This is a genomic window from Streptomyces sp. NPDC104367 (assembly GCF_055583825.1).
Genome location: NZ_JBVJND010000012.1, coordinates 1 through 57671, shown reverse-complemented (window position 1 = coordinate 57671; position 57671 = coordinate 1). Strand labels below are relative to the sequence as shown.

The 57671-nt window shown below is 72.4% G+C and carries 49 protein-coding genes (1 of these 49 running past the window's edge); 31 read left to right on the top strand and 18 right to left on the bottom strand.

Annotation, left to right across the window (positions count from 1 at the left end):
* Window positions 1–796 carry the 5' portion of an RNA polymerase sigma factor SigF gene (locus ACZ619_RS19475; RefSeq protein ID WP_469600191.1) on the bottom strand. The gene continues 98 nt to the left of window position 1, outside the view, so only the first 796 of its 894 coding nucleotides appear in the window; it begins with the start codon at window positions 794–796; its stop codon lies off the left edge, out of view.
* Between the two features lie 307 nt (window positions 797–1103).
* Here ACZ619_RS19475 and ACZ619_RS19470 point away from each other — a divergent pair, with 307 nt between their 5' ends.
* The 6 genes from ACZ619_RS19470 (at window position 1104) to ACZ619_RS19445 (ending at window position 6309) form a co-directional block, all read left to right on the top strand.
* Complete coding sequence (locus ACZ619_RS19470; RefSeq protein WP_469600189.1) at window positions 1104–1490, top strand: STAS domain-containing protein; 387 nt, start codon at window positions 1104–1106, stop codon at window positions 1488–1490.
* 184 nt (window positions 1491–1674) lie between these two features.
* Window positions 1675–2193, top strand: a complete 519-nt coding sequence (locus ACZ619_RS19465) for an ATP-binding protein (protein WP_469600187.1) — start codon at window positions 1675–1677, stop codon at window positions 2191–2193.
* A gap of 151 nt (window positions 2194–2344) precedes the next feature.
* Complete coding sequence (locus ACZ619_RS19460) at window positions 2345–3043, top strand: LPXTG cell wall anchor domain-containing protein (RefSeq protein WP_469600185.1); 699 nt, start codon at window positions 2345–2347, stop codon at window positions 3041–3043.
* A 28-nt stretch (window positions 3044–3071) separates the two neighbouring features.
* Entirely contained in the window at window positions 3072–3926 is an 855-nt protein-coding gene (locus tag ACZ619_RS19455) for a COG1470 family protein (protein ID WP_469600183.1), read from the top strand.
* A gap of 2 nt (window positions 3927–3928) precedes the next feature.
* Window positions 3929–4996: a hypothetical protein gene (locus ACZ619_RS19450; protein WP_469600609.1), complete on the top strand. Its 1068-nt coding sequence runs from the start codon at window positions 3929–3931 to the stop codon at window positions 4994–4996.
* A gap of 2 nt (window positions 4997–4998) precedes the next feature.
* Entirely contained in the window at window positions 4999–6309 is a 1311-nt protein-coding gene (locus ACZ619_RS19445; protein ID WP_469600181.1) for a hypothetical protein, read from the top strand.
* 116 nt (window positions 6310–6425) lie between these two features.
* Here the strand turns inward: ACZ619_RS19445 and ACZ619_RS19440 are convergent, their stop codons facing one another.
* Entirely contained in the window at window positions 6426–7922 is a 1497-nt protein-coding gene (locus ACZ619_RS19440; RefSeq protein ID WP_469600179.1) for an oligopeptide:H+ symporter, read from the bottom strand.
* A gap of 492 nt (window positions 7923–8414) precedes the next feature.
* Between ACZ619_RS19440 and ACZ619_RS19435 the strand changes: the two genes are divergently transcribed.
* Together ACZ619_RS19435 and ACZ619_RS19430 are read left to right on the top strand one after the other, a co-directional pair.
* The gene (locus ACZ619_RS19435) at window positions 8415–9092 is read left to right on the top strand and encodes a response regulator transcription factor (protein ID WP_016436346.1); all 678 of its coding nucleotides are present in this window, start codon (window positions 8415–8417) and stop codon (window positions 9090–9092) included.
* Between the two features lie 94 nt (window positions 9093–9186).
* A complete protein-coding gene (locus ACZ619_RS19430; RefSeq protein ID WP_469600177.1) occupies window positions 9187–10458 on the top strand; it encodes an ATP-binding protein in 1272 nt (423 codons plus the stop codon).
* Window positions 10459–10485: 27 nt separating this feature from the next.
* Here the strand turns inward: ACZ619_RS19430 and ACZ619_RS19425 are convergent, their stop codons facing one another.
* Window positions 10486–10989: a GtrA family protein gene (locus tag ACZ619_RS19425; protein WP_469600175.1), complete on the bottom strand. Its 504-nt coding sequence runs from the start codon at window positions 10987–10989 to the stop codon at window positions 10486–10488.
* 207 nt (window positions 10990–11196) lie between these two features.
* Here ACZ619_RS19425 and ACZ619_RS19420 point away from each other — a divergent pair, with 207 nt between their 5' ends.
* The 4 genes from ACZ619_RS19420 (at window position 11197) to ACZ619_RS19405 (ending at window position 15319) form a co-directional block, all read left to right on the top strand.
* Window positions 11197–12336 carry a 5-(carboxyamino)imidazole ribonucleotide synthase gene (locus ACZ619_RS19420; RefSeq protein WP_469600173.1) on the top strand — a complete coding sequence of 380 codons (1140 nt, stop codon included), beginning with the start codon at window positions 11197–11199 and terminating at the stop codon, window positions 12334–12336.
* Window positions 12337–12356: 20 nt separating this feature from the next.
* On the top strand, window positions 12357–12854 hold the full coding sequence (gene purE / locus ACZ619_RS19415; RefSeq protein ID WP_469600604.1) for a 5-(carboxyamino)imidazole ribonucleotide mutase: 498 nt from the start codon (window positions 12357–12359) through the stop codon (window positions 12852–12854).
* Window positions 12855–12875: 21 nt separating this feature from the next.
* A complete protein-coding gene (locus tag ACZ619_RS19410; protein WP_469600171.1) occupies window positions 12876–14063 on the top strand; it encodes a dipeptidase in 1188 nt (395 codons plus the stop codon).
* Window positions 14064–14230: 167 nt separating this feature from the next.
* A complete protein-coding gene (locus tag ACZ619_RS19405) occupies window positions 14231–15319 on the top strand; it encodes a dipeptidase (RefSeq protein ID WP_469600169.1) in 1089 nt (362 codons plus the stop codon).
* Window positions 15320–15528: 209 nt separating this feature from the next.
* Here the strand turns inward: ACZ619_RS19405 and ACZ619_RS19400 are convergent, their stop codons facing one another.
* Window positions 15529–15918 (bottom strand): VOC family protein, encoded by a 390-nt coding sequence (locus tag ACZ619_RS19400; protein WP_469600167.1) that lies wholly within the window; start codon window positions 15916–15918, stop codon window positions 15529–15531.
* A 24-nt stretch (window positions 15919–15942) separates the two neighbouring features.
* On the bottom strand, window positions 15943–16302 hold the full coding sequence (locus tag ACZ619_RS19395) for a VOC family protein (RefSeq protein WP_469600165.1): 360 nt from the start codon (window positions 16300–16302) through the stop codon (window positions 15943–15945).
* Window positions 16303–16416: 114 nt separating this feature from the next.
* On the opposite strand from ACZ619_RS19395, the gene ACZ619_RS19390 reads away from it, so the two are divergent.
* A complete protein-coding gene (locus ACZ619_RS19390; protein ID WP_469600163.1) occupies window positions 16417–16923 on the top strand; it encodes a CGNR zinc finger domain-containing protein in 507 nt (168 codons plus the stop codon).
* 140 nt (window positions 16924–17063) lie between these two features.
* Here ACZ619_RS19390 and ACZ619_RS19385 read toward each other — a convergent pair whose 3' ends face one another.
* A complete protein-coding gene (locus tag ACZ619_RS19385; RefSeq protein ID WP_469600161.1) occupies window positions 17064–18407 on the bottom strand; it encodes a UDP-glucose dehydrogenase family protein in 1344 nt (447 codons plus the stop codon).
* A gap of 177 nt (window positions 18408–18584) precedes the next feature.
* Between ACZ619_RS19385 and ACZ619_RS19380 the strand changes: the two genes are divergently transcribed.
* Both ACZ619_RS19380 and ACZ619_RS19375 read left to right on the top strand, forming a co-directional pair.
* Window positions 18585–19742, top strand: a complete 1158-nt coding sequence (locus ACZ619_RS19380; protein ID WP_469600159.1) for an acyl-CoA dehydrogenase — start codon at window positions 18585–18587, stop codon at window positions 19740–19742.
* 141 nt (window positions 19743–19883) lie between these two features.
* A complete protein-coding gene (locus ACZ619_RS19375) occupies window positions 19884–20249 on the top strand; it encodes a four-helix bundle copper-binding protein (RefSeq protein WP_469600157.1) in 366 nt (121 codons plus the stop codon).
* Window positions 20250–20322: 73 nt separating this feature from the next.
* Here ACZ619_RS19375 and ACZ619_RS19370 read toward each other — a convergent pair whose 3' ends face one another.
* Window positions 20323–21591 (bottom strand): LCP family protein, encoded by a 1269-nt coding sequence (locus tag ACZ619_RS19370; protein ID WP_469600155.1) that lies wholly within the window; start codon window positions 21589–21591, stop codon window positions 20323–20325.
* A gap of 92 nt (window positions 21592–21683) precedes the next feature.
* Here ACZ619_RS19370 and ACZ619_RS19365 point away from each other — a divergent pair, with 92 nt between their 5' ends.
* Window positions 21684–22259, top strand: coding sequence for an acyl-CoA thioesterase (locus ACZ619_RS19365; RefSeq protein WP_469600153.1), 576 nt, complete (start codon window positions 21684–21686; stop codon window positions 22257–22259).
* Between the two features lie 151 nt (window positions 22260–22410).
* On the opposite strand, the gene ACZ619_RS19360 is transcribed toward ACZ619_RS19365, so the two are convergent.
* Entirely contained in the window at window positions 22411–23967 is a 1557-nt protein-coding gene (locus ACZ619_RS19360; RefSeq protein WP_469600151.1) for an LCP family protein, read from the bottom strand.
* Window positions 23968–24094: 127 nt separating this feature from the next.
* Here ACZ619_RS19360 and ACZ619_RS19355 point away from each other — a divergent pair, with 127 nt between their 5' ends.
* Complete coding sequence (locus tag ACZ619_RS19355) at window positions 24095–25129, top strand: glycosyltransferase family 2 protein (RefSeq protein WP_469600150.1); 1035 nt, start codon at window positions 24095–24097, stop codon at window positions 25127–25129.
* 37 nt (window positions 25130–25166) lie between these two features.
* On the opposite strand, the gene ACZ619_RS19350 is transcribed toward ACZ619_RS19355, so the two are convergent.
* From ACZ619_RS19350 to ACZ619_RS19330, 5 genes are all read right to left on the bottom strand, one after another.
* Window positions 25167–26723, bottom strand: coding sequence for an LCP family protein (locus ACZ619_RS19350; RefSeq protein ID WP_469600602.1), 1557 nt, complete (start codon window positions 26721–26723; stop codon window positions 25167–25169).
* Between the two features lie 227 nt (window positions 26724–26950).
* Window positions 26951–28591 carry an LCP family protein gene (locus ACZ619_RS19345; RefSeq protein ID WP_469600148.1) on the bottom strand — a complete coding sequence of 547 codons (1641 nt, stop codon included), beginning with the start codon at window positions 28589–28591 and terminating at the stop codon, window positions 26951–26953.
* Between the two features lie 193 nt (window positions 28592–28784).
* Window positions 28785–30527 (bottom strand): LCP family protein, encoded by a 1743-nt coding sequence (locus ACZ619_RS19340; RefSeq protein ID WP_469600146.1) that lies wholly within the window; start codon window positions 30525–30527, stop codon window positions 28785–28787.
* A gap of 242 nt (window positions 30528–30769) precedes the next feature.
* On the bottom strand, window positions 30770–31900 hold the full coding sequence (locus ACZ619_RS19335; protein ID WP_469600144.1) for an LCP family protein: 1131 nt from the start codon (window positions 31898–31900) through the stop codon (window positions 30770–30772).
* A gap of 133 nt (window positions 31901–32033) precedes the next feature.
* Window positions 32034–32789, bottom strand: a complete 756-nt coding sequence (locus tag ACZ619_RS19330) for a TIGR03089 family protein (protein ID WP_469600142.1) — start codon at window positions 32787–32789, stop codon at window positions 32034–32036.
* A gap of 111 nt (window positions 32790–32900) precedes the next feature.
* Here ACZ619_RS19330 and ACZ619_RS19325 point away from each other — a divergent pair, with 111 nt between their 5' ends.
* Both ACZ619_RS19325 and manB read left to right on the top strand, forming a co-directional pair.
* Window positions 32901–34292 (top strand): peptidoglycan recognition protein family protein, encoded by a 1392-nt coding sequence (locus tag ACZ619_RS19325; RefSeq protein ID WP_469600141.1) that lies wholly within the window; start codon window positions 32901–32903, stop codon window positions 34290–34292.
* A gap of 162 nt (window positions 34293–34454) precedes the next feature.
* A complete protein-coding gene (manB, locus tag ACZ619_RS19320; protein ID WP_469600139.1) occupies window positions 34455–35537 on the top strand; it encodes a mannose-1-phosphate guanylyltransferase in 1083 nt (360 codons plus the stop codon).
* Between the two features lie 355 nt (window positions 35538–35892).
* Here the strand turns inward: manB and ACZ619_RS19315 are convergent, their stop codons facing one another.
* The 4 genes from ACZ619_RS19315 to ACZ619_RS19300 all read right to left on the bottom strand — a co-directional run bounded on the left by ACZ619_RS19315 (window position 35893) and on the right by ACZ619_RS19300 (window position 39900).
* Window positions 35893–36906, bottom strand: a complete 1014-nt coding sequence (locus ACZ619_RS19315; protein WP_469600137.1) for a DNA-3-methyladenine glycosylase family protein — start codon at window positions 36904–36906, stop codon at window positions 35893–35895.
* A gap of 143 nt (window positions 36907–37049) precedes the next feature.
* Window positions 37050–38402: a coenzyme F420-0:L-glutamate ligase gene (locus ACZ619_RS19310; protein WP_469600135.1), complete on the bottom strand. Its 1353-nt coding sequence runs from the start codon at window positions 38400–38402 to the stop codon at window positions 37050–37052.
* Complete coding sequence (gene cofD, locus ACZ619_RS19305) at window positions 38399–39358, bottom strand: 2-phospho-L-lactate transferase (protein WP_469600133.1); 960 nt, start codon at window positions 39356–39358, stop codon at window positions 38399–38401. The genes ACZ619_RS19310 and cofD overlap by 4 nt, the downstream gene beginning before the upstream one ends.
* A 47-nt stretch (window positions 39359–39405) precedes the next feature.
* Window positions 39406–39900 (bottom strand): cysteine dioxygenase, encoded by a 495-nt coding sequence (locus tag ACZ619_RS19300; RefSeq protein WP_469600131.1) that lies wholly within the window; start codon window positions 39898–39900, stop codon window positions 39406–39408.
* 617 nt (window positions 39901–40517) lie between these two features.
* Between ACZ619_RS19300 and ACZ619_RS19295 the strand changes: the two genes are divergently transcribed.
* From ACZ619_RS19295 to ACZ619_RS19285, 3 genes are all read left to right on the top strand, one after another.
* Complete coding sequence (locus tag ACZ619_RS19295) at window positions 40518–40781, top strand: WhiB family transcriptional regulator (protein WP_003975777.1); 264 nt, start codon at window positions 40518–40520, stop codon at window positions 40779–40781.
* Window positions 40782–40963: 182 nt separating this feature from the next.
* Window positions 40964–44746: a glycosyltransferase family 2 protein gene (locus ACZ619_RS19290; RefSeq protein ID WP_469600129.1), complete on the top strand. Its 3783-nt coding sequence runs from the start codon at window positions 40964–40966 to the stop codon at window positions 44744–44746.
* Complete coding sequence (locus tag ACZ619_RS19285) at window positions 44743–46233, top strand: DUF5719 family protein (RefSeq protein WP_469600127.1); 1491 nt, start codon at window positions 44743–44745, stop codon at window positions 46231–46233. Before ACZ619_RS19290 ends, ACZ619_RS19285 begins: the two co-directional genes overlap by 4 nt.
* A 29-nt stretch (window positions 46234–46262) precedes the next feature.
* Here ACZ619_RS19285 and ACZ619_RS19280 read toward each other — a convergent pair whose 3' ends face one another.
* Window positions 46263–46715 (bottom strand): metallopeptidase family protein, encoded by a 453-nt coding sequence (locus ACZ619_RS19280; RefSeq protein WP_469600600.1) that lies wholly within the window; start codon window positions 46713–46715, stop codon window positions 46263–46265.
* 278 nt (window positions 46716–46993) lie between these two features.
* Here ACZ619_RS19280 and ACZ619_RS19275 point away from each other — a divergent pair, with 278 nt between their 5' ends.
* The 9 genes from ACZ619_RS19275 to ACZ619_RS19235 all read left to right on the top strand — a co-directional run bounded on the left by ACZ619_RS19275 (window position 46994) and on the right by ACZ619_RS19235 (window position 57446).
* Window positions 46994–47419, top strand: a complete 426-nt coding sequence (locus tag ACZ619_RS19275; RefSeq protein ID WP_469600596.1) for a DUF3499 domain-containing protein — start codon at window positions 46994–46996, stop codon at window positions 47417–47419.
* 159 nt (window positions 47420–47578) lie between these two features.
* The gene (locus ACZ619_RS19270; protein WP_469600593.1) at window positions 47579–49195 is read left to right on the top strand and encodes an L-lactate permease; all 1617 of its coding nucleotides are present in this window, start codon (window positions 47579–47581) and stop codon (window positions 49193–49195) included.
* A gap of 149 nt (window positions 49196–49344) precedes the next feature.
* Window positions 49345–50712, top strand: coding sequence for a phosphomannomutase/phosphoglucomutase (locus ACZ619_RS19265; RefSeq protein WP_469600125.1), 1368 nt, complete (start codon window positions 49345–49347; stop codon window positions 50710–50712).
* 123 nt (window positions 50713–50835) lie between these two features.
* Entirely contained in the window at window positions 50836–51006 is a 171-nt protein-coding gene (locus tag ACZ619_RS19260) for a Trm112 family protein (RefSeq protein WP_469600123.1), read from the top strand.
* Between the two features lie 63 nt (window positions 51007–51069).
* The gene (locus tag ACZ619_RS19255) at window positions 51070–52197 is read left to right on the top strand and encodes an SIS domain-containing protein (protein ID WP_469600121.1); all 1128 of its coding nucleotides are present in this window, start codon (window positions 51070–51072) and stop codon (window positions 52195–52197) included.
* A gap of 161 nt (window positions 52198–52358) precedes the next feature.
* Window positions 52359–53510 (top strand): mannose-6-phosphate isomerase, class I, encoded by a 1152-nt coding sequence (manA, locus tag ACZ619_RS19250; protein WP_469600119.1) that lies wholly within the window; start codon window positions 52359–52361, stop codon window positions 53508–53510.
* A 135-nt stretch (window positions 53511–53645) separates the two neighbouring features.
* Window positions 53646–54626, top strand: a complete 981-nt coding sequence (locus tag ACZ619_RS19245) for a cation diffusion facilitator family transporter (RefSeq protein ID WP_469600117.1) — start codon at window positions 53646–53648, stop codon at window positions 54624–54626.
* A 565-nt stretch (window positions 54627–55191) separates the two neighbouring features.
* Window positions 55192–56649, top strand: coding sequence for an adenosylhomocysteinase (gene ahcY / locus ACZ619_RS19240; RefSeq protein WP_469600115.1), 1458 nt, complete (start codon window positions 55192–55194; stop codon window positions 56647–56649).
* A gap of 170 nt (window positions 56650–56819) precedes the next feature.
* The gene (locus ACZ619_RS19235; protein ID WP_469600113.1) at window positions 56820–57446 is read left to right on the top strand and encodes a hypothetical protein; all 627 of its coding nucleotides are present in this window, start codon (window positions 56820–56822) and stop codon (window positions 57444–57446) included.
* Window positions 57447–57671 lie beyond the last annotated feature (225 nt).

The window sequence follows — 57671 nt, the reverse complement described above, 5'->3', positions numbered from 1 at the left end:
CCGACTGGGTCATGCCCGCGACGAAGCGGAGGGAGAGGATCCGGCGGTCCCTGGCCGGCAGTTCCGCGATCAGCGGCTTCAGGGACTCGACGTACTCGATGCCCTCCAGACCGTGGTCCTCGTAGCCGATGCGGTCCGCCAGGGCGCCCTCGGAGTCCTCCTCCTCCGGCTGCGCGTCCAGGGAGGACGCGGTGTAGGCGTTGGAGGCCGCCATGCCCTCGACCACCTCGTCGTCGGAGAGGCCGAGGCGCTCGGCGAGTTCCGCGACCGTGGGCGCGCGGTCCAGCTGCTGGGCCAGCTCGTCGCCCGCCTTGGCGAGGTCCAGCCGGAGCTCCTGGAGGCGGCGCGGGACGCGGACCGACCACGACGTGTCGCGGAAGAAGCGCTTGATCTCGCCGATGATCGTCGGCATCGCGAAGGTGGGGAACTCGACACCGCGGGACAGCTCGAAGCGGTCGATCGCCTTGATCAGGCCGATCGTGCCCACCTGGATGATGTCCTCCATCGGCTCGCTGCGGGAGCGGAAGCGGGAGGCGGCGAACTTGACCAGGGCGAGGTTCAGCTCGACGAGCGTGTTGCGCACGTACGCGTACTCGTGGGTGCCTTCCTCCAGCGACTCCAGCCGCTCGAAGAGGGTCTTGGACAGGGCGCGTGCGTCGACCGCGTCGACCTGGTCGTACGGGGGGATCTCGGGGAGGTCGAGTCCGGCGAGCGGTCCCTCGATGGCGTCCAGTGGTTCCGGTGGGGGTGTCGACGTCGTCGTCAGGGTATGAGAGGCGTCGAGCCGGGGTGACATGGTGTCCTCCATCGTTCTCGGCAATAAGGCTGCCGAAGCCGTGCGTGCACTGCGGTGTGCGGCGCCTCCAAAGCCGGCCGTGTCGGTTTGCGTGTCCCTACTAGCCCTACCGGCTCGACAGAGTCCATCGCAAGTCCGTTCTATTAGCATGTGTCCGTTTCTGGGCGGTTGTTCGGGTGTCGGAGTGCGTGCAGAAGGCGTAATGTTCGAGGGCGTCGCCAAGGCGTTCGGCGGACATCGGCGGGCATCGCGGGACCTGGTCCGGGCGGTGCCGAAAAGCGGTCACGACCTCGGGAGAGAGACGGCAATGGACCACGGGACGGTCGGCAGCGCACAGTCGGGCCGGCTGCTGGTGGAGGTGCGGGAAGAGGGCTCCAGCGCCGTCGTGACTCCCGCGGGTGAGCTCGATCACCACACCGCGGATCTGCTGCGCGAGCCGTTCGACGATCTCCTCGACAAAGGCTTCTCGCGCCTCGTCGTGGACTGCTCGCGCCTGGAGTTCTGCGACTCGACCGGACTGAACGTGCTGCTCGGCGCCCGCCTGCGGGCCGAGGCGGCCGGCGGCGGGGTACACCTCGCCGGGATGCAGCCGGTCGTCGCCAGGGTTTTCGAGATCACCGGGGCCGAGGCGGTCTTCACCGTCCACGACTCCCTCGACGCGGCGCTGGCCGGCGAGGCCGGCGACGAGGGCTGAGCCGATCGGCCCGACGTCCGGAACCGGGGGGTGTTCCTGCGCATCGGTCGGGCAGGAGAGATTCTGGATCTGGCGGCGCCCGGCCCGGCCACTTCTGAGTGGGTCGTGCCGACGGCGCCGTACGAAACTGCGGCAACGCGACATGTTGACTCGTGAACCGCTGAAACGGTGAGGTGAAGCGCTGATGAGCACCACCCGGCCTTACCCGCCGGGCGACCGCGGCCCGGAGCCCAGCGGCGCTTCCGGGACGTCCGAGGGGGCGGTGTCCGGCACGCCGTCCGCCTCGCCGGGGGGTCGTCAGGTACGCAGGCTGCGTCTCGACGGCGAGAGCGGGGTCGTGCCGCTCGCCCGCGACTTCGCGCGCCAGGCGCTCTACGCGTGGGGGTGGCTGCCGGCGGCGTCCGCGGACCGCCGGGCCGCCGCCGAGGACGTGCTGCTCGTCGTGTCCGAGCTGGTCACCAACGCGTGCCTGCACGCAGAGGGCCCCGACGAACTCTTCCTGGCCTGCGACAACAAGGTGATCCGGGTGGAGGTGTCCGACCGGGGGGCCGGACAGCCGGCCCCCCGCACCCCGCACCGGGCGGGTCGGCCCGGCGGCCACGGGATGTTCATCGTGCAGCGGCTGTGCCTGGACTGGGGCGTCCTGCGCACACCGGGGGCGGCCGGCAAGACGGTCTGGGCGGAACTCGGGGCGCCCGCGTAACCGACGGGCGGTCACGGGCGGCCGGCGCGGGGGCGCTTTCGGACGGAACTATCCCCACACTTCCGCCACGCCCTTTCTCTTCCCTCCTCATGGCCCCCGGCGTACCTTGACGGCCCAATCTGATGTGCCGTCAGGAACGAGGTGGACCGTCGTGTCGTACCCCAAACGAACCGCCGCGCTCGCGTCCGCCGCAGCGCTGGCCGGATCGGCGGTGCTGCTCGCCGCCCCGGCGGCGCACGCCACCGTCGTCGACGTGAACTACGCCTGCAAGACGCCGATCGGCAACAAGAGCGCCGTCTCCCCGATCGACATCAAGGGGGTCAAGAGCGGCAGCGGCTACAAGATCACGATGTCCTGGCAGAAGGGCGTCTCCTCCAGCCCCGTCGAGCTCGGCAAGGGCGCGATGAAACCGAGCGCCACCATCAAGCTGGGCGGCGCCGACAGCGGGACCATGAACGTGTCGGGCGCCGCCAACCAGGCCGCGATCCCCGCCAACACCCCCATCAAGATCAACGACCTGAGCGGCACCTACACGCCGCAGAAGTCCGGCAAGGTGACCTTCACGCCGGCCACGCTCACCATCAAGGCGCTCGGCACGACGACCACCTGCAACCCCACCAACAGCCCCGGCCCCGCCCTGACGCTGGACGTGACGGCGTCGGGCAGCGGCTCGTCGGGCTCAAGCTCCTCGTCGTCCGGCGGCACCAGCACCGACTCCGGGGCGACCCTCCCGAAGACCGGCCCCGAGGACTCCTTCGTCGCGCTCGGCACCCTCGGCGGCACCGTGCTGCTCGCGGGCGCGGCCGGCACCCTCTGGCTGACCCGGCGGAACCAGACCGCACGCCGCTGACCTACGGGTCCGACCGCTGGAGCCGCCCATGCCGTCCGCCCAGTCCACCGCACGTGTCCTCGGCGCCACCGCCCTGACCCTGCTCGCCGCCGCCCCGCGCGCGGCGGCGGCCGAGGGCTGGTCCCTCGCGCCGCTGGGCGGCGGCCGCCCGTCCTTCTACGCCGAGGGCGCCCCGGGCGCGGTCCTCCAGGACACCGTGTCGGTGGCCAACCCCGGCGGGCACCCGGTGACGGTACGGCTGTCCGGCACCGGTCTCCCCGTCGCCTTCGCCCGGCGGAGCGTCCGCGTCCCCGCCCGCACCCGCGCCGACGTCCCCTTCACGGTGACCGTCCCGACCGGCGCCGCACCGGGCGACCGCACCGGCACGCTGGTCGCGAAGGGCGCCGACGGCCGCACCGCCACCGTCCGCGTCCGGCTGCGCGTGGACGGCCCGGCCCTGTCCGCGCTGACCGTCGAACATGTCGCCGTCCACGGCGACCGCATCACGTACGAGCTGGTCAACCGCGGTACGACCGTCCTGGTGCCGCGGCTCTCGGTGCACGCGGACGGAGTCTTCGGCCGGGTCCTGCTGGACCGCGCCCCGCGCACCCTCCCGGTCCGCCTCGCCCCCGGCACCCGCACCGGGCTGAGCGAGCCGTGGCCCGGCCGGCCCGCCCTGGACGCGGTCGACGTGCGCCTCACGGCGACGGCGGCGGGCGGCGCCCGGGACACGGCCGCCGCGCGGGCCCGGTTCGTACCCCGGGGAGTCGCGGCGGGAACCGCGGGCGCGCTGGCGGCGGGGGCCGCCGTGACGGTCGTACGGCTGCGGAAGCGGCGTGGCGGGGAGCCGGCCGGAGTCCCGGCCGGGGACAGGGACCCAGAGCTGACGGGAGCGGCGGGGTGAGGGTGCGTGCGGTCCTGATACTGGCGGCGGTGTTCGCGCTGCTCCTGCCGCCCGCGGCGGCGACGGCGGCCGGCGGGCCGGCCGTCACGGTCTCCGAGGCCCAGGCCGGCGTCGGCGGCTCGGTCACCGTCAGCGGCACCGGCTGGCGGCCGCACACCCTGCTGATGATGCTGGTCTGCGGCCGGGCCAGCCCGTCCCGGGGCGTGATCGGCGGCACCAACTCCTGCGCCAATGGCGACGGACGGGCCGTCACCACCGACGCGAACGGCCACTTCAGCAAGCGGCTCCCGGTCGCCGAACCGCCGGTGCCCTGCCCCTGCGTGGTGCACGTGGCCACCGTCACCGGCGCCACGGCCGACGCGGACGTCGTCCTCACGGTGGCCGGGCACCCGGTCGAGCCGCTGCCCGCCGAGGCCACCGGCGGCCGGCTGTCGATGCTCACCGACACCCGCCTGGACGGCTCCTCGGGCCTGCTGACCTGGTTCGGCGCGCCCCCGTCCCGCACCCTCGTCTTCACCATCGGCAACGCGGGCTCCTCCACGCTCAAGGACCCGGTCTTCCAGGTCGGCACCTCGCACGGCGTGTTCGCCCCCCAGTGGGACGAGCAGCAGTGGCGCGGCACCCTCGCCCCCGGGAAGAAGGCCCAGGTCAAGCTGCCCGTGGAACTCTCCGCCGGCGCGCACGGCGACTACACCGTCTCGCTGCGGTACGGCGGCAAGGTCCTCGCCGAGCAGCCCTGGGGCGTCGGCCGCCCCTGGGGCGTGACCCTCTTCTGGATCCTGCTCTGCGTGGTCGTACCGGCCGCCGTCTTCCGCATCGGCATGGCCGTGGTGGACCGGGTACGGCCGCCCCGCGCGGGCGGCGTCCGGCACCGCGGGATCCACCGGCCCTCCCGTCCGACCCTCCGGCTGCCGCTCCTGCGCACACCGGAGCCGGCCCCTCCGACGGCCTCGACCCTGCCGTGGTTCACCCCGGACAACGATCCGGGCGCCGCGGCCGGCCGGCTCTCCGCACCGCACGACGACAGTTCGACGAGTCCTACGACTCCCACCACGAAGGGACCCACGTGAGCATGCGAAGGAGAGTGACACCGGTCAGAGCGGGTGCGGCGGCGGCCGCGCTGGTCCTCGGCGGGGCGGGCGTCCTGCTGGGCGCGGCCGCCGGTACCGCGCAGGCGGCCCAGGTGTCGTTCGCGACCCACTGCGTACCGCCCGCCGGGGTCGCCGACCCCGTCGACGGGACCACGAAGGTCGAGATCACCGCGCCCGCCACGGCCAAGGTCGGCGACACGGTCGACATCACCTGGAAGTTCGTCCAGGCCGCGTCCAAGAACCCGGACATCATCGACCTGCCGGCCGACTCGGTGCAGCCGTCCGGCACGCTCAAGGCGGCCGGCGCGCAGAGCGCCGACATCGCCATGCAGGGGCCGCGCGAGAACCCGGCGATCCCCAAGGGCGGCGACATGGTGCTGGCCGACATGACGGGCACGCTGAAACTGACCACGGCCGGCGAGGTGACGCTCACGCCGGACCAGTACACGGTCAACGCGTACGGCACCAACACCGTGTGCACGCCGTCCGGGACGGTTCCGCAGGCGGCGACGATCGAGGTCAGCGGCGCCGACTCCAGCGGCTCGGCGACCCCGACGGACAGCGCGTCGGCGTCGGACTCGGCGTCCCCGTCGGACTCGGCGAGCCCGTCCGACTCGGCGTCGGAGTCGGCCTCCGCGTCGGCCTCGGCCTCCGCCTCCGACGGCACCGGCTCCGACCAGACCGACTTCACGGGCAAGGAGGTCGAGATCCCCTACGCCTGCAAGACGCCCATCGGCGACAAGAGCGCGACCTCGCCGGTGCAGATCAACGCCAAGAAGGACGGCGGCAGTTTCGACCTCACCGTGCAGTTCAACGGGTCGGTCATGGACAGCCCCGCGGACATCCCGGCGGACTCGGTGAAGCCGTCGATGGAGGTGGTCCTGGGCGGCGCCGACACGGGCACGGTCCATGTGGAGGGCCCCACCAACTCCGCCGCGATCAAGTCCGGCGACCCGATCGAGATCCCCGACCTGACCGGCACCTACAAGCCGGGGGCGAGCGGTACGTCGACGCTGTCCCCGGGCGTCCTGACGGTCGAGGCGCTGGGCACGACGACCACGTGCACGCCGACGAAGACCGAGGTCTCCCTGACCCTGGACACGACGGAGCAGGCGAGCGGCGCGTCGGGCAGCACCACGTCGGGAAGCAGCAGCAGTAGCAGCAGCGGCGGCCTGGCCGAGACGGGCGACAGCAGCAACGGCGCCCTGAAGGCGCTCGGCCTGGTGGCCGGAACGGCCATCCTGCTGGGCGGCGCGGTCTTCACGTTCATGCCCCGGCAGAGGACGAGGTGACCTCCCCGCTTCCAGGGGCGCCGGGAACCGCGCGCGCGACCCCCACCGACCGCTAGCCGAAACACGACGAGGGCCACCCCGTCCGAAGGATGCGGTGGCCCTCCGTCAGAAGACGGTCAGTGGACGTCGCCCATGAGCTCACGGACCTTCTTGCGGTACATCCACACGGCCGCGCCGGCGAGCACCGCCAGCACCGCCTGGAACGCCACGATCCCCGTCCGGTTCAGGTCGACGCCCGCGATGGACAGCAGACCGGTGGTCGCGTCGCCCGCGGTGACCGCGAGGAACCACACGCCCATCATCTGGGACGCGTACTTGGCCGGGGCCATCTTGGTCGTGACCGACAGACCCACCGGGGACAGCATCAGCTCACCCACGGTCTGCACGAAGTAGATGCCGACCAGCCACATCGCCGCGGCCTTGTGACCGCCGTCCGCGATCGACAGCGGCGCGAGGAACAGGAAGAACGACGCGCCGATCAGCACCAGACCGCCGGCGAACTTCACCGCCGTGCTCGGCTCCTTGCCCCGGCGGGCCATCGCCAGCCACGCCCAGGCGAAGACCGGCGCCAGCGCCATGATCATGACCGGGTTGACGGACTGGTACCAGGAGACCGGGAAGTTCCAGCCGAAGATCGTGTTCTTCGCGGAGGCGTCGGCGAACAGGGAGACCGTCGAGCCGCCCTGGTCGTAGATCATCCAGAAGACGGCGGCGGCCACGAAGAACCAGATGTAGGCGCTCATCTTGGACTGCTCGGCGCGGTCCAGGTCCTTGTCCCGCTTGATGCGGGCGATGACGACGACCGGGATCAGCAGACCGGCGACCGTGATCGGGACCAGCAGCCAGTTCAGTGTGTAGACGCCGGAGACCCCGACCACGAGGTAGAAGACCGCGGCGACGGCGGCCCAGAGGCCGGCCTTCGTCAGCGTCGCCTTCTTCTCGGCGGCGGACAGCGGCGTGGGGACGATGTCCGAGCGCGAGCTCAGGTGGCGCGTGCCGAGCAGGAACTGGGCGAGACCCAGCGCCATGCCGACCGCGGCCAGCGCGAAGCCGAGGTGCCAGTTGTAGTTCTCGCCGACCGTGCCGATGACCAGCGGCGCGACGAAGGCACCCAGGTTGATGCCGATGTAGAAGAGCGTGAAGCCACCGTCCCGGCGCGGGTCGTCCGGGCCGTCGTACAGGTGACCGACCATCGTGGAGATGTTGGCCTTCAGCAGGCCGGAGCCTATGGCGACCAGGCCGAGGCCGGCGAAGAACGTACCGGAGCCGGGCAGCGCCAGCGTCAGGTGGCCGAGCATGATGACCGCGCCCGCGACGGCGACCGTCCTGCGGGGACCGAGGACACGGTCGGCGAACCAGCCGCCGGGCAGGGCGAGCAGGTACACGAGCGACAGGTACACCGAGTAGATCGCCGTCGCCGAGGCCGCGCTCATGTGCAGGCCGCCGGGGGCGACCAGGTACAGCGGGAGCAGGGCCTTCATGCCGTAGTAGGAGAAGCGCTCCCACATCTCGGTCATGAAGAGGGTGGCCAGTCCGCGGGGGTGGCCGAAGAAGGTCTTCTCGGAACCGGGGGTGCCCGGTCGGACCGAGTCCTTCGTCAGGCTGGACGCCATGGTCGTTCCTTGCTGGTCGGAGCGCGCGGTGGGGCTTGGCGCGCCCGTGGGGGGATCGGCCGGCACCGGCGGGTCGGCTCGTCCGCCCCACGCCCACGGGGAGTCCGCTCCGGGTCGCGGAGCGGTGGACGGCGACCACCGGGATCCACGCCCCGTGACGCTGTGTCGCGTCCGGAGCCCGGCCAGAGGTCATTCCTTTCGAGGCCGGCGAGGGCCGGCCCGCACACAAAAGAGACCTTCAGTGTCAAGATGCCCACCAAAGGTCCCCGGGTGCACTACAGGCGTTCACATCACTGTACGTCAGGACAGTGCCGGATATGGAAGGACTTGAGACAGGGATCACAGGTGTCACCGGAACCCGGCACCCGGTTTCGAAGGTCCCCGCCACGGTCCCACCCGGCGCCCACGGGTTCGTACCACTGTGCCCCAAGGTAAGAATCCCTACCGCCGATCACACTCCTGCACTGCGCGTGAGCGGACTACCATCACCTCATGACCCGTGTACTGCTCGCCGAGGACGACGCGTCCATCTCGGAGCCGCTGGCCCGCGCACTGCGCCGGGAAGGCTACGAGGTCGAGGTGCGCGAGGACGGACCCACCGCGCTCGACGCCGGAATGCAGGGCGGCGTCGATCTGGTCGTGCTCGATCTCGGACTGCCCGGCATGGACGGTCTGGAGGTGGCCCGCCGGCTGCGTGCCGAGGGCCATGCCGTGCCGATCCTCATCCTGACCGCGCGCGCCGACGAGGTGGACACCGTCGTCGGTCTGGACGCAGGCGCCGACGACTACGTCACCAAGCCGTTCCGGCTCGCCGAACTGCTCGCCCGGGTACGGGCGCTGCTGCGGCGCGGCGCCGCGGAGCCGGCGCAGCCGCCGGCCACGCACGGGGTGCGGATCGACGTCGAGTCGCACCGGGCCTGGATGGGCGACGAGGAACTCCAGCTCACGGCGAAGGAGTTCGACCTGCTGCGGGTGCTGGTGCGGGACGCCGGCCGGGTGGTGACCCGGGACCAGCTGATGCGGGAGGTCTGGGACACGACCTGGTGGTCGTCGACCAAGACCCTCGACATGCACATCTCGTGGCTGCGCAAGAAGCTCGGCGACGACGCGGCGAATCCCCGGTACATCGCTACCGTGCGTGGTGTCGGGTTCCGGTTCGAGAAGAGCTGAGTGCGATTCGCCGTGGGTGGTACCGCTGAGAGCGCGACCGGCCGTTGTGCGTGGCCGGCCGCGCAGTTCCCCGCGACTCTGAAGGGGCGCTGAAGTGCGGCGTCGGCTCATTCAGTCCACTCTGGCCGTCGTTCTCGTCGTCATCGCCGTGTTCGGTGTCTCGCTCGTGATCGTCGAGAGCCGGACCATCAGCAACAGCGCCCAGGAACGCGTCGACTCCGAGGCCCTCAGGCTCGCGAGCATCGTCGACAGCCGGATCCTCGGGGACGAGGACATCACCGCCGGGATACTGCGCAGCCAGGTCGGCAAGGAGCAGTACGCCGTCATCCGGATCCCGGGCAAGGCGCCGATCGAGCTCGGGGTGAAGCCCGAGGGCGACGTCATCCACTACACGGCCGACGGCGAGGAGGGCGAGACGGTCACCGTCCAGGAGCCGCGCTCCACGGTGACCCGGGAGGTCGGCCGTACGCTGCTGATCATCGGGGCCGTCGCGCTGCTCGCGGTGATCGCCGCCGTCCTGCTGGCCATCCGGCAGGCCAACCGGCTCGCCTCCCCGCTGACCGACCTCGCGGAGACCGCCGAGCGGCTCGGGTCCGGCGACCCGCGCCCCCGGCACAAGCGGTACGGCGTCCCTGAGCTGGACCGGGTCGCCGATGTGCTGGACTCCTCCGCCGAGCGGATCGGGCGGATGCTGACCGCCGAACGGCGGCTGGCCGCCGACGCCTCCCACCAGCTGCGCACGCCGCTGACCGCGCTGTCCATGCGCCTGGAGGAGATCACCCTCACGGATGACCCGGACATCGTGAAGGAGGAGGCGAACGTGGCGCTGACGCAGGTGGAGCGGTTGACGGACGTCGTCGAGCGGCTGCTGACGAACTCCCGCGACCCGCGCACCGGCTCCGCCGTCTCCTTCGACCTGGACGAGGTCATCCAGCAGCAGCTCGCCGAATGGCGGCCCGCCTACCGCAGCTCGGGGCGGGCGATCGTCAGCTCGGGCAAGCGCCATCTGCGGGCGGTGGGCACCCCGGGCGCGGTGGCGCAGGTGCTGGCCGCGCTGATCGAGAACTCGCTGATGCACGGGGGCGGCACGGTCGCCCTGCGGACCAGGGTGACCGGCAACCAGGCCGTCATCGAGGTGACCGACGAGGGCAGCGGGGTCCCGGCCGACCTCGGCAACCGGATCTTCGAGCGGACCATCAGCGGCCGCAACTCCACCGGGATCGGGCTGGCCGTCGCCCGCGACCTCGCCGAGGCCGACGGCGGCCGGCTGGAGCTGCTCCAGGCCCAGCCGCCGGTGTTCGGCCTCTTCCTGTCCCGGACCCCGCCCCAGCACAAGCAGGACGAGGACCGTCCCACGGTCCGCTAGCCCGGCGCGGCCCGCGGACCCGCCGGGCTAGCGGACCCGCTGCCGGGGCTTCTCGGTGTCGGCGGCCCGCTCCAGGATGGCCTCGGCGCCCGCGACCGCCTCACGGGCGGGCAGCGCCTTGAAGACCCAGGTGCGGTACGACCAGAAGCGGAACAGCGTCGCCACGCCGATCCCGACGAACTTGAAGACGTTGCTCTGCAGCGGGCTGTCCCAGCCGAAGCCGTAGGTCGCCAGGTACAGCAGGCCGTTCTCGATCACCAGGCCGACCGCGCTGAACAGCAGGAACAGGGTCAGTTCCTTGGTCCGGCCGCCCTTGTCCCGGTCCCGGTACGTCCAGTAGCGGAAACCGAGGTAGTTGAAGACGATGGCGACGACCGTCGCTATGACGCTCGCCCGCACGACCGGCAGCTCGGTGACGTGCCGGACCAGGTTGAAGACACCGAGATTGACGAGAATCCCGGCACCGCCGACGGCGCCGAACTTGGCGGCCTCGCGTACGAGCCGTTGCAGCCCCGAGGAACCACGTTCCATGGTTGTGCGGGCTCCCGTCCGTAGGTATGGGCGACCCAGCCATGCTAACGACCCGGGATGTCCCCTGCCTGTGGATGACGACACAGGTCGGGAAAGGCTTGGAAAGAACACCGGAAAAGCGGGGCAAGAGACGGCGAACCGGAAGACGGGACTCCTTGCCGCGGGCTCGGAAACCGGCCACCTCCGCGTGGCCGATACCCTGGGGGTGTGACGTTCCCGGTAGTCGGCATGGTCGGCGGGGGTCAGCTCGCGCGTATGACGCACGAGGCGGGCATCCCGCTGGGCATCAGGTTCAAGCTCCTCAGTGACACTCCTCAGGATTCCGCGGCCCAGGTGGTGAGCGATGTCGTCGTCGGCGACTACCGCGACCTGGACACGCTGCGTGAGTTCGCGCGCGGCTGCGACGTGATCACCTTCGATCACGAGCATGTCCCCACCGAGCATCTGCGGGCCCTGGAGGCGGACGGCATCCCCGTCCGCCCCGGCCCCGACGCGCTGGTGCACGCCCAGGACAAGGGCGTGATGCGGGCGAAGCTCACCGCGATCGGCGTGCCGTGCCCACGGCACCGGATCGTGGCCGACCCGGAGGACGTGGTCCGGTTCGCGGCCGAGGGCGACGGCTTCCCCGTCGTCCTGAAGACCGTGCGCGGCGGCTACGACGGCAAGGGCGTGTGGGTGGTCGAGACCGCCGAGGAGGCCGCCGACCCCTTCCGGGCCGGTGTGCCGGTCCTCGCGGAGGAGAAGGTCGACTACGTCCGCGAGCTCGCCGCCAACGTCGTGCGCTCCCCGCACGGCCAGGCCGTCGCCTACCCGGTGGTCGAGTCCCGGCAGGTGAACGGCGTCTGCGACACCGTCCTTGCGCCCGCCCCCGACCTCGACGAGGAGCTCGCCCTCCAGGCCGAGGAGATGGCCCTGCGGATCGCCAAGGAACTGGGCGTCGTCGGCCACCTGGCCGTCGAGCTGTTCCAGACCCGCGACGGCCGCATCCTCGTCAACGAGCTGGCGATGCGCCCGCACAACTCCGGGCACTGGACCCAGGACGGCGCGATCACCTCGCAGTTCGCCAACCACGTCCGGGCGGTCCTCGACCTGCCCCTCGGCGACCCGCGCCCGCGCGCCCGGTGGACGGTCATGGTCAACGTCCTGGGCGGCGACTACCCCGACATGTACTCCGCGTACCTGCACTGCATGGCCCGCGACCCCAAGCTGAAGATCCACATGTACGGCAAGGACGTGAAGCCCGGCCGCAAGGTCGGCCACGTCAACACCTACGGCGACGACCTGGACGACGTTCTCGAGCGCGCACGTCACGCTGCCGGCTACCTGAGAGGCACGATCACCGAATGAGCCCCGTTGTTGGCATCGTCATGGGTTCGGACTCCGACTGGTCCGTCATGGAGGCCGCCGCCCAGGCCCTCGACGAGTTCGAGATCGCCTACGAGGTCGACGTCGTCTCCGCGCACCGCATGCCGCGCGAGATGGTGGCGTACGGCGAGCAGGCCGCCGAGCGCGGCCTGAAGGTGATCATCGCGGGTGCCGGGGGAGCGGCCCACCTCCCGGGCATGCTCGCCTCCGTGACACCGCTCCCGGTCATCGGCGTACCCGTCCCGCTCAAGTACCTCGACGGCATGGACTCCCTGCTCTCGATCGTGCAGATGCCGGCCGGTGTCCCGGTCGCCACGGTCTCGGTCGCCGGCGCCCGCAACGCCGGTCTGCTGGCCGCCCGCATCCTCGCCGCGCACGACGAGGAACTCCTCCAGCGGATGCGCGACTTCCAGCAGGACCTGAACGACCAGGCGACCGAGAAGGGCAAGCGCCTGCGGTCCAAGGTCGAGGGCTCGAACGGCTTCGGCTTCGGCAAGTAGGACACCGGGAAGCAATACGCAATGACGTCTCTCGACGAAGCCCGATCCCTGCTGCGCGAGTTCCCGGTCGTGGACGGGCACAACGACCTGCCGTACGCCCTGCGCGAGCAGGTCCGCTACGACCTCGACGCCCGAGACATCGCCACCGGCCAGAACGCCCATCTGCACACCGACCTGCCCCGCCTGCGCGAGGGCGGGGTCGGCGCGCAGTACTGGTCGGTGTACGTGCGCTCGGACCTGCCGGGCGCGGTCACGGCGACCCTCGAACAGATCGACTGCGTACGGCAGCTGATCGCCCGCTACCCGGCCGACCTGAGGGCCGCGCTGACCGCCGCCGACATGGAGGCGGCCCGCGCCGAGGGCCGTATCGCCTCCCTGATGGGCGCGGAGGGCGGTCACTCGATCGACAACTCGCTGGGCACCCTGCGCGGCCTGTACGAGCTGGGCGTGCGCTACATGACGCTCACCCACAACGACAACAACGACTGGGCGGACTCGGCGACCGACGAGCCGAACGTCGGCGGCCTGTCCGCGTTCGGCCGCGAGGTCGTGCGCGAGATGAACCGCCTGGGCATGCTGGTCGACCTCTCCCACGTGGCCGCGACGACGATGCGCGCCGCGCTGGACACGACCGCCGCCCCGGTGATCTTCTCCCACTCCTCCGCCCGGGCCGTCTGCGACCACCCGCGCAACGTCCCGGACGACGTCCTCGAACGCCTCTCAGCCAACGGCGGCATGGCGATGGTGACGTTCGTGCCGAAGTTCGTGCTCCAGGCGGCGGTCGACTGGACGGCGGCGGCCGACGACAACATGCGCGCCCACGGCTTCCACCACCTCGACACGACCGAGGACGCGATGAAGATCCACCGCGCCTTCGAGGAGAGCCACCCCCGCCCGGTCGCCACCACCGCCACGGTCGCCGACCACCTCGACCACATGCGCGAGGCCGCCGGCATCGACCACGTCGGCATCGGCGGCGACTACGACGGCACGGCCTTCACCCCGGACGGCCTGAACGACGTCTCCGGTTACCCCAACCTGATCGCCGAACTCCTCGACCGCGGCTGGTCCCGCACCGACCTGGCCAAGCTGACCTGGCAGAACGCGGTCCGGGTGCTCGGCGCGGCGGAGGACGTGGCGCGCGCCCAGCAGAGCGAACGGGGTCCGGCGAACGCGACGATCGAGTCCCTCGACGGCGCCGGGGCCTGATCCTTCCGGCGGAGCAGGCCGGGGCGTTCGGGTTCCGGCGGGGCCGGCCGGGGCGTTCGGGCGCGGTACCCCCGAACGCCCCGTCCACCAGGAACCCCCAGGCCAGGCGTGCGACGGTGGGCTACAGCCGCTTTTCGACGTAGCTCGCGACGACGTACGGAGCCGCCATGGCCGACCTCCAGGACGACATCCCCGCCACGACCGAGGTCGGCGGTCTCCCTGACGACCCGTTCCCGCCGGAGTCCGAGACCGAGCTCCTGAGGCGGGCGCACGCCCTGCTGGCCGCGCACCCCGTCGCCGACGGCTACAGCGGGCTGCCGCGGGCGCTGGGACCGCTGCCCTGGTACGACCTGGAACTGGGCGAGGCGGCCGTGGACACCGACGTGCCCCGGCTGCGCGAGGGGCATGTGGGGGCGCTGTTCTGGTCGTTGCAGCCGCCGGAGGAGGAGCGGCCGGGCCGGGCCGTGGGGACCACCCTGGAACAGCTGGACCTGGCCCGCCGGGTGGTCGAGAGGCATCCGGAGGGGCTGCGGCTGGTGCGCCACGCCGGGCAGGTCATCGACGCCCGGCACTGCGGCCGGGTCGCCGTGGTGCTCGGCCCCGCGCCCGCCGCCGCCATCGACGACTCCCTCGGCATCCTGCGCGTCCTGCACTCCCTCGGCCTGCGTGTGCTCTCCCTGGCGGGCGCCGCCTGGGCGGGGGAGGCGGGGCTGACCCGGTTCGGCGAGGAGGTGGTCCGCGAGATGAACAGGCTCGGGGTCCTCGCCGACCTCTCCGGCGCCCCGGAGACCGCCCTGGCCCGGGTGACCGCCCTGTCCAAGACACCGGTCCTGTGCACCCGCTCCGCGGCGGCGGCGGTGCGCCCGCACCCCGCCAACCTCCCCGACCGGCTGCTCGCGCGGCTGGGGGAGCAGCGGGGGCTGTGCATGGTGCCGCTGACCGCCGAGCAGACCGGCCCGACCGTCCAGGACGTGGCCGACCACCTGGACCATGTGCGCGTGGTCGCGGGCCCGGAGTGCGTCGCCCTGTCCGGCACGTACGACTCCGGTGCCGTCCACCCCCGCGACCTCGCCGACGCCTCCCGCTATCCCCACCTGATCGCCGAGCTGCTCCGCCGCGGCTGGTCGGAGACCGAGCTGTCCCTGCTGACCTGGGAGAACGTCCAGCGAGTCCTCCGCACCGCCGACTTCACCGCCCGAGCCTCCCAACACCGCGGAGACCCCAGCCAACCCCGCCCCCCAGCCCCGGAAACCTGACCACCCGGGATCCGGCTGCCTGAGATCCGGCCGCCCGGGATCCGGCCGTCCGGGGCCTACCCCCGGGATCCGTCGCCTCCACTCGTCGAACCCGGGATCCGGCCGTCCGGGATCCGGCCGTCCAGGAGCCGCCCGCCCAGGGCCGCCCCCCCTGCCCCGGCCGGTCCCGCCGTGGTCACTCGCAACCCGGGCGCCCGGTGGTCGGGCGGTCAGATGATGCGGCAGAGGCAGAAGGGGTGGCCGGCCGGGTCGGCGAAGACGCGGAAGTCCTCCGCCAGCGGGTCCTCCTCGCGGCGGAGCAGCCGTGCGCCCAGGGCGAGCACCTTCTCCTCCGCTGCGTCGACGTCCTCCCAGGCCGGCCCTGCGTCGAAGTCCAGGTGGAACTGCTGGCCGTCGCGGTCGGCCCGCGGCCACTGGGGCGGGGTGTACCCCTGCGCCCGCTGGAAGCCGAGCCGCAGCCCGTCCGGCAGCCGCAGCACGACCCAGTCGTCCTCCTCGGCCACCAGGGTGCCGCCGGCCACGGCCGCGTAGAAGACGGCCAGCGCGTGCGGGTCGGGACAGTCGAGCACCACGTTGCGCAGACGGGCCACGGACGTCATGACTCCTCCTTCTCCCCGGCCCGGTCAGCCGGCGCAGAGGCAGAAAGGGTGCCCCGCCGGATCGGCGTACACACGGAACCCGCGCTCCCGGTCCGCCGCGTCCAGCGGCTTCGCGCCCAGCTCCAGCACCCCCTTCTCGGCCGTGTCCAGGTCCTCCACCACCAGGTCCAGATGGAACTGCTGCGAGTCGTCCGGGGCGGGCCACCCCGGCGCGGCGAAGCCGGGCGCCCGCTGGAAGGCCAGCGCCGGTCCGCCGGGCACCCTCAGGTCCACCCAGTCGCCGTCGCCCTCGACGCTGCCGCCCAGCACCCCGGCGTAGAAACCGGCGAGCGCGGACGGGTCGGGGCAGTCCAGGACGACGACACCGAGCTTGGCGAGAGCCATGACTTCCTCCTCGAAGCCGAAGTTACCCTTAAAGGCGGGTAACAGGTAACCGTTACCGCATGCTCCCCCAGTGCGGGTAACGCCGCAACCGAATTCGGGAGGTAACTTGCAGGGATGAGTGAGAGATCGCCCGCACCGGGCGGCCTGGCCCTGGTCGAGGCCCTGGTGAACACGCTGGACCTCGAGTCGGGCGCCGACGCGCTCGACACGGCGGACGGCCGGGCCCGCTTCGGCGTCACCGAGGCCGGACTCCCACTCGCCCGCACCCTGCGCGAGTCCCTGCGCGCCACCCTCCTCGCGCACGCCGGCCACCCCCCGCACCGCGCGGTGACCCCGCTGGGGGAACTGCTGGCGAACGCCCCCCTGCGCCTCGCCGTGGACCCCGTGGACGGCTCGGCGACCCTCGCCCCCGCCGACCCGGCCCCGCTCCTCTCCCGGGTCGCCGAGGCCGTCGCCGCCGCGCTGGTCGAGGGCACGTGGACCCGCCTCAAGGCCTGCGAGTCCGACGCCTGCCACTGGGCGTACTACGACCGCAGCCCCGCCGGCCGCGGCCGCTGGTGCTCGATGCAGGTGTGCGGGGCGCGCGCGAAGATGCGCCGCTACCGGGCCAAGGAGGGGTAACGCACAGTCCGTTCACCGGCCACGCCTGTGCCCGGTGGTGCAGAATGCAGCAAGACACCGGTTCGGCCGACTGAGCCTCGGCCGAACCGGTGTCGCCCGTGACACGGTCCTGCCGCGACGCGGTCCCGCCGTGACGTGTCCTAGGCGGTCGGCCGCCCCATCGCGCGGTACGTCCATCCCGCCCGCCGCCAGGCCTCGGGGTCCAGCGCGTTGCGCCCGTCGAGGATCACCTTCGCCGCGGCGGCCTCGCCGAGAACCGCCGGGTCCAGCTCCCTGAACTCCCGCCACTCGGTCAGGTGCAGCACCACGTCGGCCCCCCGCACGCACTCCTCGGCACCGGCGGCGTAGCCGAGCGTCGGGAACAGCCGCCGGGCGTTCTCCATCCCCTTCGGGTCGTACACCGTCACCTGGCCGCCCTGGAGGTGGATCTGCCCGGCGACGTTCAGCGCCGGCGAGTCCCGGACGTCGTCCGAGTCCGGCTTGAACGTCGCGCCGAGCACCGCGACCCGCTTCCCGAGGAACGACCCCCCGCCCAGCGCCTCCCGGGCCATCTCGACCATCTGGCCCCGGCGCCGCATGTTGATGGAGTCGATCTCGCGCAGGAAGGTCAGCGCCTGGTCGGCGCCGAGCTCACCGGCCCGCGCCATGAACGCGCGGATGTCCTTCGGCAGGCAGCCGCCGCCGAACCCGATCCCGGCCCGCAGGAACTTCTTCCCGATCCGGTCGTCGTACCCGATCGCCTCCGCCAGCGCGACCACGTCACCGCCCGCGGCCTCGCACACCTCCGCCATCGCGTTGATGAAGGAGATCTTCGTGGCGAGGAAGGAGTTCGCCGAGGTCTTCACCAGCTCGGCGGTCGGGAAGTCGGTCACCACGAACGGCGTACCCTCGCCCAGCGGCGTCGCGTACACCTCGCGCAGCAGCTTCTCGGCCCGCTCGCTGCGCACGCCGACCACGACCCGGTCGGGGTGCAGCGTGTCCTGGACGGCGAAGCCCTCGCGCAGGAACTCCGGGTTCCAGGCCAGCTCGGCATCGGCCCCGGCCGGCGCGTTCTCCGCGAGGTACGCGGCCAGCCGCTCCGCCGAACCGACCGGCACCGTCGACTTGCCGACGACCAGCGCGGGCCCGGTGAGGTGCGGGGCCAGCGACGCGATCGCGGAGTCGACGTACGACATGTCGCAGGCGTACTCGCCGTGCTTCTGCGGGGTGTTCACGCAGACGAAGTGGACGTCGCCGAAGGCGCCGACCTCGGCCCAGTCGGTGGTGAAGCGCAGCCGCCCGCTGGAGCCCTCGAACCCGGCCACGTGCCGGCGCAGCAACTCGTCGAGGCCCGGCTCGTACATCGGGGTCTCGCCGCGCTCCAGTATCGCGATCTTCTCGGGCACGACATCGAGACCGAGCACCTCGAAGCCCAGCTCGGCCATGGCCGCGGCGTGCGTGGCGCCGAGGTAGCCGGTGCCGATCACGGTGATCTTCAGGCTCATGGATGCTCCAGCTGGGGGACGTCGGTGCGGGCTGCGGCCCGAGCATAACCGGGCCCCGTCGCGGGCAACTTTCCCGCTGTCACCAAGCTCACGTCACCTATCCGTGGGCAGCGTTCTAAACTTTGAGTTACTTAACGGTAATTAGCGTCAGCACCACTGCGTCTGGAGTGAGGGACCTTGGCCGGATCGGCTGACTTCGACCTGTACCGCCCGTCCGAGGAGCACGACATGCTCCGGGACGTCGTCCGCGCGCTGGTCGAGGCGAAGATCGCCCCGTACGCGGCCGCGGTGGACGAGGAGGCCCGCTTCCCGCAGGAGGCGCTGGACGCGCTCGTCGCGAACGACCTGCACGCGGTGCACGTACCCGAGGAGTACGGCGGGGCCGGCGCCGACGCGCTCGCCACCGTCATCGTGATCGAGGAGGTGGCCCGCGGCTGCGTCTCCTCCTCCCTCATCCCGGCCGTGAACAAGCTGGGCTCGCTCCCGGTGATCCTCTCCGGCGGCGAGGATCTCAAGAAGAAGTACCTGACCCCGCTCGCCAAGGGCGACGCGATGTTCTCGTACTGCCTCTCCGAGCCGGACGCGGGCTCCGACGCGGGCGGCATGAAGACGAAGGCGGTCCGCGACGGCGACCACTACGTCCTCAACGGCGTGAAGCGCTGGATCACCAACGCGGGCGTCTCCGACTGCTACACGGTGATGGCCGTGACGGACCCGGACAGGCGCACCAAGGGGATCTCGGCCTTCGTCGTCGAGAAGGCCGACGAGGGCGTCTCCTTCGGCGCCCCGGAGAAGAAGCTCGGCATCAAGGGCTCGCCGACCCGCGAGGTCTACCTGGACAACGTCCGCATCCCCGCCGACCGCATGATCGGCGACGAGGGCACCGGCTTCGCCACCGCGATGAAGACCCTCGACCACACCCGCATCACCATCGCCGCCCAGGCCCTCGGCGTCGCCCAGGGCGCCCTCGACTACGCCAAGGGCTACGTCCAGGAGCGCAAGCAGTTCGGCAAGCCGATCGCCGACTTCCAGGGCATCCAGTTCATGCTCGCCGACATGGCCATGAAGATCGCCGCGGCCCGCGCCCTCACCTACCAGGCCGCGGCCGCCTCCGAGCGCGTCGACGCCGACCTCACCTTCCAGGGCGCCGCGGCCAAGTGCTTCGCCTCCGACGTCGCCATGGAGGTCACCACGGACGCCGTCCAACTCCTCGGCGGCTACGGCTACACCCGCGACTACCCGGTCGAACGCATGATGCGCGACGCCAAAATCACCCAAATCTATGAAGGCACGAACCAGGTCCAGCGGATCGTCATGGCCCGCAACCTGCCGTGACCTGACCGGTGGGCCGGGGGTGAGGGCGTCCTTCGGGGCGTCCTCTTCGCGTTCGTCCCGAATGGCACTACCGCCCGGTCGGGCTTAGGAACGAAAGCGAACGGGGCCCGACCGGGGCCCTCCCCCTCCGCTGGAGGAGCCATGACCCAGACCGGACCCATGACCGCCATGTCCAAGCAGATGCAGGAGTGCGTCAACATGTGCATGGCCACCCACACGATGTGCGAGGAGACCATGAGCTCCTGCATGTCCATGGACGCGGGCCAGGCCCACATGAAGATCATGCGCGCCCTGATGGACTGCTCCGAGATGACCCGCATGTGCGCCGACATGATGATGCGGCGCTCGCCGCTGTCGGCCGAGATGTGCGCGATGTGCGCCAAGGCCTGCGCCATGTGTGCCGAGGCGTGTATGACCATGCCGGACGACCCGCAGATGAAGCGCTGCGCGGAGGCGTGTCGCCGCTGCGCCGAGATGTGCCGCTCGATGGCCGGCGTGTCCATGTGACACCGGCCTGAGACGGTTCAGGGGCACCCCGCCGGGGCGCCCCTGAACCGCGTACGACCGCGTGCGGCCGGTGCTAGCTGCCGGTGACGGTGACCTTCTGGTCGTTCTTCAACTCGTCCACCAGGGTCTTCACCTTGGCCTTGTCCCAGACGAGGTTGCCGCCGGTGGAGCCGGAGATCGGCATGTTCATGGAGGTTCCGTCGCCGCCGTTGACGTTCTTCATCGCGAAGAACATCGACGCCAGGTCCCACAGGCTCATGTCCTTGTCGACGGTGAGGGAGTCCAGACCCGCGCCGAGGGTGGGGTAGAGCTTGAACGGGTTGAGGACCGTCGAGGGGGTGGCCACCTGGTGGGCCAGCGCCGCCAGGAACTTCTGCTGGTTCTTGGTGCGCTGGAGGTCGGAGGTGGCGAAGGCGTGCCGGGTACGGACGAAGGCCAGGGCCTCCTCGCCGTTCAGGGTCTGCTCGCCGGCCTTGAAGTCGGCGCCCGAGTACTTGTCCTTGAAGCCCTTGTCGATGTCGATCGTGACACCGCCCACCGCGTCCACGATGTTCGCGAAGCCGGCGAAGCCGATCTCCACGTAGTGGTCTATGCGCAACCCGGTGTTGTACTCGATCGTGCGTACGAGGAGCGTCGGGCCGTCGTACGCGTACGCGGCGTTCAGCTTGTTCGTGCCGAGCGGGCCCTTGATCTTCCCGGACTCGGAGCCCTGGAACGTCGGGATCGTGACGTTCGAGTCGCGCGGCAGGGAGATCAGCGTGTCGCCGTTGTCACCCACGTGCAGGATCATCATGGAGTCCGTGCGCTGTCCCTCGGCCGAACCCGTGTGCAGCTTCTTCTTGTCCTCGGCCGACATGCCCGCGCGGCTGTCGGAGCCGACGATCAGGTAGTTGGTGCCCTCGCCGGCCGCGGGACGGTCGATGACCTTCGACAGGTCGACGTCCCGGTGCAGCTTGGAGTCGGCCCAGAAGTAGGTCGCGACGGACGTGACGATCAGCACGCTCGCGACCGTGATCGCGGTCCACTTGATGCGCTTGCGCCAGTTCGGCGCGGGGCGCGGGCCGCCGCCGGGACCACCGCCGCCGGGGCCGCCGTAGACCTGGCCGGTGTTGTAGCCGTTGTCGTATCCGCGGTCGTCGTACCCGCCGCCGTCGTACCCCGGCTGCTGCGGCACCCCGCCGTAGCCGCCGCCCTGCTGCGGGCCGCCGTACGGCGGCGCCGACGGCTCCCCGCGCCGCACCTGGCGCATCACGCGGGCGCCCTCAGGCTGCGCGCTCGCGCTACCGCGTCCGTACCGGTTGCCGCGGTTGTCGTCCGACCATCCCTCGGGCCATTCGCTCATGGGCCCCAGTGTGCAGGCAGTGGCCATGCCACTTACAAGGGTCGTCGGAAAATCAGGTCACCGCTGTTGCGAACCCGACACAAATTCCGCGAATGTCGCTTCGGCATAAGGTGGGGGCCATGACAGACCAGGCCGGTGAGGCGGAACTCGACATACCCGGCAAGCCGACGTCCGCGTCCCGGACCACCCTCAGCCACATCATGACCCACAACGACACCAACCTCCTCGGCTCGGTGCACGGCGGTGTGATCATGAAGCTCGTCGACGACGCGGCGGGCGCGGTGGCCGGGCGCCACTCGGGCGGTCCGGCGGTCACCGCGTCCATGGACGAGATGGTGTTCCTGGAACCGGTCCGCGTCGGCGACCTGGTCCATGTGAAGGCCCAGGTCAACTGGACCGGCCGGACCTCGATGGAGGTCGGGGTCAGGGTCCTCGCCGAACGCTGGAACGAGTCCGACCCCGCCACCCAGGTCGGCTCCGCGTACCTCGTCTTCGCGGCGGTCGACGCGGACGGCAAGCCCCGCCGGGTACCTCCGGTGGTGCCGGAGACGGAGAAGGACCGCCGTCGCTACCAGGAGGCCCAGATCCGCCGCACCCACCGGCTGGCCCGCCGCCGCGAGATCAGGGAACTGCGCGAACGCCGCATCGCCGAGGGCTACGGGGACTGAGAGGGGACCGGGAGCGGCCGCGGCCCCGTCGTGGCCGGTCGTGCCGTTCCTCACGCCCCTGGCGGCAGGCCGCTGCGGTGAGCGCCCCTTCAGGGGCACGGGGAACTGCGCGACCAGCCCCCGCGCACCCGCACCCGGAACCCGGCGGCCTTCAGCAGGTCGTCTCGTCGCCCCGCATCACGGGTGCGTCCGCCTGCGCGGGCGTCTCCGCCCGCACCTTGCGCACCTCGCCCCTGAAGTCCGCGCCGGCCGTCACCCGCAGCGTCTGCCCCAGCCCCGGCACGGCCCGCAGCTCGCTGCCCGGCAGCGCCGCCGCCAGCGAGCGGGCCGACCGGTCCCAGCGCGGGTCGAAGGAGATCACCGTCCGCCGCACGTCGTGCGCGGCGGCGGTCACCGGCTGGTGGTTCGCCGCGAACCCCGCCCCCGTCAGCGCCGCGTCCATCCGCCGCGCCAGCCCCGCCGTCCCCGTGCCGTTCTCCACCTGGACGCGGATCTGGTCCGGCGCCACCTCCACGGTCACCGGCGCCGGACCGTGCGGCCCGGCCGAAGCCGAAGCCGAAGCCGAAGCCGAAGCCGAGGCCGAAGCGGACGCCGAAGCGGACGCCGAAGCCGGTGCCGCCAGCTGACGGTCCTCGCGCAGCGCCCCGAACAGCGCGTCGGCCTTCGCCCGGTCCCACTTCAGCGTCGAGCCGATGCCCTTCACGGCGTACGCCATCTGGCCGATCGGGACCGTGGTGAACTCGGACGACGACGGCGAGAAGTTCCGCATCGCCCGGCCGAGGTCCAGCAGCTCGTCCGTGCCGAAGCCCATGTCGGCCCGCACCGAGCCCAGCACGGCCCGCGTCACGTCCCGGAACCGGAGCGGGTTCAGCAGCACCCCGCTCGACGTCGCCCGCTCGATCAGCGCCGCCAGGAACCTCTGCTGCCGCTTCATCCGGCCCAGGTCGCTCGCGCCGTCGACGTGCCGGGAGCGGACGTACTGGAGCGCCTGGCCGCCGCCCAGGTCGTGAGCGCCGGGGGAGAGGTTCAGGCCGGTGTAGGAGTCCTTCAGGGGCTGCGCGGTGCAGATGCGGACCCCGCCGAGCACGTCGACGGTCCGCATGAAGGAGATGAAGTCGACCTCCAGGTAGTGGTCGATCTTCAGATGGGTCATCGCCTCGACCGTGCGGACGGTCAGCTGCGGGCCGCCCTCCGCGTAGGCCGCGTTCAGCTTGATGGGGTGGGTGCCGTGCCGCTGCCCGGTGGTCTCGTCGACGTGCGGCGGGACCTCGGCGTAGGAGTCGCGCGGCAGGCTGACCACCGTCGCCCGCTCCCGGTCCGCCGAGATGTGCACGATCATGATCGTGTCGGTGCAGTGGCAGGGCGCCCCGCCCAGCCGGTACCGGCGCCGCTCCCGCTCGGTGATCTGGTCGCGGCCGTCGGTGCCGACCAGCAGCACGTTCATGCCGTGGCCCGCGGCGGGACGGTTCTTCATGTCCTTGAAGGGGTCGACCCGGGCGATGCCCGCGTCCAGGCCGGCCATCACCGAGTGCCCGATCCCGGCCGCCGCCAGCACCACCACCGAGAGCGTGGTCACCGTCCGCATGGCCCAGCGCGGCCGCCGGGGCCTGGTGGGTCGTACCGGCGGCCGCGGGGCCTGACGGGTGGGCTGCGGTCGCCGCTGCGGCCGGGCGGGCCGGGCGGGGGACCTGGGCGGGCTGGCGGCCAAAGGGACACCTCCGGACGAGGCCGTACGTGTGATCCGTAAGGACGGTAGGCCGATACGACCTTCAGCCCGCCGCTTCGCCCCGGCGGCGCGCACCCGTGTCCCCCGTTCGCGGTAACGTGAGCCCTCTATGAACGCCAAGTCCGACGTGCGGCACCCCGCAGTTTCTGTGATCATGCCCGTCCTCGACGAGGAACGGCATCTGCGCGGGGCCGTCCAAGCGATCCTCGCGCAGGAGTACGCCGGCGAGATGGAGGTCGTCATCGCCCTCGGTCCCTCCACGGACCGCACGGACGAGATCGCCGCCCAGCTCGTGGCCGAAGACTCCCGCGTCCACACCGTCCCGAACCCGACCGGCCGTACGCCGGCCGCGCTGAACGCCGCGATCAAGGCCTCCCGGCACCCGATCGTGGTCCGCGTCGACGGCCACGGCATCCTCTCCCCGAACTACATCGCCACCGCGGTACGGCTCCTGGAGGAGACCGGCGCGATGAACGTCGGCGGCATCATGCACGCCGAGGGCGAGAACGACTGGGAGCACGCCGTCGCCGCGGCCATGACCTCGAAGATCGGGGTCGGGAACGCCGCCTTCCACACGGGCGGCGCGGCCGGTCCCGCCGAGACCGTCTACCTCGGCGTCTTCCGCCGCGAGGCCCTGGAGCAACAGGGCGGCTACAACGAGGAGTTCATCCGCGCCCAGGACTGGGAGCTGAACTTCCGCATCCGCGAGGCCGGCGGGCTGATCTGGTTCTCGCCGGAGCTGAGGGTGTCGTACCGCCCGAGGCCCTCGGTGAAGGCGCTCGCCAAGCAGTACAAGGACTACGGCCGCTGGCGGCACGTCGTCGCCCGCTACCACGAGGGCTCCATCAACCTGCGCTACCTCGCCCCGCCGACGGCGGTGTGCGCGATCGCGGCCGGGATCGTCGTCGGCGCCCTGGTCACCCCGTTCGCGTTCGTGGTCCCGGGCGGCTACCTCGCGGCGATAGCGGCGGGCTCCGTCCCGGCCGGCCGCGGGCTGCCGCTGAAGGCGCGGCTGCGGATCCCCGTCGCCCTCGCCACCATGCACATGACCTGGGGGTACGGCTTCCTGACCAGCCCCCGGTCGCTGGCCAAGCGGGTCATCGCGTCCCGGCGGCCCGCGGTGCTCGGCCCGGCCTCCGGCTGAGACCCCCGGCCGAGCACCGGCCGCCGTACGGCCCGGACTACCAGGTGTAGTCCGGGTCGACGTGCATGCAGGCCTTGGTGTCCGAGGCGTTGAGGGCGCTCGCCGACGCGGGGGTGGTGTCGTCGTCGGCGGTGTACGCGGTGCCCGAGCGCCAGTCGGCGCCCACCACCAGGGTGACCCCGGAGACGTCCGTGGACTTCTTCACCTGGCTGCCCGGGATGCCGAGCACCTTCGCCACCCGCTGGGCGTCGCCCGCCAGGTCCGCGCTCGGGTAGCGCACCAGCGTCCGGTCCTCGCTCAGCAGCGCCGAGGCATCGGCGGCCGCCTTGGTGAAGCCCTTGCCGACCAGTACCCCGGTGACCGCGGCGGCCCGTCCGGTGACGGCGCTCTCGTCGCCGCTGCGGGTGCCGTTCTGCACCTGTACGGCGATCCTGTCGTCGGCCGCGGCCTTGTCGGTGACCTTGGCCGCGGTGGCCGTCTTCTTCTTGTCCTTGCCGTCCAGCGCGATGTCCTCGCGGACCAGCCGCCACAGCTTGTCCGCGTCGGTGGGCTTGGGCAGGACGCGGTTGCCGTCCGAGGAGTACACCCACGGCATCGTCGTCATGGTGATGCGGTCGGTGGGGACCTTCTTCAGCTCCTTGCTCAGGTCGTAGAGCTTGGTGACCGAGCCGAGGCCGTCGTCGACCGTGAGTGCCTCGGTGGCGGTCTCGGCGAGTTTCAGGAGCTTGTCGGGGTTGCTGAGGGTCGCGTCGGAGCGCAGCTGGCGGACCATCGAGTTCATGTACATGTGCTGGGCCTTGGTACGGGCGATGTCGCTGCCGTCCTCGAAGCCGTAGCGGGTGCGCAGCCACTGCAGGGCCTGCTTGCCCTGGACGGCGGTGGTGCCCTTCCTCAGCTTCAGGCCCGAGCCGTGGCCGGTGGAGGTGTGCGAGTAGACGTCGGCGTCCACGCACACCGGCACCCCGCCGATCGCGTCCGCCATGGACACCACGCCCGAGAAGTCGACCATCATGAAGTGGTCGATGTGGATGTCGGTGAGCTTCTCCCAGGTCGCCACCGTGCAGCCGGGGCCGCCGCGTTCCAGGGAGGCGTTGGTCATCGTGCCGGTGGTGGCCGCGTAGACCTCGCCGGTCTTGGCGTCGGTGCACTCGGGGACGGAGACCAGGGTGTCGCGGGGCATGGACACCACCGACATGTTGGTGCGGTCCGCCGACACGTGCAGCAGCATCTGGACGTCGGCGCGGGCGGCGGTGCCGATGTCCTTGGCGCCGCCCAGCTTCTGGTTCTCGGCGGTGTCGCGGGCGTCGGAGCCGATCAGCAGGATGTTCAGCGGGGTCTGCCCGGCCGCGTTCGCCCTGGACACGGTGGCCCGGTCCTTGGAGTCCCCGATGTTCAGGGTGTCCTTCTTGAGGTTGCCGTTGAGGTGCTCGTAGTACAGGTACCCGGCGGTGGCGGTGCCGGCCAGGGCGAGCGTCAGGACCACGGCCGACCAGCGGACCACCCGGCGTCTGCGCCGTCTGCGGTCCTTGTCCGCGTCCCCGTCGCGCCGTCCGCCGTCGTGCCGCCCGCCACCCGCCTGGGGGGTGAGGGACATCGTGTCCTCGACCACGGACACGTCGGACACCTCCCCCCGCACACCGCTGTGCACCACGTCGCCCGCCCTCCCGCTCGCACCTGCCACCACGCCCGGGGCTCCCGGGCACCTGAGCACGGCGGCAGTGTCATGCAGCCTTTTAGGAGTTGGCTGTGCCTACCTGTGCGGACCTGTGGGTGAAGGGCCGTGCGGCCTGTAATGACCCTGTATGGGCACGCCGGCCACGCTCACCAGCGATAGGGCGCGTAGACGTCCATGCACTGCTCGGTGTCCGAGCCGTTGATCGCGTCGGCGTTGGAGGGCAGGTCACCGGCCTTGGGCGCGGACTGCTTCGGGTACGTCGTCCCGTCCCGCCAGTCGGCGCCGACGAGCAGTGTGACCCCGGACACGTCGGTGGTCTGCTTCACCTGGCCGGTCGGGATGCCGACCGAGTCGGCGACCGCCTGGGCGTCGCCCCGCAGGTCCGCGCTCGGGTACTGCACGACCGTCTTCTCCACGGACTGCGCGGCCGACGAGGTGTCCGCCGCGGCCCGTGCGTAGCCCTTGGCGGTCAGCTGCCGGGCCAGCGCCCGGGCCCGGCCGGAGACCGGTGCCTCGGTGGCGGTCCCGGTGGCGTTGCGCACCAGCACCCCGAGCCGGTCGGCGGAGACGGAGGCGGCCTCGGTCGGCTCCGCGCTCGCCGTGGCCTTCTTCCCGTCCTCCTCGGCGCCGCCGTTCTTGTCGAACGCCACGTCGTCGCGGAGCATCCGCCACATCTTGTCGGCGTCGGTGCCGTCCGGGACGACATGGTTGGAGTTCTGCGGGTCCGGGACGTTCGGCATCGTCACGCTGGTGATGCGGTCGGTCGGCACCGACTTGAGCTCCATGGCGAGGTCGTACAGCTTGTTGACGGTGCCGATCTCCTCGGACACCGACAGCGACTTGGTGGCCGCCTCGGCCAGGTCCGTCAGCCGCGCGGTGTCGGTGAAGACGTTCTGCCCCTTGAGCGTACGGATCATCGAGTTGAGGTACATGTGCTGGGCGCGGGCGCGCATCAGGTCGCTGCCCCAGGCGTGCCGGGTGCGCAGCCACTGGAGGGCCTGCTTGCCCTTGACCTTCGTGGTGCCGGCCTTCAGCTTCAGCCCGGAGCCGCCGGGCACCGCCGCCGTCGGGTGGTCCCACACGTTCTGCTTGACGCACACCTCGACCCCGCCGATGGCGTCCGCCATCTTCACCACGCCGGCGAAGTCGATCGTCATCCAGTGGTCGATGTAGACGCCGGTGAGGTTCTCCCAGGTGGCCAGCGTGCAGCCGGCGCCGCCGCGGGCCAGCGACTCGTTGATGATGGCGTTGGTCGCCGGGTACACCTTGCCGGTGTCCGGGTCCGTGCACTGGGGAATGTCGACGCGGGTGTCCCGGGGGATGCTCACCATCGCCGCGCTCTTGCGGTCCGCCGACAGGTGGATCAGCATCTGCACGTCGCCGAGCGGCGGGTTGCCGGCGTTGTCCCTGCTGCCGCCGAGCTTCACGTTCTCGGCGGAGTTGCGGCTGTCGGAGCCGATCAGCAGGATGTTCATCGGCGTCTGTCCGGCCGAGTTCGGCGTCGCCTTGCGGGCCTTGGAGTCGCCGCTGCTGCGCTGGCCCTTGTGGATGTTGCCGTTCAGGTGCCGGTAGTAGAGGTAACCGGCGCCGGCCGTGGCGAGGACCACCACCGCCAGCGTGGCCGCCGACCACCGCAGCGCGCGCCGGCCGCGCCCCCGCCGGCCGCTGTCCGCCCCGGGCCCGCGACCCCCCGTGCCGGAACCGCCCGGCGTCCGCGGTGCCTTCGGCTCCGGGGACTCCGTGTCCCCGGCCGCGGGCACCTCCCCTCGCACATCGCTCTGCGTCAACTTCCCGCCCTCCCCACCCTGCGCCCTGCGCACACGAGCCCGCCGTCGCGCCCCCCGTCGGACGCCCCACGGACCACACGGGTCCGCCCCGCGCCCGGTTAGACGCATGACGGACCCAGAGGGTTACCTGCTTATTCGGTGCTACTTGGTGTCACCCGGCGACAACTGCGTGCCACCGGGCGCCCGTTCGTCACTACTTGGCGCACGTCACCTTGTCCGCCGTGGTCTTGCTGTCCACTTCCGGCGCCTTTGTCGGAGTGGTGAGGGAGACCCCCGCCCCCTGGAAGTCCTTGCCCAGGGTCAGGGTCATCGCGGGCAGTCCCTGCGAGTTGGTGACGCTCTTGCCCGGCTTCAGCGCCGAACCCGACAGCCCCATGATCGCCGCCAGCCGGCGGGCCTGGGCGGCCTGGTCCGGGGCGTACTCCAGGGTGGTCTTGCTGAGTTCGGCGGGCGCGTTGCCTGCGTTCTCCGACTTGAGGACGCCCTCGTCGTTCTGCAGCCAGCTCAGCGTCTCCTGGGCGCTGCCCGCCGCGGCGCCGCCGTTGAGGATCCGCACCCGCACCTCGGAGGCCGCCGCCTTGGTGCCCTCCAGACGCGCGGCCGCCGCGTCCTTGCTGGCCTTCGCCTTCTTCTTCTTGATGGCGGTGAAGGAGACGTCCCCCTTGATCGCCTGGAAGACGGCGGGGGCCTTCGACTCGTTGAGGACGACGGTCGCCTTCACCTTCTCCGCCGGGTTGTCCAGCACCGGGACGGTGGTGAAGGTCAGGTTCTTCGGGTTGAGCTTGCCGAGCTCCAGACCCAGGTCCTTCAGCTTGTAGATGCTGTCCAGCTGGGAGTCGACGGTGAGCGCCTTGGTGCCGACCTCGGCCAGCTTCAGCAGCTTCGTCGGGCTGGTCAGCGTCGAGTTGGAGCTGAGCTTGCGCATCAGGGCGCTCAGGAACTGCTGCTGGAGCTGGATCCGGCTCAGGTCGCCGCCGAAGCCGACCGAGTGCCGGGTGCGGACGAACGCCAGCGCGGTCTCGCCGGAGATGTTGTGGGTGCCCTTGGACAGCTTCAGGTGCGAGTCGGAGTCGTCGATGTCCTTGGCGAGGCACACCTCGACCCCGCCGACCGCGTCGGTCAGCGTCTTGACCGCGTTGAAGTCGGCGACCATGAAGTTGTCCGGGGTGATCCCGGTCAGCTCGGTCACCGTGCGCACGGTGCAGCTGGGCGTACGGCCGTCCTGGCCGAGGCTGGTGTTGAAGCGGACGTCGGTCGAGCCCGCGATGACCTTCGTGCTGCCGTCGGACTGCTCCGTCGGGCAGTCCGGGACGTCCACGATCAGGTCGCGCGGGATGCTGAGCGCGGTCGCGTTGGAGCGGTCCTTGGAGATGTGCAGCAGGATGTTGGTGTCGGCGTGCCCGACGCTGCCGGTGTCGCCGTAGCCCTCGTTGCCCTTGCCGGTGCGCTTGTCGGTGCCGATGATCAGCAGGTTGATCGCCTTGTCCTTGCTGAACCCACCGGTGCTCGCGCCGTCGTCGGAGACGGACGTGATGTTGTCGTTGAGGTGCTTGATGTACAGATAGCCCGCGGCCGACGCGGCGACGAGCACGAAGGCCATCGCCCCGCCGGTCCACAGCAGGATCTTCTTGCCCTTCGACTTCTGCTTCACCGGCCGCCGCGAGCGGCGCCCGGGCGGCTGCTCGGGCTCGCTCCGGCGCCTGCGCTGCCCCGGCACCTCGCCGCTCGCCGTCTCCCGCGCGGCGCTCCCGGCGGCGCGGGCGGACGTCGGTCTGCGGGGTCCGGGAACCGCCGACTGCGACTGCGGCGGCGCCTGCTGCTGCGATCGCGGTGCGGAAGGAGTCAGTCGCAGTTCGTATTCACCGGTGTTCGGATTGAGCACCCACTGGTCTGCGGGATCGATGTTGTCCGCCCGCCCACGGCCTTGCGCGTCCACGGTTGTCCGAATCCTCCGTCGGGGCCACGCGGCGCCTTCCCCCCATCAAGGCGCTCGGTCACGTTTCGCAGTGCGCGGCCCCAGGACAGACCTCGTGGCCGGGTGCACCGGAGCGCTCACACTATCCGGCCGGTTCGGCGTCAAGTGACGCCGGTGACAAATTCCCTCTCCCTACAAGCGGGCAATCCCTCTCATTTAACTGACATTGTACGGAACACAAGTTCGCCGCCTTGGCGCATGCTTTACGCGCAACTGTCCTCGGCGGCGGTGTTACCGCGAAACGTCGGCGCCCGCGAGTTCTCGGGTGAGGGAACGTTCTTCCCTTTGTCCCCGGCGACCTTCACGGGTCTGTCGGCGCGCAGCAGCGCGAAGAGCACGGCCGCCTTCCCCTCCACGAGCTGGTCACGATCGGAGTCGTACACGTACACCTCCCTCGGAACGGTGAGGAACCGGACATGTTCCGTGGGGATGTCCCGCAGCCCGCGTACGAGTTGGTACAGGCCCCGCAGGCCGGCCAGTTCCGGATCGGTGGTGAGCGAGGAGGTCGCCGCGTCCAGCAGCGGATAGAGCTTCGCCGGGTTCAGCAGTACGCCGGTGCCCCGCACCTTGTCGACGAGCGCCCCCAGGAACCGCTGCTGCCGGTCCATCCGGTCGGTGTCGCTGCCGTCCCCGAGCGACTTGCGCGCCCGCACGTACCCGAGCGCCCGCTCCCCGTCGAGGGTGACCCGCCCGGCCGGCAGCCGCAGCCTGGCCGCCTTGTCGTCGATGGGCTCCGCCAGGCACACCCGCACCCCGTCCACGGCGTCGACCATGTTCTTGAACCCGTCGAAGTCGACGACGGCATGGTGGTCGATCCGGATGTCCGTGAGCTTCTCGACGGTAGGGATGGTGCAGGCCGAACCCCCCACCGCGAAGGCCGTGCCGAGCGGCGTGAACGACGGCTCGCCGCGGCTCCCGTCACCGCGCCGGCACCCGGGCACGTGCACCATCAGGTCCCGGGGCAGCGAGACGGCGGTGGCGCTGCGCCGGTCGGCGGCCGGGCGCAGCAGGATCGTGGTGTCGGACCGCGCGGTGCCGGTGTCCTTGCCGTAGCGGCGGTTGCCGTCCCCGGCGCGGCTGTCCGACCCGATGACCAGGATGTTCTGCGCGCCCCGCACCAGCGCGGCGGGCCGCTCCCGCTCGTAGCGGGCGAGTTCGGCGGCGGCCGCCTCGTCGGCGGTGATGTTGCGGCTGAGCGCGGCGTACAGGGCCCAGCCGCCGCCGAGCGCCGCGGCCGGCAGGACGCCGGTCCCGAGCGCCGTACCCCGTGTCCAGCGCAGGCGCCGCCGGGCGAGCCCGTCCCCGGTGGCGGATGCCCCTACGACGTCGGTCACCACTCCACAGTGCCCGCGGCGGCGGCCGGGGGCGGTGGCAACTACTGCGAACGGGTGAGCGGACGGACGTGTCCCGCCGGGGCGCGGGAGGCCGTGCGGCAGGCCCCCGCGCGGCCGCGGGCGTCCGCCGGCCTCACCGCGCCGAGGCGGTGACCCGCTCGCTCTCGATCCGCTTGGCGATCCCTTCCTCGCCCAGCTCGCCCAGGTTGCGGCACAGGACCACCGACCCGCCGACGGCCAGCGGCGCGTACAGCCCCGCGCTCAGCCCGTCCCACGTGTCGTACCCCAGCCCGGACAGCAGCCGCGAACCGGGCCCGGTCAGGTCCAGCCCCGCCGCGTCCCCGAGCGCCCGCTCCACCACCTCGGCCCCGCTCAGCTCCGCCCCGGCCACGATCAGCGCGGGTTCGTCCGGGTCCACGGGCGAGAACGGCGCGAACCGGTCCCCCTGGCTCGGCACCTCCACGGCGTAGTCGGCGAAGCCCTCCGGCGGCTTCGGGAACCGCCCGCCGAGCGGCCGCAGCGCGAGGGCCACCCGCTCGCCCCGGCAGGCCCGGGCCGCCTCCAGGGTGTCCGGACCGCTGACGACGACGTCCGCCGCCGCCGGGTTCCCGGCCACGTCCGCGACCACCCCCACCGACGAACAGGCCAGCAGCCACACCGCCGTCTGCCAGTGCGCGGGCAGCAGCAGGGCCACCCGGTCGCCCGGCTCCGCGTTCAGGTCGGACTGGAGCAGGTTCGCCGTCTTGGCCACCCAATTGGCGAAGGTGGCGACGGACAGTTCGACGCGTTCGCCCGTGGCGTCGTCGTAGAAGGTCACCAGGGGGCGTCCGGGATCCGCGGCGAGCGCGGAACGCAGCAGGTCGGCGGGGGTGCGATCGGTGGCGTTCACCCGCGCAAGCGTACGCCGCGCCCGCCGCCCGCACCGCCCGGCGGCCCCACCGGTTCGGCGCAACCGCTCCCGACGGGCCATCAGAAGCCGTATGGACAGATATGTCTGACTATGTTCAAGATCAGGGGCATGCGTGGATTCCTGACTTCCTCGATCGGCGTCACCTGCGCGGCGGCCCTCACCCTCTCGCCGGCCGCGCTGACCGTGCCGTCCGCAGCCGCCGTACCGGCGGAGCGGACCACCACGACCACCGGCCGGCCCGCGGCGGCCCTCTCCGGCAGCACCCGCTCCCTGCCCCTCGTCCCCCGCACCCGTGAGCGCACCCTCGGCCGGGCGCCCGAACAGGGCCTGTACCGCACCGACGTGGGGCACTTCTCCCTCGTCGGCGTTATCTGGGACAACCCCGGAACCGAACTGCGCGGGCAGGTCCAGGTCCGCACCCGGTCCGCCGTCACCGGCGCCTGGTCCGGCTGGCAGGACGTCGAGACCCACAACGCCGACCACGGCGCCGACCCCGGCACGGCCGAGGCCCGCTCGGGCCGGGTGCGCGGGGCCACCGCCCCGCTGTGGGTCGGCGACTCGGACGCCGTGGACGTCCGGGTGCGCGCCGAGGCCGACAGCGAGCCCGTCCGGCGCGCCGGCCACCCCGCCGACGGACGCGACCTGCTCCCGGCCGGACTCCGCGTCGAACTCGTCGACCCCGGCGACCAGGCCCCGCCCGCGGGCTCACCGGCCGACGGCCCGCGCACCGGCACCGGCACCGGGACCGACGCGGCCGCCGCCGCCAACACCGACCTCGTGTCCTACGGCAGCACCGAGATCCCGGCCCTGGACCGCGCGGACACCGAGCGCGAACTGCTGGAGCTGAGCGGCGACCAGGCCCCGCGCACCAAGCCGTACATCGGACCGCGCCCGAAGATCGTCACGCGCCGCGGCTGGGGTGCCGACGAGTCACTGCGCGAGAAGGGCTTCGTCTACTCCGCCAAGGTCAAGGCGGCGTTCGTCCACCACAGCGCCTCCGGCAACGGCTACCGCTGCTCCGAGGCCCCGTCCGTCATCCGCAGTATCTACCGCTACCACGTGGTGAGCATGGGCTGGCGGGACATCGGCTACAACTTCCTCGTCGACAAGTGCGGAACCATCTACGAGGGCCGCGCCGGGGGAGTGGCGAAGGCCGTCAAGGGCGCCCACACCCTCGGGTTCAACACCGACAGCATGGGCATCGCGGTGATCGGCACATACGCCTCCGCCAAACCGTCCGCCGCGGCGGTGACGGCCGTCGCCAGACTCACCGCGTGGAAGCTCGGCCTCTTCGGGGCCGATCCCAAGGGGAAGACATATCTGAAGTCCGGCGGTGGCAATCTCTACCCAAAGGGGAAGAACGTACGACTGAACGTGATCTCCGGCCATAGGGACGGGTTCGCCACCGAGTGCCCGGGCAAGAAGCTCTACGCCAGACTCGGCTCGGCCCGGACCAGCTCCGCGCACCTCCAGGGGCGCTGAGCGCGGGGCCCGCGTTCAACGCCGTCGGGGACAGTCGGGGGAAAACCGCACACCGATGCCGCGCGCCTCCGCGCGGCCGTCGAGGGCGCCGTCGCACGGTCTGCATACACTGGCCGGCCGACAGAGAGTTCGGCCGGTCCCGGCAGGAAGCAGAGACGACAGGTGACAGAAGCGATCCTCCTGGTCGGCGGCAAAGGCACCCGGCTGCGCCCGCTCACGGTCCACACACCCAAGCCGATGGTCCCGGCGGCCGGCGTCCCCTTCCTGACGCACCAGCTGGCCAGAGCCAGAGCGGCGGGCGTGGACCACATCATCCTCGCGACGAGCTACCTGGCGGAGGTCTTCGAACCGTACTTCGGGGACGGCGCGGCCCTGGGCCTGCACATCGAGTACGTCACCGAGGAGGAGCCCCTCGGCACCGGCGGCGCCATCCGCAACGTCGCCGCCCGGCTGCGCTCCGGACCCGACGACCCGGTCCTGATCTTCAACGGGGACATCCTGACCGGCCTGGACATCCGCGCGCTGGTGTCGACGCACGAGTCGACCGGCGCGGACGTCTCACTCCATCTGACGAAGGTGACGGACCCGCGCGCCTACGGCCTGGTCCCCACCGACGGGACGGGCCGCGTCCTGGCCTTCCTGGAGAAGCCGCAGACCCCCGAGGAGATCGTCACCGACCAGATCAACGCGGGGGCGTACGTCTTCCGCCGCTCGGTCATCGACACGATCCCGGCGGGCCGCCCGGTGTCGGTGGAACGGGAGACCTTCCCGCAGCTCCTGTCGGCCGGCGCCCACCTCCAGGGCATGGTCGACTCCACCTACTGGCTGGACCTGGGCACGCCCGCGGCCTTCGTCCGCGGCTCGGCGGACCTCGTCCTCGGCCGCGCGCCCTCCCCGGCGGTGCCCGGCCGCTGCGGGGACCGGCTGATCCTGCCCACGGCACGGGTGGCGGCCGACGCGAAGCTGACGGGCGGCACGGTGGTGGGCGAGGGAGCGTTCGTGGCGGAGGGGGTACGGGTGTTCGGCTCGACGATCCTGCCGGGCGCCGTGATCGAACCCGGCGCGGTCATCACCGACTCCCTCATCGGCAACCGGGCCCGCGTCGGCGAACGCTCGGTCCTCACGGGCACGGTGATCGGCGACGGCGCGTTCGTCGGCGCCGACAACGAGCTGCGGGACGGCGCGCGGGTGTGGTGCGACGCGACGATCCCGGCGGGGGCGGTGCGGTTCTCCTCGGACCAGTAGGGGCTGGCTCTCCTCCTCCCCGGACCGGCAGGGGCCGGTTCTCCCCGGACCGGCAGGGCCGGTTCTCCCCGGACCGTTTCCGGACCGTCTCCGAACCAGGGGAGGGCCGTGCGGTGGTCGCTGTCAGGAGAGGCCGTGCGGTGGTCGTCCGGCCGCGGGTGCGTGGGGGCCGCTCGCGCAGTTCCCCGCGCCCCTTACGGGGCCGCTCGCGCAGTTTCCCGGGTTCCTTATGGGGCTGCGCGGGTGGTTTCCCGGGTTCCTTGCGGGGTTGCGTGGGTGGTTTCCCGGGTTTCTTATGGGGCTGCTCGTGGGGCAGTTCGCGGGGCTGCCGGGTCGTGCTCGCCGGCCCCTCGCCTCACAGTCGGCCGATGTCGCCGCGCGGCATCTTCGGGGCCCTTCTCGCCGGCGTGTTCCCGCTCAGCAGGATCAGCCGCGCCGCCCGGTGCCGCTGGCCCGCGTACGGCTCCAGCAACCGCAGCATCGCCTCGTCGTCGGCGTCCCGGTCCCCGGCCAGCGCCCAGCCCACGATCCCCGGCAGATGCAGGTCCCCGACCGTCACCGCGTCCGCCGCCCCGTGGCTGCGCTGCACGGTCTCCGCGGACGTCCACGGCCCCACGCCCGGCACCACCTCCAGCCGGGCCCGCGCGTCCTGCGCCGGCATCCCCGCCGCCTGCTCCAGCCGCGCCGCGACCCGCACCGCGCGCAGGATCGTCGCGGCCCGCTTGTCGTCGACCCCGGCCCTGTGCCACTCCCAGGACGGGATCAGCGCCCAGGTCCGCGGCGCCGGCATCACCCACATCGGCCGCTCGCCCACCCCGGCCGGACCGGGCGCCCGCTCGCCGAACCTGCGCACCAGTGACCGCCAGGCCCGGTACGCCTCGTCGGTCGTGACCTTCTGCTCCAGGACCGAGGGGATCAGCGACTCCAGCACCAGCCCGGTCCGCGTCAGCCGCAGCCCCGGCCGCCGGTGCCGGGCCGAGGCCACCACCCGGTGCCTGGGCACGAACAGGGAGGGGTCGTCGGCCGAGCCGAGCATCTCCGGCAGCTGATCGAGGAGCCACCCGGCCCCGGGCCCCCACGCCTCCCCGCGCACCTCACCGCCGTACGCGGCGATCCGCAGCGTTCCCGGTCCGGCGGGGGTGAGACTGGCCCGCCACACCGTGCCGTCCCGCGTCGCGCGGAACGTCGGGTCCCCGGGGCCCCGGCGCAACGGCCCGAGCACGAGCCCGAGATCGAGCGCCCCGGTCGGCTTCCAGACCCGTACCCGCCCGGGCACGACCGCCTGCCGCGGAACACCGGCCGCGGGCACGACGACCTGCCCACCCCGCACGGTCGCGCGCGTGGGCCGAGGAGCGAAACGACCAGCCACTCAAGAGATCCTAGGCCTCGGGCGCCCCGGCAGCGGCGCGGGGAACCACGCGGTGGACCCCCACGACCTCCACGACCCGCACGACCCCCACGATCCGCACGCGCCGACGTACCGGGACGCCCCCGTCCGAGGGCGCGGACGGGTCACCGCACCTCGATGAAGTCCCCGACCTCCCGCGCCGGTCTCTGCCGCGGCGCCTGCGCGGCCTTCCCCACGGCGACCGCCCCCATCGGATCCCACTCCCGGGGCAGCCCCAGCACCTCCCGTACGACGTCCCGGCAGAACATCGTCGAGGAGACCCACGCCGATCCCAGCTGCTCCCCGGCGAGGGCGACCAGGAGGTTCTGCACCCCGGCCCCCGCCGCGACCACGAACATCTCCCGCTCGGCGGCGTCCCGCCGGGCGTCCCCGTACGTGTGGGCCCCGTCCGTCACCAGGCAGGGCACGACGAGATACGGCGCGTCGCGCAGCACGTCCCCGCGCCGCACCCGCTTCGCGACGGACTCCTCCGACCTGCCGTCCCTGCGCAGGTCGGCGATCCACGCCTCCCGCATCGCGTCCAGCAGCCGGACCCGCGCCTCGGGCGACTCCAGCAGCACGAACCGCCACGGCGTCGTGTGGTGCGGCGCCGGCGCGGTCACGGCCGCGGCGACCGCCCGCCGTACCGCTCCGGGGTCGACGGGCTCGCCGGTGAACGCCCGCACCGTCCGCCGCAGCGTCACCGCCTCCCGGACCGCCTCGGACGTGCCGAGGCGGAACATGTCGCTGCCCGCGTCCCGGACGAGGGCCCGCGCGTCGCCGCCCGCGTCGCCCTCCTCGGTGACGACGTGCGCGAGCCCGCGGACCACGGCGACCGGCATCCCCGTCGCCTTGCCCTTGACCAGGTCGCCGGCGGCGGCCAGTTCGTCGGCGGTGGCGACGACCGTCGCGACGAGCGGGTTGCCGTACGCGTCCACGCCCCCGCGCAGGTCGTCCAGGACCCGCACTCCGGCGGCGCCGATGGTGACGTCCGTGAGCCCCGAGCGCCAGGGTCGCCCGAAGGTGTCGGTGACGACGACCCCGACGTTGACGCCGAGGACGTCCCGCAGCCCCGCGCGGACCGCGCGCGCCGACGCGTCCGGGTCCTCGGGGAGCAACAGCACGGTCCCGGCCGGGGTGTTGGAGGCGTCCACGCCCGCCGCCGCCATGACCAGACCCTGCCGGTTCTCCACGATCCGCAGCGTCCCGCGCCGGGCCACCACCCGCACGGTCTCCGCGTCGATCGCGGCCTCCCGGTCGGCGGCCTCGACGATCCGGCCCTCGGCCTTGGACACGATCTTGGAGGTGACGATCACCACGTCGCCGTCGGCCAGCCCCGGCTCGGCCGCGGCGATCAGCTTCGCCAGGTCGTCGCCCTGCTGGACCTCGGGGATCCCGGCCGGCGCCCACACCCGGTACCCGGGCAGCGCGTCGCCGGACGGACCGGTGGTGCCGACGGCGTCGGTCGCGTCGGTCATGCCCCGCGCACCTCCTCGGCCAGCGCCAGCGCCTCCCGGGCCATCTGCGCCGTCGCGTCCAGGTCGGTCATCATCAGCGGCACGGCCCGGCAGCGGATGCCGGCCGTCTCGACCCGCGCCACGCTGCCCGCGTCCACGGTGTCCACCAGCCAGCCGTCCAGCAGCCCCGAGCCGTAGTGCTCGGCGACCGCCGCCGCCGTGGACTCCACCCCGACCGCCGCGAGCACCTTGTCGGCCATCCCGCGCACCGGCGCGTCCCCGACGATGGGGGAGAGGCCCACCACCGGCACCCCGGCACCGGCGATCGCCTCCCGGATGCCGGGCACCGCGAGGATCGTGCCGACGGAGACCACCGGGTTGGACGGCGGGAAGAGGATCACGTCCGCCGCGGCGACGGCCTCCAGCACACCGGGCGCCGGCTCGGACTGCTCGGCGCCGACCGGGACGACGGCCTCGGCGGGCACCGACGCCCGCAGCCGCACCCAGTACTCCTGGAAGTGCACGGCCTTGCGCTCGCCGTCGACCTCGACGGCCACATGCGTCTCGACCCGGTCGTCGGTCATCGGGATCAGCCTCACGCCCGGCTTCCACCGGTCGCACAGCGCCTCGGTCACCGCGCTCAGCGGATATCCGGCGCCCAGCATCTGCGTGCGCACGATGTGCGTCGCGAAGTCCCGGTCGCCGAGCCCGAACCAGTCCGGCCCCACCCCGTAGGCGGCGAGCTCCTCCTTGAGGTGGAAGGTCTCGTCGGTACGCCCCCAGCCCTGCTCCTCGTTGATGCCGCCGCCGAGGGTGTACATCACCGTGTCGAGGTCCGGGCAGACCTTCAGCCCGAAGAGGTGGATGTCGTCCCCGGTGTTGCCGATGACGGTCACGTCGGCGTCCGGCACGGCCCGCTTCAGACCGCGCAGGAACCGGGCACCGCCGATACCGCCTGCCAGAACCACAATGCGCATGCGCCAAGTCTCGCAGGCGGGTCCGACAACGCGGCACGCGTCCCGGGTCAGGCGTCCACGGGGTGCGCCGCGCAGCTCTGCGTGGTGTGCATCGGCATCTCGGTGAGACCCGGGTAGTAGACGTGCAGGCTGACCGCGGGCTCCAGCGCGTCGTTCGCCACGTCGTGCGCGTACCCCGGCGCGAACACCCGTTGCGCACCGGCGGACAGCGCGCGCGTGCCGCGCTCCGTGCGTTCGGTGAGGGTGCCCTCCAGGACGGTCAGCACACCGGAGGAACGGCCGTGGTCGTGCAGTCCGCTGCCCTGTCCGGGCACCCAGGACAGCAGCCACACCTCGTACCCGGGGCCGGTGCGCAGCCGGTGGTACCAGCGGCTGGTGGCGTCGTACTCGACGAGGTCCTCCCACTGCGCGCGGTCGGCGGCGATCGCGCGGGCGAGCCCGACGAACTCGGCCACGGTGACCGGGTGCTCACGCGGCGGCTGCAACAGGTGCTGGACCTCGAGGAGGTCGCCGGCGATCTGGAGGTCGTTGTCGCTGTTCATGGAGGCGCGTGGTTCCTCAGTGAAGAAGGTCAGAGGGGAACGGGATGCGAGGACCGAGTCCGGGGACTGGGTCCTCAGCCGGAGCGGCCGGGATACGGCGATGGCTCAACAGCTGGAACAGCAACAGCTACAGCGAGCACGGGCAGCACCGTGGGACCCGGCGGTGCGGGTCGAGGTGAGTGCCAAGTTCGCGAGCATGCCCACTAGGACATCGGTTCACACCTCCACTGTCAACTCGACGCCCGGTATGTGGGACGTCTTTCACCTCATCCGGTTCACCTCCGTGCCGAAAGGTTTGCTCATCCGGCACCCGGGACACATGGCGCACAACCGGGCGCGCGAGCCACGTCGGAACGCGATCGAACATATGGGCGTCTTTCTCCGTACAACCTCTGTATGGGGTCGGAGGCCCTCACCGGGCCCCTGCTGCATGTCAAGGTTTATGACGATTTGAACACTTTCCGCATGGCCTTGGTTCCGCAGAGTGAATAACGGGCCCAATAGCAGATCTCGGCTTGACTCGCCCGGAGCAGCACACTTGTAATTTCACTCGTGTCGTTCAGCCGAGATCGGTGACGGCCAGGCACGGGGACGCGAAAGACAGACGAGGGGCGCACATGACCGAGCTGGTGCAGCAACTGCTGGTCGACGACGCGGACGAGGAGCTCGGCTGGCAGGAGCGCGCGCTGTGCGCCCAGACCGACCCCGAGTCGTTCTTCCCCGAGAAGGGCGGCTCCACCAGAGAGGCCAAGAAGGTCTGCCTCGCCTGCGAGGTGCGCTCCGAGTGCCTTGAGTACGCCCTCGCCAACGACGAGCGGTTCGGCATCTGGGGCGGACTCTCCGAGCGGGAGCGCCGCCGCCTCAAGAAGGCCGCCGTCTGACCGGACGTACCCGGTACGTACACATCTGAGCTGCGCGAACGGCCCGTCGCCGGTGGGTTATCCACAGGCGGCGGGCCGTTGGCATGCCCAGCCGATAGTGTGGTCGCTCGTCCGAGACGCCTCGCCGCCAACAGCGGGCGCAGGAGTCCACCGCAGTCCATCGAACCGGGGCCCGTACCTCGATGTCCGTGCACAGCCACCCGGCAGCCCAAGCGTCGGCTGCACCAGCGGGGTTCGACCCGACCCGCCAGGCGGGGTTCGACCCGACCCGCCAGGCGGAGTTCGACCCGACCCGCCCGCCCGAGTTTCCGCGTCACGTGGTGACCGCGGTCCTCGTCTCCCACGACGGCGCCCGCTGGCTGCCCGACGCGCTCGCCGGGCTGCTCGGCCAGGAGCGCCCCGCCCAGTACGCGGTGGCGGCCGACACCGGCAGCGCGGACGAGTCCGCCCAGCTGCTCACCGCATCCCTGGGCGACGCCAACGTGCTGCACCTCGCCCGGCGCACCGGGTTCGGCCAGGCCGTCGAGGAGGCGAGCCGCACCGCGCCCGTCCTCACCCCCGACGAGCTGCCGTACCTCAAGCGCCCCAGCGGCTGGGACCCCGTCACCCGCCAGTGGCGCGACGAGGCCTACGACATGCCCGAACTGCCCTACGGCGAGCCCGTGCAGTGGCTGTGGCTGCTGCACGACGACTGCGCCCCGGAACCCGACGCCCTGGCCCAGCTGCTGCGGGTCGTCGACAACGAACTGGAGCTGGGCCGCGACGACGTGGCGATCGTCGGCCCCAAGCTGCGCGGCTGGTACGACCGCAGGCAGCTCCTGGAGGTCGGCGTCACCATCGCCCACTCCGGGCGCCGCTGGACCGGCCTGGACCGCCGCGAGCAGGACCAGGGCCAGCACGACCACGTCCGGCCCGTGCTGTCCGTCTCCAGCGCCGGCATGCTGATCCGCCGCGACGTCTTCGAGGAACTCGGCGGCTTCGACCGCAGACTGCCCCTGATGCGCGACGACGTCGACCTGTGCTGGCGCGCGCACGACGCCGGCCACCGCGTCCTGATCGCCCCCGAGGCCGTCGTACGGCACGCCGAGGCCGCCTCCCGCGAGCGCCGCGCCGTCGACTGCGCCGGGCGCACCACCGCCTCCCCGCACAAGGTCGACAAGGCCGGCGCCGTCTACACCCTGCTCGTCAACACCCGCACGGCCACGCTGCCCTGGGTGCTGCTGCGCCTGGTGCTCGGCACCGTGCTGCGCACGCTCGCCTACCTCGTCGGCAAGGTCCCCGGACAGGCCCTCGACGAGATCCGCGGCCTGCTGGGCACCCTGCTGCGCCCCGAGCGGATCATCGCCGGCCGGCGCAGGCGCGGCGCGTCCCAGCTGGACAAGGGCGAGCTGCGCCCGCTGTTCCCGCCCCCCGGCGCCACCGTCCGGGCCACCGTCGAACAGGTCGCGGGCAACTTCTTCGGCGGCGACGACGAGGTCTCCGCGGCCGGCCGGCACGGCGGCGCGGTCGAGTCCGGACCCGGCGGCGACGACGCCGACTTCCTGGAGATCGAGCAGTTCGCCCGCCTCAAGCGCATCGCCCGCAAACCGGGCCCGGTGCTCTTCCTGGCCCTGCTGCTGGTCTCCCTGGCCGCGTGCCGCGCGCTGCTCGGCTCCGGCGCGCTCGCGGGCGGCGCCCTGCTGCCCGCCCCCGGCAGCGCGGGCGCACTGTGGTCGCGCTACCTCGACGCCTGGCACGCCGTCGGCGCCGGCGGCACCCCGGCCGCCCCGCCGTACCTCGCGATCGTCGCCTCGCTGGCCTCCCTGCTGTTCGGCTCGACCGGGCTCGCCGTCACCGTGCTGCTGGTCGCCTCGGTGCCGCTGGCCGGGTTCACCGCCTACTTCGCCTCCCGGCCCCTGGTCACCTCGCGGCTGCTGCGCGCCTGGGCGGCCATCGGCTACGCCTTCCTGCCCGCCGCCACCGGCGCCCTCGCCGGCGGCCGCATCGGCACCGCGGTCCTCGCCATCCTGCTGCCGCTGATCGCCCGCGCGGGCGTCGCGGCCGGCGGTCTCGCCAACTCCTCGGGAGCGCGCGGCAGTTGGCGCGCCACCTGGGCGTACGCGCTGCTGCTGACCGTCACCACCGCGTTCACGCCGATCGTCTGGCCGATCGCCCTGGTCCTCGGCATCGCCGTCCTGGCCGTGCGCCGCTCCGACCTCGTCGCCTCCGCCCTGCGCCTGCTGGTCCAGCTCGGCACTCCGCTGCTGGTCCTCGCGCCCTGGTCGCTGACGCTGCTCCCGTCCGGCTTCTTCAAGGAGGCCGGGCTGGAGTACGGCGCCTCGGCCGCCTCCGCCCTCGACCTGCTCGGCGCCAGCCCGGGCGGCCCCGGCACGCTCGACGGACTGATGCTCGTCGGCGTCGTGCTGGCCGCGCTCGCCGCCCTGCTGCGCTCCGAGCGCCAGACGGCGATCCGCACCGCCTGGGCGGTCGCCCTGATCGGCCTGGTCTTCGCGGTCCTGTCCAACAGTTCCACCTGGGCCGGCCCCGCGACCCTCGTCTACGGCATCGCGATCCTGTCCGCCGCCGCGCTCGGCGCCGACGGGGCACGCGCGCGGGTCGCCGAGCAGAGCTTCGGCTGGCGCCAGCCGGTGGCCGCCCTGATCGCCTTCGCCTCCGCCGCGGGCCCGCTGCTGCTCGCCGCCGGCTGGATGCTCGCCGGCGCCGACGGCCCGGTGGAACGGCGCGACCCCACCCAGGTGCCCGCCTTCGTCGCCGAGGACAGCACCACCACCGACCAGGTCCGCACCCTCGTCCTCGACAGCGACACCACCGCGCGCGTGAGCTACATGCTGGTGCGCGGCTCCGGCGCCCGCATGGGAGACGCCGAGGTGGCCGCCGCCGACGGCGAGAACGCCACGCTCGACAAGGTCGTCGCCAACCTGGTGGCCGGCTCCGGCGCCGACCAGACCGAGCAGCTCGGCGGGTTCGCGGTGCGCTACGTCCTCGTCCACAAGGGCGCCCCGCGCGACATCGCGCGCGTGCTGGACGCCACCCCCGGCCTGAGCCGGCTCAGCCAGCAGGACGGCAGCGGCCTGTGGCGCGTCGACCAGCAGGTCTCCCGGGCGACCATCGTCTCCAAGGACGGCTCCGGCACCGCCGCGTCCGTCGCCGCCGGACCCGTCGAGATCCACACCAGGATCCCGAGCGGCGCCGACGGCCGCGTCCTGCGCCTGGCCGACTCGGCCGCCTCCGGCTGGACGGCCACCCTGGACGGCAAGCCGCTCACCCGCACCACCGTGGACGGCTGGGCCCAGGGCTTCGCACTCCCGTCCTCCGGCGGGCGGCTCGACGTCACCTACGACAGCCCGTTCATCCACACCGCCTGGCTGTGGGCGCAGGGCGCGCTCGCCGTCGTCCTGGTCGTCCTCGCGCTGCCCGGCCGCCGCCGTGACATCGACGACGACCTCCCCGAGGAGCAGGCGGTCCCCGCCCAGGCCGCCGACGGAGAGGGCCGCCGCGCCCGCCGTCTGCGCGCCCAGGCCGAGGCGGAGGCGGAGGCCGAGGGGGAGACGGCTCCGGAGGAGGACGCCGGCTTCCCCGCCGCCGCCCCCGCCCCGGCCGCCGCAGCCTCCGCCGACGAGGAGGAGCCGCAGGCCGCGATCCCGCAGCAGCAGTCGTACGACGAGTGGGACCCGGCGTCCTACCCGGCCGGCGACGGCTACAACACCGGCTACGCGGACGCCGAGCAGTACCAGGGCGCCGACCAGTACCAGGGCACCGACCAGTACCAGACGGGCGGTTACGACCAGCAGACGTACGACCCGTACCAGACCGGCCAGTACGACCCGTACGCCTACGGCGGACAGCAGGGGCAGCAGGCGTACGACCCGACGTACCAGCAGGGCTACGACCCCGCCTACGACCCGGCCGCCCAGCACCGGCAGGGCACCGGCGGCGAGCACCACGACGGGAGCCAGCAGCAGTGAACCGCACGACCCTGTCCCTGTTCGCCGGTACGGCCGCGCTCGCGGCCGTCACCGGGTTCGCCGCGCTCAACCCGCCGGACACGGCCCCCACGCACACCGCCGAGGCGGCCGCCCAGCTGCCCGTCGAGCGCACCACGCTGCTCTGTCCGGCGCCCAGCCTGTCCGACATCGCCGACACCTCGTACACGTCGTTCACGCCCGTCACCGAGGGCACCGCGAGCGACGGCAAGGCCGAACTCCAGGCGGCCACCGAGCAGTCGGCGGACGGTACGAGCGGCGGCAAGAAGAAGGCCGCCAAGCCGGTCCTGACCCCCAAGGCGCCCGGCACCCCGGCCACCGGGGACACCTCCGGCTCGGACTCGCCGGCCTACGTCGGCACCGCCGAGGGCAAGTACGCCTCCGGCTGGACGGTCCAGGAGACCACCGAGGTCGCCGCGGGCACCGGACGCGGCCTCCAGGGCGTCAACTGCACGGCGGCCGACACCGACTTCTGGTTCCCCGGCGCCAGCACCGCAGCCACCCGCACCGACTACGTGCACCTCACCAACCCCGACGACAGCGCCGCCGTCGTCGACATCGAGCTGTACGGCAAGGACGGCCAGCTCAAGTCCTCGGTGGGGGAGGGCATCACGGTCCAGCCGCACGGCAGCGAGCCGGTCCTGCTGTCCACGCTCACCGACGAGCGGCAGACCGACCTGACCGTGCACGTCAACGTGCGCAGCGGCCGGGTCGGCGCGAGTGTGCAGGCGCTGGACGACAAGACCGGCGGCGACTGGCTGGCCGCCTCCGCCGACCCGGCGGGCACCCTGGTGCTGCCCGGCATCCCCAAGGACGCCACCGACGTCCGGCTGGTCGCCTTCACCACCGGTGACGACGACGCCGACCTGAAGGTGCGCCTGGCCTCCCCGGACGGCACCATCACCCCGGCCGGCAACGAGACGCTGCACGTGAAGTCGGGCATGACCAGCGCGGTCGACCTCGGCGACGTCACCCGCGGCGAGGCGGGTTCGCTGATCCTCACCCCCTCCGACCAGTCCGTGCCGGTGGTGGCCGCCCTGCGTGTCACCCGAGGCAAGGGCGACAACCAGGAGACCGCGTACATCCCGGCGACCGCGCCGGTCGGCACGCGCGCGACGTCCGCCGACAACAGCGGCAAGGGCACCACCCTCTCCCTGACCGCCCCGACCGCCACCGCGCAGGTCAAGGTGACGGCGTCGGCGGGCTCCGAGGGCGGCAAGGCGGTGTCCAAGACGTTCACGATCAAGTCCGGCACCACCCAGGACGTCGACGCCCCGGTCCCGTCCGGTCTGCAGGGCACCTACGCCCTGACCGTGGAGACCGTCTCCGGCGGGCCCGTCTACGGCGCCCGCACCCTCGCGGCCACCGAGGAGGGCGTCCCGGGCTTCACGATCCAGACCCTCCCGGACGACCGCGGCACGGTCGCCGTACCGGAGGCGGACCAGGACGTGTCGGTGCTGCAGAAGTAGCGCGAGGTCGCGAGGTCGCCGGGCGGGGCTCAGTCCTCGCCGTACCGGGGATCCACTGTCTCCGGGGTGAGCCCGAGCAGTTCGGCGACCTGCTCCACCACGACCTCGTGCACCAGCGCGCCCCGCTCGTCCCGCCCCTTGGTGCGGATCTCGACCGGCCGCCGGTAGACGACCACGCGCGCCCGGCGCCCCTCGCGCGCCGGAATGATGCCGCCCAGCGGCACCGCCTCGTCGCTCCAGCTCTCGCCGTGCCGGTCCTGGAGCCGGGGCACCTCCAGCACCAGGAAATCGATGTCCGCGAGCTGCGGCCAGCGCCGCTCCAGGCGCTCCACGGAGTCCTGCACGAGATCCGCGAAGACGTCGGCGCGGCTCGCCGCCAGCGGCACCTGGGGCGGTGCGATCGGTCCGCGCATGCCCCGACCGTGGCGATCGCGTCGGCGGGGCCCGGGGGCGGCGGCACGGGGCGGTACACGGTTGTCCATCACTGGTGAAGCGTAGTCCTCGCGGGCTCCGGCCGCGCCGCTCCACGCACCGACACCACCCCCGGCGACATGTCGCGGGACGACCGTTTCAGCCAAGGTCGGGCTCGTTTCCGTATCTCTACGAGACCGGTGACATCAAGGCAATTGACCTTGTTCGTACCGAATCATGACCGGACGCGGTGTTGTCCGGTATCTCGGACGGCGGCGTCCATGCGGGTCGGAAAAGCGGCCCAGAGGGGGCGTGTGGGGCGTTTCACAGCACGACACGGTGGAGTGACCTGGGGCAGAGTCGTCGCGGCCCGCTCAAGAGTGCGGTACCGTCCAACGTCGTGAGCCCTGTACGTCGCTGTTCGCGAACCGCCTGCGGCCGACCCGCCGTCGCGACGCTGACGTACGTCTACGCCGACTCGACCGCGGTCCTCGGCCCGCTCGCCACCTACGCCGAACCCCACTGCTACGACCTGTGCGCCGAGCACTCCGAGCGCCTCACCGCCCCGCGCGGCTGGGAGGTCGTCCGGCTCCTCGACACCTCCGCCCCCGCGCGGCCCAGCGGGGACGACCTGGAGGCGCTCGCCAACGCGGTGCGCGAGGCGGCCCGCCCCCAGGAGCGGGCGGCCGGGGCGGGCGGCGGCGGACGCGGCGCGGACCCGATGGAGGTCGCGCGGCGCGGCCATCTGCGGGTGCTCCGCTCCCCGGACAACTGACGTCCGTCCGGCTCTCCTCGCCCGTCTTGCGTTCGGTGACGCACCCCCAGTAGCGCATCGGTGCACACCCATTGACGCGCACTTGTCGCGGACACGACCATTTCGGGTGACCACCGGCGGGAAATCGCTTTCCGCATGCCGGAATCCAGGGAGGCGTCCGTGTACGTCCAGGAACTGGAACCCGTCGCCGACTCGCTCGGCCTGTCCGCCCTCGTCGCCGCCCTGCCGCTGCTGATCGTCCTGGTCCTGCTCGGCGGCGTCCGCCTCAAAGCCCATCTGGCGGGCCTGAGCGGCCTTCTCGCGGCCGTACTCGTCGCCCGGCTCGCCTACGGCATGCCCCTGGACCAGACGCTCTCCAGCGCCGTCCAGGGCGCCGCGTTCGGCCTGTTCCCCATCCTGTGGATCGTCGTCAACGCCCTGTGGGTGTACCGGATGACGGTCCGCACCCGCCACTTCGACGTCCTGCGCCGCTCGTTCGGCCGGCTCTCCGACGACCCGCGCGTCCAGGCCCTCGTCGTCGCCTTCTGCTTCGGCGCCCTGCTGGAGGCGCTGGCCGGATTCGGCGCCCCCGTCGCGATCTGCTCCGTGATGCTCGTCGCCCTCGGCTTCGACCCCGTCCGCGCGGCCGTCGTCGCCCTGGTCGCCAACACCGCCCCGGTCGCCTTCGGCGCGATGGGTACACCGGTCGTGACGCTCGCCCAGGTCACCGGCCTGCCCCTGGACTCGGTGGCCTCCGTGGTGGGCCGTCAGACCCCGCTGCTGGCCCTGGTGGTGCCGCTGGTGCTGGTCGGCCTGGTCGACGGCGGGCGCGGACTGCGCGAGACCTGGGTACCGGCCCTGGCGTGCGGAACCGCCTTCGCCGCGGCCCAGTTCGCCGCCTCCAACTACCTCTCCGCCCAACTCGCCGACATCTGCGCCGCCCTGGCCGGCGCGGCCGCCCTGGTCGCCGTACCGCACGCGCGCGTGCCCGCGACCGAGGAGGTCCGCGCGGCCGTGCTCACCGGCGCCCGCAGCGCCGACCTGGACGAGCGCGACGCGCGCGGCGAGGTGCTGCGCGCCTACGCCCCGTACGCCCTGATCGTCGCGGTCTTCTCCGTCGCCCAGATCCCGCCCGTCAAGGACTGGCTCGCCCACGCGACCCAGGTCTACGACTGGCCCTTCCTGGACGTCGTCAACCCGAAGGGCGAACCGGTCGGCGGAAATCTCTTCACCTGGCCGGTCGTCGCCACGGGCGGCACCCTCGTGCTGTTCGCCGGCCTCGCCACGGCGGCCGTCCTGCGCGTGCACGCGCGCGTGGCGGTCGCGGAATGGGCGGCGACCGTACGGGAGCTGAGGTTCGCGATCCTCACCGTGACGTCCGTCCTCGCCCTCGCCTACGTCATGAACCTCTCCGGACAGGCCGCCACCATCGGCCACTTCGTGGCGGCGGCCGGCGCGGGCCTCGCCTTCCTGTCACCCGTCCTGGGCTGGTTCGGCGTCGCCGTCTCCGGCTCCGACACCTCCGCCAACGCGCTCTTCGGCGCCCTCCAGGTCAGCGCCGCCCACGAGTCGGGACTCTCGCCCGAACTGCTCGCCGCCGCCAACAGCTCCGGCGGCGTGCTCGGCAAGATGATCTCCCCGCAGAACCTCACGATCGCCTGCGCCGCGGTCGGCCTCTCGGGCCGCGAGGGCGACCTGCTGCGCAGGGTCCTCCCGTGGAGCCTCGGGCTGCTGCTGGTGATGTGCCTGATCGTGGTCGGGCAGAGCTCACCGGTGCTGGGGTGGATGCTGCCGTGAGCCGCGCCGCGGCGGCCGTGACGCCACCGCTCGCGGCCGATCCCGGGTGATCCCGGCCGATCCCGGTCCGTCCCGGGCGATCCCACGTCCGGCGCTTACCCGGTGCGGGTAGCTTGGGGCGACCGAGAGGACTCCAGGAGGGTTGGCCCGTGGCTGTTGCGGATCTGTCGCAGATCGTGAAGGCGTACGACGTGCGCGGTGTGGTCCCGGACCAGTGGGACGAGGCGCTCGCCGAACTGTTCGGCGCCGCGTTCGTCCGGGTGACCGGCGCCGCCGCGATCGTCGTGGGCCACGACATGCGGCCCTCCTCGCCCGGCCTGTCCCGCGCCTTCGCGCGCGGCGCGGCGGCCCGCGGCGTGGACGTCACCGAGATCGGCCTGTGCTCGACCGACCAGCTGTACTACGCCTCGGGCTCCCTCGGCCTGCCCGGCGCGATGTTCACGGCCTCGCACAACCCGGCGCAGTACAACGGCATCAAGATGTGCCGCGCGGGAGCCGCGCCGGTGGGCCAGGACACTGGCCTGTCGGAGATCCGCGAGCTGGCCGAACGCTGGACCCGGGAGGGCGCCCCGGCCCCGGCCGCGACCCCGGGAACGATCACCTCCCGCGACACGTTGTCGGACTACGCGGCCCATCTGCGCTCGCTCGTGGACCTGACCTCCGTCCGCCCCCTGAAGGTCGTGGTCGACGCGGGCAACGGCATGGGCGGCCACACGGTCCCGACGGTCTTCGAGGGCCTGCCGCTGACCCTGGTCCCGATGTACTTCGAGCTGGACGGCACGTTCCCCAACCACGAGGCCAACCCGCTCGACCCGGCGAACATCGTCGACCTCCAGCAGCGCGTCCGCGACGAGTCCGCCGACCTCGGCCTGGCCTTCGACGGCGACGCGGACCGCTGCTTCGTCGTGGACGAGCGCGGCGAACCGGTCTCGCCGTCGGCGATCACCGCGCTGGTCGCCGTGCGCGAACTGGCCCGCAACGGCGGCCGGGGCACGATCATCCACAACCTGATCACCTCCTGGACCGTCCCCGAGGTGGTCCGCGAGAACGGCGGCACCCCCGTCCGCACCCGCGTCGGCCACTCCTTCATCAAGGCCGAGATGGCGACGTCCGGCGCGATCTTCGGGGGCGAGCACTCGGCCCACTACTACTTCAAGGACTTCTGGAACGCCGACACGGGCATGCTGGCGGCCCTGCACGTCCTCGCCGCCCTCGGCGGCCAGCCCGGCCCGCTGTCCTCCCTCGTCGCCCAGTACGACCGCTACACCGGCTCCGGCGAGATCAACTCCACGGTCGCCGACCAGCGGGCCAGCCTCGCGGCGGTCCGCGCCGCCTACGAAGGCCGCGCCGACACCACCCTCGACGACCTCGACGGCCTCACCGTCAGCGCCGCCGACTGGTGGTTCAACGTCCGCCCCTCCAACACGGAGCCCCTCCTCCGCCTGAACGCCGAGGCCCGCGACGAACCGACGATGACCAAGCTCCGCGACGAGGTACTGGCCGTCATCAGGGCGTGACAGCCCCGCCCGGCCCCGCGGCCCCCCGGAGCGGCAGCCGTCAGGCACCCGTGACCAGCCCGACCCACCCCACCGGCGGTAATCTGACCGCACGCGAACATCCCGCCCCCGAAGGGAAACCCCATGCCGCTCGAAGCCGGCCTCCTGGAGATCCTCGCCTGCCCGGCCTGCCACGCCGCCCTCAAGGAGCAGGACGCCGAGCTGGTCTGCACCGGCCAGGACTGCGGCCTGGCCTACCCCGTCCGCGACGGCATCCCCGTCCTCCTCGTCGACGAGGCCCGCCGACCCGCGTAAGCGACGGCGCCCACCACCGCACACGCACCAGGACCAGGACCCCGGCGACCGGAGGCCGCTCCCATGCTCGACGAATCGCTGCTCGACACGCCGGAGGGCCTCGCCGAGGCCGACCGCAGGGGTCTGCTCCGCGGCGCGGCCGAGGCCGGCGCCCGCGTCCGCACGGCGGCCCGGAACGCCACCGAGGCCGGCGTCCGGGAACTCAAGCCGGACGGCCGCCCGCGCGCCGTCCTGATCGCGGGCCCCGGCGTCGCCGCCACCCACGCCGCCGACCTCATCCGCGCGCTGGCCGGCCCCGGCAGCCCCGTCACCCGCCTCGCCCCCACCGGCGTCGCCCCGGCCGCCGGCGCCCTGCGCTGGGAGCTCCCGGGCTGGGCCGGCTCCGTCGACCTGCTGCTGATCGCCACCCCGGACGGCACCGAACCCAGCCTCGGCCTCCTCGCCGACCAGGCCTACCGGCGCGGCTGCTCGGTCGCCGCCGTCGCCCCCGCCGGCACCCCCCTCGCCGAGGCGGTGGCCGGCGCCCACGGCCTGTTCATGCCGATGGCCACGGCACCGTACGACCACGGCGAACCGCTGGCCGGCTCCTCCCCGGGCGTCCTGTGGGCACTGCTCACCCCGCTGCTCGCGCTCCTCGACCGGATCGGCCTGGTCACCGCCCCGCCGGAGGCCCTGGAGAAGGCCGCCGACCGGCTCGACCACGTCGCCGAGCGCTGCGGACCGGCCATCGTGACCTACAGCAACCCCGCCAAGACCCTCGCCGCGGAACTCGCCGACGCGCTCCCGGTGGTCTGGACGGAGGGCGAATCGGCAGGACCCGCGGGCCGCCGCTTCGCCGCCGCCCTCGCCGAACTGGCCGGCCGCCCCGCCCTGGTCGCCGAACTCCCCGAGGCCCTGGCCGCGCACCGGGCCCTGCTCTCCGGCCCGCTCGCCGCCAGCGCCGACCCCGACGACTTCTTCCGCGACCGCGTCGAGGAGGCACCCGCGCTGCACGCGCGCGTGGTGCTGCTCCGCGACCGTCCGCTCGGCGGCCTCACCGCCGCCCCCGCCGCCCGTGACCTGGCCCTCGGCCACGACACCCCGATCAGCGAACTGGAGCCCGACGAGGGCGACGAGCTGGAGACCCTGGCGGAACTGATCGCCGTCACGGATTTCGCCGCCGTTTACCTCGCGCTCGCTTCCAGGGCCTGAGGTGGACACCGACACCGGGACCGCCGTACCGAGGACGATCTGAAGGTCGTACCGTCGACGCACCGGTGCGGGAACGCACGGTGAACACGGCTGTCGTACGGCGCTGTACGACGCCCGTGCCCGCGCCCCCGCACGCACAGAGACAACGGCAGAGAGAAGCCATGGACCGCCTCGACAACACCATCCGCCCCTACGCCTGGGGTTCCCCGACCGCCATTGCGAAGCTCCTCGGGGTCGAGCCCAGCGGCGAGCCGCAGGCGGAGATGTGGATGGGCGCGCACCCGGGCGCACCCTCGCGCACCGGGCGCGGCACCCTCGTCGAGGTCATCGACGCGCACCCGGAGGCCGAGCTGGGCGAGGAGGCCGTCGCGAAGTTCGGCCCGCGCCTGCCCTTCCTGCTCAAGATCCTCGCCGCCGGCGCCCCCCTCTCCCTCCAGGTCCACCCCGACCTGCGGCAGGCGAAGGAGGGGTACGAGGACGAGGAGCGGCGCGGCATCCCGGTGGACGCCCCGCACCGCAACTACAAGGACGCCAACCACAAGCCCGAACTCATCTGCGCGCTCACCGAGTTCGACGGACTCTGCGGCTTCCGCGACCCCGAGCAGGCCGCGCACCTCCTCGACGCCCTCGGCGTCGACTCCCTCAAGCCCTACGTCGACCTGCTGCGCGCCCACCCCGAGGAGGCGGCGCTGCGCGAGGTCCTCACCGCGGTCCTCTCCGCCGACCGCGAGGAGATGGCCCGCACCGTCGCCGAGGCCACCGCCGCCTGCACCCGCCTCGGCGGCGACCACGCGCCCTACGCCGACCTCGCCCACCACTACCCGGGCGACCCCGGCGTCATCGCCGCCATGCTCCTCAACCACGTCCGCCTCCAGCCCGGCGAGGCGCTCTTCCTCGGCGCCGGCATCCCGCACGCGTACCTCGACGGACTCGGCGTCGAGATCATGGCCAACTCGGACAACGTCCTGCGCTGCGGCCTCACCCCCAAGCACGTCGACGTCCCCGAACTCCTGCGCGTCGTCCGCTTCGAGGCGGGCGACCCGGGCGTGCTGCGCCCCGAGGCCGCCCCGGACGGCGAGGAGGTCTACGAGACGCCGATCGACGAGTTCCGGCTCTCCCGGTACGTCCTGCCCGAGGGCGCCCCCGCCCACGACCTGGCCCTGCCGACCCCGCAGATCCTGCTCTGCACCGCCGGCACGGTCCGCGCGGGCGAGTTCGACCTGACCCCGGGCCAGTCGGTCTTCGTCCCGGCGGGCGAGAAGGCCGAAGTGTCCGGCGCGGGAACGGTGTTCCGCGCCACGGTGGTCGTCTGAGCCGGAACGCGGCAGCGGTCCGACCGTCGTACCGGGGGTGTGGACACCTGACGAGCCGCTCCCGGACAGGGCTGCAAGAATGACCCACCGGCAAAGCACGGGCAAAGACGAGTACCGAAGGGACCACGCGGACACATGAGCGCGTCAGGCGGCACCAAGGCGATCGTGGCGGCACTCGGCGCCAACCTCGCGATCGCGGTATCGAAGTTCGTGGCGTTCGCGTTCAGCGGCTCCTCGTCGATGCTCGCCGAGGGCGTCCACTCGCTCGCCGACTCCGGCAACCAGTTCCTGCTGCTCGTCGGCGGCAAGAAGGCCCAGCGCGGGGCGACCCCGCAACACCCCTTCGGCTACGGCCGCGAGCGGTACATCTACGCCTTCCTCGTCTCGATCGTCCTCTTCTCGGTCGGTGGCATGTTCGCCATCTACGAGGGCTACGAGAAGATCAGCCACCCGCACGACCTGGAGAACTGGTACTGGCCGGTGGGCGTCCTGGTCTTCGCGATCGTCGCCGAGGGCTTCTCCTTCAAGACGGCCATCAAGGAGTCCAACGAACTGCGCGGCAAGCTGTCCTGGTCGCAGTTCATCCGCCGGGCCAAGGCCCCCGAGCTGCCGGTCGTCCTCCTGGAGGACTTCGGCGCCCTCATCGGTCTCGTCCTCGCCCTCTGCGGCGTCGGCCTCGCGCTGCTCACCGGCGACGGCGTCTGGGACGGCGTCGGCACCGTCTGCATCGGTGTCCTGCTCGTCATGATCGCCCTCGTCCTGGCCGCCGAGACGAAGTCCCTCCTGCTCGGCGAGGCCGCGGGCGTCGAGGAGGTCAGGAAGATCGAGGCCGCGACCGTCGACGGCGACACGGTCACCGGCATCATCCACATGCGCACCCTCCACCTCGGCCCCGAGGAACTCCTCGTCGCCGCCAAGATCGCCGTCCAGCACGACGACACGGCCGCCGAGGTCGCGAACGCGATCAACGCCGCCGAGGCCCGCATCCGCGAGGCGGTGCCCATCGCCCGCGTGATCTACCTGGAGCCCGACATCTACAGCGAGGCCGAGGCCGCCAAGGGCCCCGACCCGGCGGCCACCCCGGGCGGCCCGACCCCCGACGCCTCCGCCCACTGACCCCTCCGGACCGCATCCACGGGCCCGCTCCCCCCCCACCGGGGAAGCGGGCCCGCGGCCATCCGGCCGGTACCGGCCGCCCCGATCCCCTGGCACCTTCGTCACACCGGGACCCGCCCCCCGACGCCCGGAAAGACGGACGGAACCCCCTCGGTCTCCCCACCCTCCGAGCCACCCCCGTCCCCGGCCTCAGGCGGCAAAAGTCCTGGTTGATCCAGGTATCCCGCCCCCGCCCCACCCCCTCACGAACAGCCCCGCGCCCCCCTCACCCCCGGCTTCGCCCACCGCCCTCCCGCCGCCGTTCCGCCCCTCGAACGGCGTGAACTGTTCGGAGGCGGACTGGGGGCGGCCCGCCCCTCCGGTGTAGCTTGGGACGGAGCCAGACGTCGCTGCTGATGGCGGTCGGGCGGTCCCCACACGGACCGGCCGAGGGAGAGAGGGCCTCCGACGGACTGCGCTGCGCGTACGTGGGCATGCCTGTGTCCTCTTTCCCGGGCACCCGGTGTCCGCCGCCGCGCAGACCAGCCGTACCCACCCTCGCCCCAACCCCGAGGAGCAGCTCGTAATGACGACTGTCGACAACCGACAGGACTTCAAGGTCGCCGACCTCTCCCTGGCCGTCTTCGGCCGCAAGGAGATCACCCTCGCCGAGCACGAGATGCCCGGCCTGATGGCGATCCGCAAGGAGTACGCCGACGCGCAGCCGCTGGCCGGCGCCCGCGTCACCGGCTCCCTGCACATGACCGTGCAGACCGCCGTCCTGATCGAGACCCTGGTCGCGCTGGGCGCGCAGGTCCGCTGGGCGTCCTGCAACATCTTCTCCACCCAGGACCACGCGGCCGCCGCCATCGCCGTCGGCCCGAACGGCACCCCCGACGACCCGCAGGGCGTCCCGGTCTTCGCCTGGAAGGGCGAGACCCTGGACGAGTACTGGTGGTGCACCGAGCAGGCGCTGACCTGGCCGGACAGCCCCACCGGCGGCCCCAACATGATCCTCGACGACGGCGGTGACGCCACCCTCCTCGTCCACAAGGGCGTCGAGTACGAGAAGGACGGCAAGGTCCCGTCCGTCGACACCGCCGAGTCCGACGAGCACCGCGTCATCCTCGAACTCCTGCACCGCACCATCACGGACGGCTCGCAGAAGTGGACCCAGCTGGCCTCCGAGATCCGCGGCGTGACCGAGGAGACCACGACCGGCGTCCACCGCCTGTACGAGATGCAGCGCGACGGCGTCCTCCTCTTCCCGGCGATCAACGTCAACGACGCCGTCACCAAGTCGAAGTTCGACAACAAGTACGGCTGCCGCCACTCCCTGATCGACGGCATCAACCGCGCCACCGACGTCCTCATCGGCGGCAAGACCGCGGTAGTCTGCGGCTACGGCGACGTCGGCAAGGGCTGCGCGGAGTCCCTGCGCGGCCAGGGCGCCCGGGTCATCGTCACCGAGATCGACCCGATCTGCGCCCTCCAGGCCGCGATGGACGGCTACCAGGTCACGACCCTCGACGAGGTCATCGACAAGGCCGACATCTTCGTCACCACGACCGGCAACAAGGACATCATCATGGCCTCGGACATGGCCAAGATGAAGCACCAGGCCATCGTCGGCAACATCGGCCACTTCGACAACGAGATCGACATGGCCGGCCTCGCGAAGATCCCCGGCGTCGTCAAGGACGAGGTCAAGCCGCAGGTCCACACCTGGACCTTCCCCGACGGCAAGGTCATCATCGTGCTGTCCGAGGGCCGCCTGCTGAACCTGGGCAACGCCACCGGCCACCCGTCGTTCGTGATGTCCAACTCCTTCGCGGACCAGACGCTCGCCCAGATCGAGCTGTTCACCAAGCCCGACGAGTACCCGGTCGGCGTCTACACGCTGCCCAAGCACCTGGACGAGAAGGTCGCCCGCCTGCACCTGGACTCGCTCGGCGTGAAGCTGACGACGCTCCGCCCCGAGCAGGCCGCGTACATCGGCGTCGAGGTCGCGGGCCCGTACAAGTCGGACCACTACCGCTACTGAGTCCGCGACCCCGCCCCCGGGGAGCGCGCCGGCGCATCGCCACCGCACCGGCACCGCTCCCCGCGGGCAGGTCCTCCGGTCCACCGAGACAGGCCCCCGCACCCCCGTGCCGGGGGCCTGCCCCGTTGGGCCCGGCCCGGACCCCCACCCCGTCAAGCCCCAGGACACCCATGCCCCGCGGCCGCTATTCGCTCCACGATCCGCACGATCACACCCCCCTCGGCGAAGAACACTTCCAGTGCGCCCCCGGCCCCTCCGGCTGGCGCTACGTCTCCCAGGTGACCACCCCCTCCGGTGACCACGGCGGCTCCGTCGATCTCGCCCTCGACGACCTCGGCCGCCCCATCCGCCTCGAACTCCACGCCGGGGGCTGGCAGGTGCGCGGCGCCGCCCTCGACGGCGTCACCTGGGTCCGCACGGACCCCACCGGCACCGATGCCACCGAAGGCAACGTGCGCGCCCACGCCTTCACCGGCACGTCCCCCGCGTTCCTGGTCGCCACCGCCCGTCTGCTGCGCCTCACCCCTTCCGCCGCCGCGACCCGCGTCCGCCTCGTGGCCTTCACCGACCCGGTCCTCGCCCCCCGCACCGTGGACCAGTCCTGGGCCTTGTTGGAAAGAGAAGCACACGCCACTGACAACGGCCCTCTGACCGTGGACGAATACCAGGTCACAGCGCTGGACACGGGCGAACGGCACACCGTGCACCTCGCCGGGGACGTGGTCCTGGCGGCGCCCGGGATCGAGCTGGAGGACCTCGCGTCCCCGCCGTCGGTCTTCACCGACCGCGACGACTGAACCCGGCCCGGCCGGCCCTAGGTGTTCTGTCCGGGGAGGTTGTGGACAGTGATGCAGGTCTCGGCTGACCGATCTTGAAATGGGTGAGGGCCTTCTGGCCTGGTGTGGATTGCGACATCTGCACCAGCAGCAGAAAGGCCCTCGTGCCCCACCGTAATGCACCCCTGACCGAGACCGGCCGTCTGCGTCTGGCCCGCTGCGTCGTCGAGGACGGCTGGCCCCTGC

Excerpts from the sequence above, each read along its gene's own strand:
- ACZ619_RS19290 (WP_469600129.1), top strand. The coding sequence starts at position 40,964 with ATGTCCGTGCACAGCCACCCGGCAGCCCAAGCGTCGGCTGCACCAGCG.
- ACZ619_RS19255 (WP_469600121.1), top strand. The coding sequence starts at position 51,070 with ATGCTCGACGAATCGCTGCTCGACACGCCGGAGGGCCTCGCCGAGGCC.
- ACZ619_RS19445 (WP_469600181.1), top strand. The coding sequence starts at position 4,999 with ATGCGAAGGAGAGTGACACCGGTCAGAGCGGGTGCGGCGGCGGCCGCG.
- ACZ619_RS19365 (WP_469600153.1), top strand. The coding sequence starts at position 21,684 with ATGTCGCTTCGGCATAAGGTGGGGGCCATGACAGACCAGGCCGGTGAG.
- ACZ619_RS19355 (WP_469600150.1), top strand. The coding sequence starts at position 24,095 with ATGAACGCCAAGTCCGACGTGCGGCACCCCGCAGTTTCTGTGATCATG.
- purE (WP_469600604.1), top strand. The coding sequence starts at position 12,357 with ATGGGTTCGGACTCCGACTGGTCCGTCATGGAGGCCGCCGCCCAGGCC.
- ahcY (WP_469600115.1), top strand. The coding sequence starts at position 55,192 with ATGACGACTGTCGACAACCGACAGGACTTCAAGGTCGCCGACCTCTCC.
- manA (WP_469600119.1), top strand. The coding sequence starts at position 52,359 with ATGGACCGCCTCGACAACACCATCCGCCCCTACGCCTGGGGTTCCCCG.
- ACZ619_RS19295 (WP_003975777.1), top strand. The coding sequence starts at position 40,518 with ATGACCGAGCTGGTGCAGCAACTGCTGGTCGACGACGCGGACGAGGAG.
- ACZ619_RS19455 (WP_469600183.1), top strand. The coding sequence starts at position 3,072 with ATGCCGTCCGCCCAGTCCACCGCACGTGTCCTCGGCGCCACCGCCCTG.
- cofD (WP_469600133.1), bottom strand. The coding sequence starts at position 39,358 with ATGCGCATTGTGGTTCTGGCAGGCGGTATCGGCGGTGCCCGGTTCCTG.
- ACZ619_RS19300 (WP_469600131.1), bottom strand. The coding sequence starts at position 39,900 with ATGAACAGCGACAACGACCTCCAGATCGCCGGCGACCTCCTCGAGGTC.
- ACZ619_RS19465 (WP_469600187.1), top strand. The coding sequence starts at position 1,675 with ATGAGCACCACCCGGCCTTACCCGCCGGGCGACCGCGGCCCGGAGCCC.
- ACZ619_RS19395 (WP_469600165.1), bottom strand. The coding sequence starts at position 16,302 with ATGGCTCTCGCCAAGCTCGGTGTCGTCGTCCTGGACTGCCCCGACCCG.
- ACZ619_RS19435 (WP_016436346.1), top strand. The coding sequence starts at position 8,415 with ATGACCCGTGTACTGCTCGCCGAGGACGACGCGTCCATCTCGGAGCCG.
- ACZ619_RS19470 (WP_469600189.1), top strand. The coding sequence starts at position 1,104 with ATGGACCACGGGACGGTCGGCAGCGCACAGTCGGGCCGGCTGCTGGTG.
- ACZ619_RS19375 (WP_469600157.1), top strand. The coding sequence starts at position 19,884 with ATGACCCAGACCGGACCCATGACCGCCATGTCCAAGCAGATGCAGGAG.
- ACZ619_RS19410 (WP_469600171.1), top strand. The coding sequence starts at position 12,876 with ATGACGTCTCTCGACGAAGCCCGATCCCTGCTGCGCGAGTTCCCGGTC.
- ACZ619_RS19235 (WP_469600113.1), top strand. The coding sequence starts at position 56,820 with ATGCCCCGCGGCCGCTATTCGCTCCACGATCCGCACGATCACACCCCC.
- ACZ619_RS19325 (WP_469600141.1), top strand. The coding sequence starts at position 32,901 with ATGTTCAAGATCAGGGGCATGCGTGGATTCCTGACTTCCTCGATCGGC.
- ACZ619_RS19390 (WP_469600163.1), top strand. The coding sequence starts at position 16,417 with ATGAGTGAGAGATCGCCCGCACCGGGCGGCCTGGCCCTGGTCGAGGCC.
- ACZ619_RS19400 (WP_469600167.1), bottom strand. The coding sequence starts at position 15,918 with ATGACGTCCGTGGCCCGTCTGCGCAACGTGGTGCTCGACTGTCCCGAC.
- ACZ619_RS19385 (WP_469600161.1), bottom strand. The coding sequence starts at position 18,407 with ATGAGCCTGAAGATCACCGTGATCGGCACCGGCTACCTCGGCGCCACG.
- ACZ619_RS19440 (WP_469600179.1), bottom strand. The coding sequence starts at position 7,922 with ATGGCGTCCAGCCTGACGAAGGACTCGGTCCGACCGGGCACCCCCGGT.
- ACZ619_RS19350 (WP_469600602.1), bottom strand. The coding sequence starts at position 26,723 with ATGTCCCTCACCCCCCAGGCGGGTGGCGGGCGGCACGACGGCGGACGG.
- ACZ619_RS19245 (WP_469600117.1), top strand. The coding sequence starts at position 53,646 with ATGAGCGCGTCAGGCGGCACCAAGGCGATCGTGGCGGCACTCGGCGCC.
- ACZ619_RS19310 (WP_469600135.1), bottom strand. The coding sequence starts at position 38,402 with ATGACCGACGCGACCGACGCCGTCGGCACCACCGGTCCGTCCGGCGAC.
- ACZ619_RS19280 (WP_469600600.1), bottom strand. The coding sequence starts at position 46,715 with ATGGACAACCGTGTACCGCCCCGTGCCGCCGCCCCCGGGCCCCGCCGA.
- ACZ619_RS19425 (WP_469600175.1), bottom strand. The coding sequence starts at position 10,989 with ATGGAACGTGGTTCCTCGGGGCTGCAACGGCTCGTACGCGAGGCCGCC.
- ACZ619_RS19370 (WP_469600155.1), bottom strand. The coding sequence starts at position 21,591 with ATGAGCGAATGGCCCGAGGGATGGTCGGACGACAACCGCGGCAACCGG.
- ACZ619_RS19405 (WP_469600169.1), top strand. The coding sequence starts at position 14,231 with ATGGCCGACCTCCAGGACGACATCCCCGCCACGACCGAGGTCGGCGGT.
- ACZ619_RS19260 (WP_469600123.1), top strand. The coding sequence starts at position 50,836 with ATGCCGCTCGAAGCCGGCCTCCTGGAGATCCTCGCCTGCCCGGCCTGC.